This is a genomic window from Umezawaea sp. NPDC059074, from assembly GCF_042738955.1.
In the GTDB taxonomy this organism is placed as follows: Bacteria; Actinomycetota; Actinomycetes; order Mycobacteriales; family Pseudonocardiaceae; genus Umezawaea.
The window spans coordinates 1-45652 of the sequence record NZ_JBHYHC010000073.1; the positions used below are offsets into that span (position 1 = coordinate 1).

General features: G+C 71.7%; 45 protein-coding genes. 22 read left to right on the forward strand and 23 right to left on the reverse strand.

All coding sequences use genetic code 11. The features are described 5' to 3' along the window. Positions 1 to 351: 351 nt before the first annotated feature. Positions 352 to 1122, reverse strand: coding sequence for an enoyl-CoA hydratase-related protein (locus ACFWW9_RS28420; protein WP_390384152.1), 771 nt, complete (start codon positions 1120 to 1122; stop codon positions 352 to 354). A gap of 85 nt (positions 1123 to 1207) precedes the next feature. On the opposite strand from ACFWW9_RS28420, the gene ACFWW9_RS28425 reads away from it, so the two are divergent. The 4 genes from ACFWW9_RS28425 to ACFWW9_RS28440 all read left to right on the forward strand — a co-directional run bounded on the left by ACFWW9_RS28425 (position 1208) and on the right by ACFWW9_RS28440 (position 6392). Next, positions 1208 to 2215 (forward strand): NADP-dependent oxidoreductase, encoded by a 1008-nt coding sequence (locus ACFWW9_RS28425; RefSeq protein ID WP_390384155.1) that lies wholly within the window; start codon positions 1208 to 1210, stop codon positions 2213 to 2215. A gap of 1 nt (position 2216) precedes the next feature. Continuing rightward, entirely contained in the window at positions 2217 to 3998 is a 1782-nt protein-coding gene (locus tag ACFWW9_RS28430; protein ID WP_390384157.1) for an acyl-CoA dehydrogenase, read from the forward strand. A 146-nt stretch (positions 3999 to 4144) separates the two neighbouring features. After that, entirely contained in the window at positions 4145 to 4861 is a 717-nt protein-coding gene (locus tag ACFWW9_RS28435; protein WP_390384159.1) for a MerR family transcriptional regulator, read from the forward strand. A 67-nt stretch (positions 4862 to 4928) separates the two neighbouring features. Next, positions 4929 to 6392 (forward strand): alpha/beta hydrolase, encoded by a 1464-nt coding sequence (locus ACFWW9_RS28440; protein WP_390384161.1) that lies wholly within the window; start codon positions 4929 to 4931, stop codon positions 6390 to 6392. On the opposite strand, the gene ACFWW9_RS28445 is transcribed toward ACFWW9_RS28440, so the two are convergent. From ACFWW9_RS28445 to ACFWW9_RS28460, 4 genes are all read right to left on the reverse strand, one after another. Next, entirely contained in the window at positions 6389 to 6982 is a 594-nt protein-coding gene (locus ACFWW9_RS28445; RefSeq protein ID WP_390384163.1) for a QsdR family transcriptional regulator, read from the reverse strand. The two genes, ACFWW9_RS28440 and ACFWW9_RS28445, sit on opposite strands and share 4 nt — an antisense overlap. 99 nt (positions 6983 to 7081) lie before the next feature. Further along, positions 7082 to 8917 (reverse strand): hypothetical protein, encoded by a 1836-nt coding sequence (locus tag ACFWW9_RS28450; RefSeq protein WP_390384165.1) that lies wholly within the window; start codon positions 8915 to 8917, stop codon positions 7082 to 7084. A 286-nt stretch (positions 8918 to 9203) separates the two neighbouring features. After that, positions 9204 to 10250, reverse strand: coding sequence for a Gfo/Idh/MocA family protein (locus tag ACFWW9_RS28455; protein WP_390384167.1), 1047 nt, complete (start codon positions 10248 to 10250; stop codon positions 9204 to 9206). Positions 10251 to 10275: 25 nt separating this feature from the next. Then, positions 10276 to 11178 (reverse strand): LysR family transcriptional regulator, encoded by a 903-nt coding sequence (locus ACFWW9_RS28460; RefSeq protein WP_390384169.1) that lies wholly within the window; start codon positions 11176 to 11178, stop codon positions 10276 to 10278. Positions 11179 to 11270: 92 nt separating this feature from the next. On the opposite strand from ACFWW9_RS28460, the gene ACFWW9_RS28465 reads away from it, so the two are divergent. Both ACFWW9_RS28465 and ACFWW9_RS28470 read left to right on the forward strand, forming a co-directional pair. After that, a complete protein-coding gene (locus ACFWW9_RS28465) occupies positions 11271 to 12065 on the forward strand; it encodes an inositol monophosphatase family protein (protein WP_390384171.1) in 795 nt (264 codons plus the stop codon). Further along, the gene (locus ACFWW9_RS28470; protein ID WP_390384173.1) at positions 12062 to 12682 is read left to right on the forward strand and encodes an NAD(P)-dependent oxidoreductase; all 621 of its coding nucleotides are present in this window, start codon (positions 12062 to 12064) and stop codon (positions 12680 to 12682) included. The genes ACFWW9_RS28465 and ACFWW9_RS28470 overlap by 4 nt, the downstream gene beginning before the upstream one ends. On the opposite strand, the gene ACFWW9_RS28475 is transcribed toward ACFWW9_RS28470, so the two are convergent. Then, on the reverse strand, positions 12683 to 13264 hold the full coding sequence (locus ACFWW9_RS28475; protein WP_390384175.1) for a TetR/AcrR family transcriptional regulator: 582 nt from the start codon (positions 13262 to 13264) through the stop codon (positions 12683 to 12685). It lies immediately after the preceding gene. A 53-nt stretch (positions 13265 to 13317) separates the two neighbouring features. Between ACFWW9_RS28475 and ACFWW9_RS28480 the strand changes: the two genes are divergently transcribed. Further along, positions 13318 to 14043 (forward strand): NADPH-dependent F420 reductase, encoded by a 726-nt coding sequence (locus ACFWW9_RS28480; protein ID WP_390384178.1) that lies wholly within the window; start codon positions 13318 to 13320, stop codon positions 14041 to 14043. On the opposite strand, the gene ACFWW9_RS28485 is transcribed toward ACFWW9_RS28480, so the two are convergent. The 3 genes from ACFWW9_RS28485 to ACFWW9_RS28495 form a co-directional block, all read right to left on the reverse strand. Beyond that, positions 14044 to 14736 carry an alpha/beta fold hydrolase gene (locus ACFWW9_RS28485; RefSeq protein ID WP_390384180.1) on the reverse strand — a complete coding sequence of 231 codons (693 nt, stop codon included), beginning with the start codon at positions 14734 to 14736 and terminating at the stop codon, positions 14044 to 14046. A gap of 84 nt (positions 14737 to 14820) precedes the next feature. Beyond that, a complete protein-coding gene (locus ACFWW9_RS28490) occupies positions 14821 to 16158 on the reverse strand; it encodes an MFS transporter (protein ID WP_390384182.1) in 1338 nt (445 codons plus the stop codon). Beyond that, the gene (locus ACFWW9_RS28495; protein WP_390384184.1) at positions 16124 to 16948 is read right to left on the reverse strand and encodes a MurR/RpiR family transcriptional regulator; all 825 of its coding nucleotides are present in this window, start codon (positions 16946 to 16948) and stop codon (positions 16124 to 16126) included. Before ACFWW9_RS28495 ends, ACFWW9_RS28490 begins: the two co-directional genes overlap by 35 nt. 85 nt (positions 16949 to 17033) lie before the next feature. Between ACFWW9_RS28495 and ACFWW9_RS28500 the strand changes: the two genes are divergently transcribed. Next, positions 17034 to 18485, forward strand: coding sequence for an aromatic amino acid ammonia-lyase (locus tag ACFWW9_RS28500; protein ID WP_390384186.1), 1452 nt, complete (start codon positions 17034 to 17036; stop codon positions 18483 to 18485). Here the strand turns inward: ACFWW9_RS28500 and ACFWW9_RS28505 are convergent, their stop codons facing one another. The 5 genes from ACFWW9_RS28505 to ACFWW9_RS28525 form a co-directional block, all read right to left on the reverse strand. Further along, a complete protein-coding gene (locus ACFWW9_RS28505; protein WP_390384189.1) occupies positions 18486 to 18740 on the reverse strand; it encodes a hypothetical protein in 255 nt (84 codons plus the stop codon). A gap of 41 nt (positions 18741 to 18781) precedes the next feature. After that, the gene (locus tag ACFWW9_RS28510) at positions 18782 to 19252 is read right to left on the reverse strand and encodes an SRPBCC domain-containing protein (RefSeq protein WP_390384191.1); all 471 of its coding nucleotides are present in this window, start codon (positions 19250 to 19252) and stop codon (positions 18782 to 18784) included. Between the two features lie 74 nt (positions 19253 to 19326). After that, a complete protein-coding gene (locus ACFWW9_RS28515; protein WP_390384193.1) occupies positions 19327 to 19650 on the reverse strand; it encodes a hypothetical protein in 324 nt (107 codons plus the stop codon). 100 nt (positions 19651 to 19750) lie between these two features. Beyond that, positions 19751 to 20077 (reverse strand): putative quinol monooxygenase, encoded by a 327-nt coding sequence (locus ACFWW9_RS28520; protein WP_390384195.1) that lies wholly within the window; start codon positions 20075 to 20077, stop codon positions 19751 to 19753. A gap of 13 nt (positions 20078 to 20090) precedes the next feature. Continuing rightward, entirely contained in the window at positions 20091 to 21485 is a 1395-nt protein-coding gene (locus tag ACFWW9_RS28525) for an FAD-dependent monooxygenase (protein ID WP_390384197.1), read from the reverse strand. A gap of 87 nt (positions 21486 to 21572) precedes the next feature. Here ACFWW9_RS28525 and ACFWW9_RS28530 point away from each other — a divergent pair, with 87 nt between their 5' ends. From ACFWW9_RS28530 to ACFWW9_RS28540, 3 genes are all read left to right on the forward strand, one after another. After that, a complete protein-coding gene (locus tag ACFWW9_RS28530; protein ID WP_390384200.1) occupies positions 21573 to 22136 on the forward strand; it encodes a TetR family transcriptional regulator in 564 nt (187 codons plus the stop codon). Between the two features lie 239 nt (positions 22137 to 22375). Beyond that, the gene (mtlA, locus tag ACFWW9_RS28535; RefSeq protein WP_390384202.1) at positions 22376 to 23482 is read left to right on the forward strand and encodes a mannitol-specific PTS transporter subunit IIC; all 1107 of its coding nucleotides are present in this window, start codon (positions 22376 to 22378) and stop codon (positions 23480 to 23482) included. A gap of 13 nt (positions 23483 to 23495) precedes the next feature. Then, on the forward strand, positions 23496 to 24362 hold the full coding sequence (locus tag ACFWW9_RS28540) for a DUF742 domain-containing protein (RefSeq protein WP_390384204.1): 867 nt from the start codon (positions 23496 to 23498) through the stop codon (positions 24360 to 24362). Positions 24363 to 24369: 7 nt separating this feature from the next. On the opposite strand, the gene ACFWW9_RS28545 is transcribed toward ACFWW9_RS28540, so the two are convergent. From ACFWW9_RS28545 to ACFWW9_RS28560, 4 genes are all read right to left on the reverse strand, one after another. Next, complete coding sequence (locus tag ACFWW9_RS28545) at positions 24370 to 26220, reverse strand: glycoside hydrolase family 5 protein (RefSeq protein WP_390384206.1); 1851 nt, start codon at positions 26218 to 26220, stop codon at positions 24370 to 24372. Between the two features lie 108 nt (positions 26221 to 26328). Further along, positions 26329 to 26547, reverse strand: coding sequence for a hypothetical protein (locus tag ACFWW9_RS28550; protein WP_390384208.1), 219 nt, complete (start codon positions 26545 to 26547; stop codon positions 26329 to 26331). Between the two features lie 349 nt (positions 26548 to 26896). Continuing rightward, on the reverse strand, positions 26897 to 27736 hold the full coding sequence (locus tag ACFWW9_RS28555; protein WP_390384211.1) for a hypothetical protein: 840 nt from the start codon (positions 27734 to 27736) through the stop codon (positions 26897 to 26899). A 73-nt stretch (positions 27737 to 27809) separates the two neighbouring features. Further along, positions 27810 to 30899 (reverse strand): BTAD domain-containing putative transcriptional regulator, encoded by a 3090-nt coding sequence (locus tag ACFWW9_RS28560; protein WP_390384214.1) that lies wholly within the window; start codon positions 30897 to 30899, stop codon positions 27810 to 27812. A 97-nt stretch (positions 30900 to 30996) separates the two neighbouring features. Between ACFWW9_RS28560 and ACFWW9_RS28565 the strand changes: the two genes are divergently transcribed. After that, positions 30997 to 31905, forward strand: coding sequence for an alpha/beta fold hydrolase (locus ACFWW9_RS28565; RefSeq protein ID WP_390384216.1), 909 nt, complete (start codon positions 30997 to 30999; stop codon positions 31903 to 31905). On the opposite strand, the gene ACFWW9_RS28570 is transcribed toward ACFWW9_RS28565, so the two are convergent. Further along, complete coding sequence (locus tag ACFWW9_RS28570) at positions 31823 to 32338, reverse strand: hemerythrin domain-containing protein (protein ID WP_390384218.1); 516 nt, start codon at positions 32336 to 32338, stop codon at positions 31823 to 31825. The two genes, ACFWW9_RS28565 and ACFWW9_RS28570, sit on opposite strands and share 83 nt — an antisense overlap. Next, a complete protein-coding gene (locus ACFWW9_RS28575; RefSeq protein WP_390384220.1) occupies positions 32335 to 32820 on the reverse strand; it encodes a MarR family transcriptional regulator in 486 nt (161 codons plus the stop codon). Before ACFWW9_RS28575 ends, ACFWW9_RS28570 begins: the two co-directional genes overlap by 4 nt. 63 nt (positions 32821 to 32883) lie before the next feature. On the opposite strand from ACFWW9_RS28575, the gene ACFWW9_RS28580 reads away from it, so the two are divergent. The 3 genes from ACFWW9_RS28580 to ACFWW9_RS28590 all read left to right on the forward strand — a co-directional run bounded on the left by ACFWW9_RS28580 (position 32884) and on the right by ACFWW9_RS28590 (position 36649). Beyond that, positions 32884 to 33495, forward strand: a complete 612-nt coding sequence (locus ACFWW9_RS28580; RefSeq protein WP_390384222.1) for an NAD(P)-dependent oxidoreductase — start codon at positions 32884 to 32886, stop codon at positions 33493 to 33495. A gap of 97 nt (positions 33496 to 33592) precedes the next feature. Beyond that, complete coding sequence (locus tag ACFWW9_RS28585; protein ID WP_390384224.1) at positions 33593 to 36091, forward strand: glutaminase domain-containing protein; 2499 nt, start codon at positions 33593 to 33595, stop codon at positions 36089 to 36091. A 57-nt stretch (positions 36092 to 36148) separates the two neighbouring features. Continuing rightward, positions 36149 to 36649 (forward strand): hypothetical protein, encoded by a 501-nt coding sequence (locus ACFWW9_RS28590; RefSeq protein ID WP_390384226.1) that lies wholly within the window; start codon positions 36149 to 36151, stop codon positions 36647 to 36649. Between the two features lie 63 nt (positions 36650 to 36712). On the opposite strand, the gene ACFWW9_RS28595 is transcribed toward ACFWW9_RS28590, so the two are convergent. From ACFWW9_RS28595 to ACFWW9_RS28605, 3 genes are all read right to left on the reverse strand, one after another. Next, complete coding sequence (locus tag ACFWW9_RS28595) at positions 36713 to 37708, reverse strand: hypothetical protein (RefSeq protein ID WP_390384228.1); 996 nt, start codon at positions 37706 to 37708, stop codon at positions 36713 to 36715. A 119-nt stretch (positions 37709 to 37827) separates the two neighbouring features. Further along, the gene (locus ACFWW9_RS28600; protein WP_390384230.1) at positions 37828 to 38664 is read right to left on the reverse strand and encodes an ADP-ribosylglycohydrolase family protein; all 837 of its coding nucleotides are present in this window, start codon (positions 38662 to 38664) and stop codon (positions 37828 to 37830) included. A 25-nt stretch (positions 38665 to 38689) separates the two neighbouring features. Beyond that, entirely contained in the window at positions 38690 to 39274 is a 585-nt protein-coding gene (locus tag ACFWW9_RS28605) for a QsdR family transcriptional regulator (RefSeq protein ID WP_390384232.1), read from the reverse strand. Positions 39275 to 39429: 155 nt separating this feature from the next. Between ACFWW9_RS28605 and ACFWW9_RS28610 the strand changes: the two genes are divergently transcribed. The 7 genes from ACFWW9_RS28610 to ACFWW9_RS28640 all read left to right on the forward strand — a co-directional run bounded on the left by ACFWW9_RS28610 (position 39430) and on the right by ACFWW9_RS28640 (position 45483). Beyond that, positions 39430 to 40569 carry a serine hydrolase domain-containing protein gene (locus tag ACFWW9_RS28610; protein WP_390384235.1) on the forward strand — a complete coding sequence of 380 codons (1140 nt, stop codon included), beginning with the start codon at positions 39430 to 39432 and terminating at the stop codon, positions 40567 to 40569. Between the two features lie 49 nt (positions 40570 to 40618). Beyond that, complete coding sequence (locus tag ACFWW9_RS28615; RefSeq protein ID WP_390384247.1) at positions 40619 to 40984, forward strand: RNA-binding S4 domain-containing protein; 366 nt, start codon at positions 40619 to 40621, stop codon at positions 40982 to 40984. A 32-nt stretch (positions 40985 to 41016) separates the two neighbouring features. Then, positions 41017 to 42294 (forward strand): sensor histidine kinase, encoded by a 1278-nt coding sequence (locus ACFWW9_RS28620; protein WP_390384237.1) that lies wholly within the window; start codon positions 41017 to 41019, stop codon positions 42292 to 42294. Next, positions 42291 to 42944 carry a response regulator gene (locus ACFWW9_RS28625; protein WP_390384239.1) on the forward strand — a complete coding sequence of 218 codons (654 nt, stop codon included), beginning with the start codon at positions 42291 to 42293 and terminating at the stop codon, positions 42942 to 42944. Before ACFWW9_RS28620 ends, ACFWW9_RS28625 begins: the two co-directional genes overlap by 4 nt. A gap of 65 nt (positions 42945 to 43009) precedes the next feature. Continuing rightward, complete coding sequence (locus tag ACFWW9_RS28630) at positions 43010 to 43891, forward strand: ABC transporter ATP-binding protein (protein WP_390384241.1); 882 nt, start codon at positions 43010 to 43012, stop codon at positions 43889 to 43891. Next, on the forward strand, positions 43891 to 44976 hold the full coding sequence (locus tag ACFWW9_RS28635; RefSeq protein WP_390384243.1) for an ABC transporter permease: 1086 nt from the start codon (positions 43891 to 43893) through the stop codon (positions 44974 to 44976). The genes ACFWW9_RS28630 and ACFWW9_RS28635 overlap by 1 nt, the downstream gene beginning before the upstream one ends. 12 nt (positions 44977 to 44988) lie before the next feature. Further along, entirely contained in the window at positions 44989 to 45483 is a 495-nt protein-coding gene (locus ACFWW9_RS28640; protein ID WP_390384245.1) for a DinB family protein, read from the forward strand. The last annotated feature ends 169 nt before the right edge of the window (positions 45484 to 45652 follow it).

Genomic DNA, 45652 nt, shown 5'->3' on the forward strand with positions numbered 1-45652 from the left:
CAATCGGGGGCCGGCCGGGGTGGGGGTTAAAAGAACCTGCCGGCACGGTCCGGATTTGGTGCGGTGCGAGTGGCGGCCGGGGGCCCAAAAGGGCCCTGGCAGTTGGTCAGCGGTGCGAGTGGCGGCCGGGGGCCGGAAGGTGCATGGCAGTTGGTCGGCGGTGCCAGTGTGGGCCGGGGGCCCAAAGGCCCGTGGCGGTTGGTCGGCGGTGTCGGTTTGGCCCAGGGTCCGGCAGTCGTGCCGGTCGCGATCGATGCGAGTTGAGGCCGGAGGCCTAGAGAGCCTGACGGTGAGTCCTGGCGCAAGTTGGGGCTGGGGCCGGAAGGTCGTGTCGGTGGTGATTGGTGTGGGTTAGGGGAGGTTGGGGAAGTTTGGGGGGCGGTTTTCCAGGTAGCTGGTGATGCCCTCGGTGAAGTCTGGGCGTTGTAGGGAATTCAGCATGTGGGTTTCTGCTTCTTGTGCTGCTGTGGTGAAGTCTGTGTCGAGGGCCTGGTGTACCTGTTGTTTGACCACTGCCATTGATGTTGGGGAGCAGTGGGTTGCCAGGTCTGTGGCGTAGGCGACTGCTTCGTCCACCAGGGTTTCCGGGGCTGCCAGGCGGTCTACCAGGCCCATGGAGAGAGCTTCGTCTCCCAGGATCACTCGTGCTGAGAGGAGTAGGTCCATGGCTTTGCTGGGGCCTATCAGTCTTGGTAGTAGCCAGGCTATGCCGTATTCGGCTATGAGACCTCGTCTGGTGAAGGACGTGGTGAGTTTTGCTGTTGGTGTGGCGAATCTGAGGTCGCAGTAGAGGGCCTGCACCAAGCCCAGGCCTGCTGCTGCGCCGTTGATGGCGGCTATGAGGGGCTTGCGGAAGGTCATGGGGTAGGTGCGGGGGCGTGGGGGTTCTGGGAGGGTTGCTGTTGCGTCTACCTCGGTCAGCGCTGTCATGTCTGCGCCTGCGCAGAAGCCCCTGCCCGCTCCTGTGACCACCACCGCGCGGATGTCGGGGGTGTTGTCCGCTTGGTCCAGGGCGGTGAAGTAGTGGGTTTCCAGGTCTTCCGTCCAGGCGTTGAGGCGGTCTGGGCGGTTCAAGGTCACCAGGAGTACTGGGCCTCGCCGTTCGGTCAGCACGGGCTCCACGGGGTGACTATGCATCAGTCCCTTGAATGTTGCAACGACTTGCCGATACGTTGATTTCAGTGGATCCGGCGTGTGGAGGAGTGCGATGTCAGCCCAGGTGAACCGGCAGATCCGTCTTGCTGAGCGGCCTACCGGGTTGCCCGGTGACAGCACCTGGAAGTTGACCGAAGAGGACGTTCCCGTGGCCGGTGACGGGGAGTTGCTGGTGTCGGTCGAGTACCTCTCGTTGGATCCGGCCATGCGCGGGTATTTGAACGACGTGCCGTCGTATGCGCCGCCGGTGGAGGTGGGGGCGGTGATGCGGGCCGCTGGCGTTGGGGTGGTGGTGGAGTCTCGGAATCCCGCTTACGCCGTGGGGGAGCGGGTCATCGGGGCGTTCGGGGTGCAGGAGCACGCTGTGTCCGATGGGCGTGGGTTGTCTCGGGTGGACACTTCTGTCGCACCCGCGCCTACGTGGTTGGGGTTGTTGGGGTATCCGGGGTTGACCGCGTACTTCGGGTTGTTCGACGTTGGGCGGGCGCAGGCTGGGGACACCGTTGTGGTGTCGGGGGCGGCTGGGGCTGTCGGGTCTGTGGTGGGGCAGTTGGCCAAGGTGCGTGGGTGTCGGGTCGTCGGGATTGCCGGTGGGGCCGAGAAGTGTGCTTGGTTGCGGGATGAACTGGGGTTTGACGCGACCATTGATTACAAGAGTGAGCGGGTTGGGCGGGCGTTGCACGCTGCCGCGCCGGATGGGGTCGATGTGTACTTCGACAACGTTGGTGGGCCGGTGTTGGACAACGTGTTGGCGCAGTTGCGGCGGAACGCGCGTGTGGTGATTTGTGGGGCCATCTCGCAGTACAACCGGACCGAGGCCGCCTACGGGCCGAAGAACTACCTGTCGTTGATCGTGAATCGGGCCAGCATGGCGGGGATGTTGGTGTTCGACTACGTCGAGCGGTTCCCTGAGGCGATCAAGGAGTTGGCCGGGTGGTACCAGGAAGGGAAGTTGATTTCGCGGGAGCAGGTCGTCAGTGGTGGGGTGACGGAGTTTCCTGAGGCGTTGCGGATGCTGTTCGCCGGTGCCAACACCGGCAAGCTCGTGTTGGAGGTGTGAGGTGGCTGCGATCTTGTCGCGGCGGGATCTCGAGTTCCTGCTGTACGAGTGGCTTGACGTCGAGTCGTTGACCGTGCGGGAGCGGTTTCGGGAGCATTCGCGGGAGACGTTCGACGCGGTGTTGGAGTTGAGTGCGTCGATCGCGACGAAGGACTTCGCGCCGCACAACAAGAAGGCCGACGCGAATGAGCCGGTGATGTTGCCGGACGGGACCGTGTCGGTGATCGACGAGGTCGCGCGGGCGTTGCGGATCTTTGCCGAGGCGGGGTTGACGGCGGCTCCGTTCGATGAGGAGCTGGGTGGGCTTCAGCTGCCTATGACGTTGGCGCGGGCGTCGATGTTCTGGTTCCAGGCCGCTAACGCGGGGACGTCCAGTTATCCGTTGTTGACGGTGGGCAACGCGAACCTGTTGGTGGCGCACGGGTCTTCCGAGCAGGTCGAGCAGTGGGTGCGGCCTATGTTGGAGGGGCGGTTCTTCGGGACCATGTGCCTGTCCGAGACTGGTGCGGGGTCGTCGTTGGCCGACATCACGACGAAGGCGCTGCCGCAGGATGACGGCACGTACCGGGTGTCCGGGACGAAGATGTGGATCTCCGGTGGGGATCACGAGTTGTCCGAGAACATCGTGCACCTGGTGCTGGTGAAGGTGCCTGGCGGTGGGCCTGGGGTCAAGGGCATCTCGTTGATGGTTGTGCCGAAGTTCCTCGCGGACGGCACTCGCAACGACGTGACACTGGTGGGGCTCAACCACAAGATGGGGAACCGGGGCACCACGAACGCGGTGCTGGCGTTCGGGGACGGTACCCATCCCGTTGGTGGGCAGGCGGGAGCCGTGGGCTACCTGGTGGGTGAGGAGCACCGCGGGCTGGCCTACATGTTCCACATGATGAACGAGGCCCGTGTGGGTGTCGGGTTCCTGGCCACCGCGCTCGGGTACACGGGCTATCTCCAGGCTGTCGAGTACGCGAAGACGCGCACGCAGGGGCGGCCGCCGGGGGACAAGGACCCGTCTTCGAAACCGGTGCGGCTGATCGACCACGCCGATGTGCGGCGGATGCTGCTGGCGCAGAAGTCGTACGTGGAGGGCGCGTTGGCGCTGGGGCTGTACTCGTCGTTGCTGATCGACGAGCAGCAGACCGGCGAGACCGAGGACGCCCGGCGGCGTGCTGGGGTGCTGCTCGACGTGCTCACGCCGATCGCGAAGAGCTGGCCCTCGCAGTGGTGCCTGGAGGCGAACAGCCTCGCGATCCAGGTGCACGGCGGGTACGGGTACACCCGCGACTACGACGTGGAGCAGCTCTACCGGGACAACCGGCTCAACCAGATCCACGAGGGCACGCACGGCATCCAGGGGCTGGACCTGTTGGGGCGCAAGGTCGTCGCCGATGGTGGGGCCGGGCTGCGGCTGCTGGCCGAGACGATCGGCGCGGCCGTGGCGCGGGCCGAGGGCGGTGACCCGGCGGTGGTGGAGCACGCTGCGGCGGTCGACGCGGCCACGCGGCGGCTGGTCGAGGTGACCAAGCTGCTGTGGTCGGCCGGGGACCCGGCGGCGACGCTGGCGAACTCGTCGCTGTACCTGGAGGCCGCCGGTCACGTCGTGGTGGCGTGGATGTGGCTGGAGCAGCTGCTCGCCGCGGCGGGCAAGGAAGGGGCGTTCTACGAGGGCAAGCGGCAGGCGGCGCGGTACTTCCTGCGGTACGAGCTGCCGAAGACCGCCGCCCAGTTCGACCTGCTCGCCGACCTCGACCGCACGACGCTCGACGCCGACCCGGAGTGGTTCTAAAGAAGATCCCGTCGTAGACGAAGGTGTATGACGGACTCCGACCTTGGTCGGAAAGTTTCCGCCTGGCTTGACCGTGCCGCAACGGCATGGTTTCCACTTGACGTGTCGGCGCGACCGCGTCGGCGGACGTCGAGGAGGGCCACGTCGTGGGGTGGAGCACGAGCCAGCTCGCGGACCTGGCGGGCACGACGGTGCGCGCCGTCCGGCACTACCACGAGGTGGGGCTGCTCGCCGAGCCCGAACGGCGGGCCAACGGCTACAAGAGCTACGGCGTGCCGCACCTGGTGCGCGTGCTGCGGATCAAGCGGCTCACCGGGCTCGGGCTGTCGTTGGCGCGGATCGCGGAGCTGGGTGACGAGGACGAGCACCCCGGTGACGCGCTGCGGCGGTTGGACGCCGAGTTGGCCGCGTCGATCGAGCGGCTGCAACGGGCGCGGGCCGAGGTCGCGGTGATCCTGCGCGAGGAGACGGCGACCGACCTGCCCTCGGACGTGGCCGCGGCCATCGCCGAGGCGGGCCTGTCGCCGCGGGAACGCTCGCTCGCCGTGGTGCTGGCCCAGCTGGTCTCGCCGGAGGCGATGGCCGCGTACGCCGGGGCGTTGGGGGACTACGCGAAGGACCCCGTGGTGGTCGAGTTCGAGGCCCTGCCGGTGGACGCGGACGTACAGACCCGGCAACGGCTGGCCGACGGGTTGCGCGCGCTGCCGTTCGTGCGGGAGGTGCGCACGGCGTTCCCGGAGGCCGCCGGGCTGTTCGCGGGTGCGCCGCGCGGTGAGGAGTACGCGTTGCGGACGGCCGCCAAGGTCGTCGGCGAGCTCTACAACGCGGCCCAGATCGACGTTCTGGTGCGGATGAACGACTGAGTTTTCCTGGATTCGGCTTGCCGTCGGGGCAGGTCGTCGGGGGAGGGGTTTGCTTGTGCGAAGGTTGATGGCGGTTGTGGTGATGGCCGCGGCGGTGGTGGTGACGCCGGGAGTGGCGTCAGCGGCGCCCGCGGTGAAGTGGGTCGAGTGTCCGGCGGACGTCGTCGCGCCGGGCGTGGAGTGCGGGACGCTGGAGGTGCCGCTGGACTACCGCGAGCCCGAGGGGCGGCGGATCGAGGTGATGATCTCGCGGCTGGCGAGCAAGAACCCGGAGGAGCGCCGGGGAATCCTGCTCACCAACCCCGGTGGGCCCAGCGAGGGCCTGTCGTTCCCGGCGGCGCTGCGGGCCGGTGGGATGCCGCAGTCCGTGCTGGACGCGTACGACGTGATCGGCGTGGACCCGCGCGGTATCGGGCGCAGCACGCCGATCACCTGCGACCTGACCGAGGAGCAGCAGTACGCGGGCAGCGTGCCGCCGTACGCCGTGACGCCCGCCGACGTGCGGAAGCGGGCCGGTGAGGTGGAGCAGATCGCACGGCAGTGCGCTTCGGCGTCGACGGCGGATCTGCTGCCGCACAACACGACCGCGAACATCGCCCGCGACCTGGACCGCGTCCGGGCCGCGCTGGGTGAGCCGAAGGCGTCGTTCCTCGGCTACTCGTACGGCACGTACCTGGGCGCGGTGTACACGACGTTGTTCCCGCGCAGCACGGATCGGATCGTGCTCGACAGCAACCTCGGCGCGGGTGGCTGGGACGTCGAGGGCGGGCGACTGTACGCGCGGGGCGTGGAGGACACGTTCCCGGACTTCGCGAAGTGGGCCGCGGCCCATCCCGAGTACGGCCTGGGTACTACGCCTGAGCAGGTGCGGGCCAAGTACTTCGACCTCGCCGGTCGGCTCGACCGCGCGCCGGTGCAGGGCGTGAGCGGGCCGCTGTTCCGGATGCTCACGTTCGGCGGGCTCTACGGCAGTGGCGACGCGGCCTTCACCGCGCTGGCGAAGAACTGGCGGGCGCTGGACACGGACACGCCGTTGCCGCCGGTCGCGGTGCCGCCCCTCGAGCGGATCGAGAGCCTGATCTCCGGCCGGTACGCCGTGGTGTGCGGGGATTCCCGGTGGCCCACGTCCGTGCGGACCTACGAGCGCAACGTGGCCGTCGACCGCGTCCGCTACCCGATGTTCGGGGCCGCGGCGGCGAACATCTACCCGTGCGCCTACTGGGCGGACCCGGTGGAACGCCCGGTGCGGATCACCGACCGCGGACCGCGCAACGTGCTCATGGTGCAGAACGAGCGGGACCCCGCCACGCCGCTGGCGGGCGCGCGGACGACGCGGCGCGCGTTCGGGGACCGGGCGGCGATGCTGACCATCGACCAGGGTGGGCACGGGGCTTACCTCATCGGCGCCAACGCTTGCGCGAACGGGAAGGTGACCGACTACCTGCTCGGCGGGCAACGCCCCGAGCACGACGTCCGGTGCGCCGCCGAGGCCGGGAAGCCCGCTCCCGCAAGGGTTCCGGCGGTCGGCTAGGCGCCGAGCAGGGACGCCACGGCCGTCGCGGCCTTCGCCGAGTCGGGTTGGTCGCCGGTGATGATGTCGGTGTAGATGAACGACTCCGCGATCCGGACGACCAGGTACGCCAGGTCGCGCACGTCCATCGGGTGGGTCAGGGTGCCGCGGTCGTGCTCCTGCTTGAGCAGGTCCTCGACCGCGGCGACCACCTCCCGCTGCACGATGCTGGCCTTCGTGGTCAGCAGCCGCAGGGCGCGTTCCGGTTCGCGGCGCAGGAAGGCGCGCAGGCTGTCGGCGTTGATGAGGCCTTCGACGAAGCGGCCCATGACCTCGGCGACGCCCTGCGCGCCGGGCTTGGTCATGCCGTCGCGGGCGGCGCGGAGGGCGGGCTCGCCCACGGACCACAGCACCGCGCCGAGCAGCTGGTCGCGGTTGCCGACCCAGCGGAACAGCGTCGTGCGGTCCACGCCCAGTTCGGCGGCGAGCTTCTGCATGTCCACCCGCTCGCCCGCGAGGTAGGTCCGCTTCGCCACGCGCAACGCCTCGGCGGCGTCCGGGCGCCGCCCCGGACCGCCGGGTTCCGCCTGTTCGGGGTCCTGGTCAGCCACGGGAACAACGTACCGACAAACCGTTGCAACACTCAACCAAGTGATGCACGAGGGGCCCCGGAGCAACCGCGCTCCGGGGCCCCTCGTGTCGTCCCGCCCTTACGGCGCGGGGTACTCCTTGACGAACACCGGCACGCCGACCTTGGTCGTGTCGGCCGCGTCGCCCACGCCGTTGACGACGTGGTCCACGACGCCCGCGCTGAGGTTGACCGTCATGATGTGGTGCAGCTTCACACCGGGCGTCTGCGGGACCTCGAACCCGTTCTCCGTGTGGATCGTCGGGTTGTTCTGGTTGAAGACGTAGACGCCACCGCCGTAGAGCGTGTGGGTCTTGACCCGGTTGCCGACCTTGTACCCGGCGTAGCCCTCGACGCTGCCGTTCATCCAGTCGGCCTGCGTCGGCGGGTCGTACGGCAGTTCGTTCTGGTACAGGATCGTCGTGCCCTTGTCGCCGTTCCAGGTGGTGTTGTACTGCTGGAAGTGCTCGACGAACAGGCCCGTCGCGGTCACGTTGTCGCCGTTGATGACGGCGCCCTTGCGGCCGGTGTTGGTGTTCCAGCGCTGGGTGTCGGTGAAGCCCTCGACGCCGTGGTCCGCGCGCCACACCCAGGTGTGGTCGATGAGCACGTTGTCGCTGTTGACCTCCAGCGCGGTGTCGGCCTTGCCGACGTGCGGGCCGCCGACGCGGAAGTACACGTCGGACAGCGTGGTCGGGTTGGTCGAGGAGCTCCAGCCCCACGCGTTCTTCCGGCCCACGCGCAGCAGGACCGGCGACTCCTTCAGGCCGGCGTCGACCGTGACGCCCGCGACGACGACACCGGGCACGTCCGCGACGTCCAGCGGGATCGCGCCGTTGACCGCGGTCAGCGTGGCGTGGCCCAGGCCGAGGACGACCTGGTTCGGGCGGCGGACCTCGATGCTGCGGGCGACGTCGTAGACGCCGGGGGTGAGCAGGAGGTTCTTGCCGATCAGCAGTTGGAGGTTGAGCGTGGAGACGCTGTCCGTCGGCTTCGCGACGTAGAAGTCGCTCAGCGGGATCGTGCGGCCCGCCGTCTGCCCGGCTCCCCAGGAGATGCCGCTGCTGTTCTTCTTCGCGTCCGGCACCCGCACGTTGTACTTGCCGCGCGCGTCCACGAACAGGTACGGCTTCTCCCGGCTGACCGGGGTCTTCTCGACCGTCGTGTACGGCGGGTCCGGGAACGCGGCGTCGGACGGGGCGCCGACGACGCCGGAGAACACCTGGTTCCACACGCCGTTCGACCAGCTGGCGACCTCGCTGTTGCGGGTAAGCCACTGCTGCTGGGAACCGTTGGTGGTCGCCGGGAGCTTGGAGTCGGCGATGAAGCCGCCGCTGGCGAACTGCGGGCCCGCGGTGCAGTAGTCCATCAGCGACAGGCCGCCGTTGGTGAAGTTCACGCGGCGCATCGACACGGCCTGGGACACGGCCCAGAAGTTCGCGGTCGAGCGGCAGCCGTCCTGGCCGGTCGCGTTGACGTTCACCGTCAGGTTGGAGATGGTGCGCCAGAAGTTGACCAGCGCCAGGCAGTTGCTCGTGCCGCCGTCGGCGAGGCAGCGGTTGTAGACCTCGACCTTGCCGTTGATGACGACGTCGGTCGGAGCGCCTCCGAGACCGGAGATCTCGGTGTAGTAGCCCACCTTGATCTGGAGCGGGTGCTCGGCCGTGCCGTACGTGCCGGGCTTGAACAGGTACGCGTACCGGTCCGTGCCCATCTCGTTGTCGACCTGCTTGGCGTAGGTCGCGTCGAGGGTCGCCTGGATCTGCGCGACCGGCATGCTCGGGTCGAACACGGTCACGTTGGCCCCGAAGGCGGGGGCCTGGGTGCGCGACTCGGTGCTCGGCGCTGCCGTCGCGGTGGTCGCGGAGACCAGCACGACCGCCAGGCCCAGTGCGAGGACCCGCTTCGCGGTGATCATGCGGAACGCCCTCTCAGGCGGGTGGCGGGGGACTGGCTGAGTGGTGCTCCGGCGGTGGAGCGTATGCGGCGCGCGATCATCGTCGACCTGCCTTGTCCGGGGGTGTGCAGGGGGCGGCTCAGTGGCGGTAGGGCCGAGAGAGCGCTCCCATCGAGTCGGATATTTCTACCCCGCGGATCGGTCCCGCGCTACGCCCTGACGACCGGTTCTCCAGGGTCTGGTGACGAACTCTGGGGTTCCGGGGTGGTTCTGGGGTGGCCGCCGGTCCGCGGGTGGTCCCGCGCCCTCAGCGCCACGGTTCGTCGCCCACGCGGACCGCCGACCCGGTGTCCGCGGCCTCCTCGACGGCCAGCGCCACGCGGTGGTCGTGGACGCCGTCCGCCAGCGGGTACGGCTCGGGACCGCTGTCGGACACCCACGCCGCCATGTCCTGGAGGAGGGTCGCGATGGCGATCTCCTCGTCGTTCCACCGCCGCCCCTGGAAGGGGTTGCGGTACAGCACGTCGGAGCCGAACGTGATGTGGTCGGTGTCGAAGCCGTCGAGGTCGAGGTCGTACCCGGTCTGGCGGCGCACGACCTCCGTCCGCACGATGGTCCGCTCGCCCGCGAGCCGGACGACCTCGTGGTCGCGCAGCTCGCCCGTCGTGCCGCGCACCAGCAGGCGGCGCATCAGCAGTTGGTTGTGCCACTGGTTGTCGGTGAAGTCGTAGAGCCCGAACCCGCCGCCGTCGAACGCGAGGGTGCCGATGGTCGTGGTCGCCTGCTTCACCTCGACCGGGTCGGCCCACCCGTCGCGCGAGATCGGGTCGGCCAGCGGCGCGGTCGTCCGGACGGCCCGCACCTCGACCGGGCCCCGGCCCACGCCCAGCAGCGTCCGGATGAGCGACACGGCGTGGTACTGGTGGGTCGACGACACGTCCACCCTGGTCGGGTCGCCGATCACGCCGGAGCGGACCAGCGCCACGCGCGCGGCGTGCGACGGCATCCGGGTGTACTGCTCGGCGACCTGCACGAGACCGCTCCTCCCGACCTTGCCCCACAACGCCCGCAGCCCGTCGAGGTCCGGCGCGGGCGGCGTCTCGGCCAGCACCGGGACCCCGCGCTCCACGAGGTCGACGATCAGGCCCGGCGTCACGCCCCACGGGGTGGACGTCACGACGAAGTCCGGCTTCGTGGTGGCCAGGCACTCGTCCAGCGACAGGTGCACGGGCACCGGCAGTTCCTGCTGCCGTCGGGACACCACCCCGACGCAGGTGAGGCCATCCAGCGCGGCCGCGAGCCGCCAGAAGTACTCGGAACGCCACCCGGAACCCACGATCGCGAAGGTCGTCACCCCCGTATCCAACAGGATCCGGGCCTCACGCGTCGCGCAGCGCGTGGAGCACGGCGAGGGTCCTGGTGCGCAGCCACGCGTGCGCGTGGTCGCCGTCGTAGCGCTGGTGCCACGCCAGGTAGAGCGGCACCGGGGGCGTCTCCAGCGGCAGCGGCAGGGCGACCAGTCCGAGGTCGTCGAGCATCGGCCTGCTCGTGCGCTCGGCGACGGCGGCCAGGAAGTCGCCGCTCCGCACGAGCTGCATCGCCGCCACGGCGGTCGGGGCGGCGGCCACGACCGTGCGGTGCAGGCCTCGGTCGAGCAGCGCGTCGTCGATCGGGTCGCGCAGCCTGCCCCGGCGGGACACGGTGATGTGCTCGGCGGCGGTGTAGCGCTCCAGGGTGAGCGGCTCCTCGGTCAGCGGGTGGCCCGCGCGCAGGACGACGACCACGCGGTCGTGGCCCACGAGTTCCCGGCTGATCTCCGGCAGGTCCGGCTCGGTGGTCCCGGCCTCCAGGTCGATGTGGCCCCGCCTCAGCTCGTCGGTGTCGGAGGCCGACTCGACGAGGAACCGCAACCGCACGCCCGGCGCCTCGGCGCGCACGGCGGCGAGCAGGTCCGCGCCGACCGCCGTGGTGATCGAGTCGTGCCACCGGAGGGTGAACACCCGGTCGAGCGTGGCGAGGTCGACCGCGCGCTCCGGCGACAGCACGGCCTGGACCTGGTGCACCAGCGCGTGCACCTGCTCGCGGATCGCCGTGGCGTGCGGGGTCGGCGTCATCGTCCGGCCCGTGCGCACCAGGATCTGGTCCCCGGTCGCCCGGCGGATGCGGCCGAGCGTGCGGCTCATCGCGGGGGCCGACAGGTGCAGCCGGTCCGCGGCGCCGGTGACGCTGCCCTCCTCCAGCAAGGCGTCCAACGCCGTGAGCAGGTTCAAATCCAGTTGCATGGAGGTAAATCGTACATGAGCAAGGATGCACTGGCCGTTATGGCTCGGCGCTCATACGGTGGTGACACCACCCGAGAGGAACGAGGAAAACCATGTCGGACAACACTTTGCTCGCCGAGGTCGTCACCATCGTCGAGACGGCCGGCGAGCTGCTCCGCGAGCGCTTCACCGCCGAGCCGCCGCACCTGGACGACCGCGAGCAGGTCGTCGCCGCGATCCACGCCAACGACGAGGCCGTGCTGGACCTGCTCCGGGAGCCGCTGCTGGCGGCGCGGCCGGGCGCGGGCTGGGTCGAGGACGAGCTGGAGGGCGGGGAACTGCCCGCGGGCGAGTGGTGGGTCGTCGACCCCGCCGAGGGCAACATCAACCACATCCACGGCCTGACCGACTGGGGCCTGACCGCCACGCTGGTCCGCGACAACCAGCCGGTGCTCACGGTGGTCCACCTCCCGCTGGCGGGCACGACCTACACGGCGATCGCGGGCGGCGGGGCCTACCAGGACGGGGTTCCGCTGAGCCCGTCGGCGAAGAAGTCGTTCGACTGCGCGATGGTCGGCACCGGGCAGGCGAAGCCGGGGGAGAGCGCCGAGACGTACCGGCGCATCGGCGAGTCCGTCACGGCGGTGCTGGCCACCGGCGCGGCCGTGCGGGTGTCCGTGCCCGCCACGTTGCAGCTCATCCACGTCGCCGCCGGGCGGATGGACGTGTTCTGGCAGTTCAGCGACGTCCGGTCCGGCCTGGTGGCGGGCGCGCTGCTGGTGGCGGAGGCGGGCGGCGTGCTCACCGACGTGCGCGGCGAGCCGTGGAGCGTGGGCAGCGAGAGCGTCCTGGCCACCGCGCCCGGCCTGCACGGCGAGGCCGTCGAGCTGCTGGGCGGTGTCCGGTGAACCTCACCGTCCTCGGCGCGTCCGGCGCCACCGGCCTGGAGCTGACCCGCCAGGCGCTCGCCCGCGGGCACGACGTCACCGCCGTCGCCCGCGACCCGAAGCGCGTGGCCGTCCCGGACTCCGACCGCCTGATCCGCGTCGCCGCGGACGTCCGGGACCCGGATTCCGTGGCCCGCGCCGTCCGTGACGGCACGACCGTCCTGTCCGGACTCGGCAACGTCGACGGCTCCCCGCCGGGGGTGCTGATCGCGGGGGCGCGGGCGCTGGTCCGGGCCCGTCCGGAGCGGATCGTCTGGCTGGGCGGGTTCGGCACGGGCGTCACGGCCGCGGCGGTGGGCCCGCTGACCCGGACGCTGCTGAAGGTGGTCCTCAAGGGGGACCTGGAGGACAAGGTCGCCGCGGACACGGAGGTGCTCGCCGCGGGCGGCACGGTCTTCCACGCCGGTCCGCTGACCGACGGGCCGCTGAGCGACGACCGGCGCGCGCTGGACGTGGCCGACGTGCCGAGACGGCTGTTCCCGGCCCGCGTCAGCCGCGCCACCGTCGCCGCGGCGATGCTCGACGAGGCCGAGTCGGGGAGCCACCCCGGCGCGACGGTGGTCCCGCTCGACCGGTGATCAGCCCCGCAGCCCGGCGATCACGGTGTGCAGGGTGGTGCGCAGGCTCTCGTTCGTGCCGGTGACCGACCGGTGCACGACGCTGCCGACGATGCCCGCGACCAGCACGGCCGCCGTGGCGTCGGCGTCCAGGTCCGGCCGGACCTTGCGCGCGGCCTGCATCGCGCGGATGCCGTCCGCGGCCGCCCGCTCCCACCGGGCGAAGAAGTCCGCGAGGATGTCGCGCACCCCCGGCGTGTCGGAGTCGAGCTGGCCGAGCAGCGTCGTCATGTCGCAGCGCGACCCCGGCGACTCGTAGTACGAGCACAGGATGTCGGCCCACTCCTTCCACGCCCGCCACGTCCTGGCCCCGCGCAGCCGGGGCTCCTGGTCCGCCAGGATCGAGTCGGCCACGAAGCGGGCGACGGCGAGCATCAGCGCCTCGCGACCGTCCGGGAAGTAGTGGAACAGCTGGCTGTTGCTGACGTTCGCGGCCGAGCGGACGCACTCCAGGCTCGTCTGCGCCACGCCGCGGTCGCGGGCGATGGCGGCGGCGTGCTCGACGATGCGGGCGCGGGTGGCCAGTCCCTTGCTGGTCAGCATGGTGATGAGGGTACCAAGTCGGTTCTGGCCCGCACGGGCCAGTAAAGTGGACCGTGCAGGCCAGAAACCAACGGAAGGATCCGACGATGTCGACTGTGGGACTCATCGGCGCGGGACTCATCGGCAAGACCGTCGCCCGGCTCGCCGTGGAGGCGGGCCACGACGTGGTGCTGAGCAACTCCCGAGGCCCGGAGACGCTCGCCGACCTGGTCGCCGAGCTGGGCCCGAACGCCCGTGCCTCCACCCCGGCCGAAGCGGCGCGGGCCGGTGACGTGGTCGTGGTGACCGTGCCGCTGAAGGCCTACCGCGACGTGCCGGTGGCGGAGCTGGCGGGCAAGGTCGTGATCGACACGAACAACTACTACCCGGAGCGCGACGGCGTGATCCCGGAACTGGAGGACGGCTCGGCCACCACCAGCGGCCTGCTCCAGGCGCACCTGCCGGGGTCGGCGGTCGTGAAGGCGTTCAACAGCATCTACTACCGCCACCTCGGGTCGCTGGCCCGTCCCGCGGGCTCGACGGACCGCAGCACGCTGCCCATCGCGGGCGACGACGCGGCGGCCAAGGCGACGGTCGCCGAACTGCTGGACGACCTGGGCTACGACACCGTGGACGCGGGCGCGTTGGCGGACAGCTGGCGCTTCGAGAACGGGGCACCGGCGTACTGCGTCATCTACTTCGCGCCCGGCACCGAGACCGACGAACTCGGTCTCCCCGGTGCACAGCCCACCGGCGCGGACGTCGTGACGGCGGCGCTGGCCAAGGCCGAGAAGGCCTGACTACGGACGCGCCGCGGCCTCGATGATCCGCACGAGGTCCGCCGGGTGCGACAGGAACGGCGAGTGCGCGGCGGGCAGGCGTTCCACGTGCCCGGCCCGCCCCGCCATCGCCTCCTGCGCGAACACCGGGATGGCCTGGTCCGCCTCGCACACGACGTACGTGCTCGGCGTGCTCTCCCAGGCCGCGGCGAGGAGCTGCTCGGTCGCCGCCGCGTAGCTCTGCGGGCGCAGCCGTGCCACGGCGGCGTCGGCCACCTCGGGGGCCACGTCGCCGTAGAACACCTCGTGCGGCGTCAGCGGGGAGAACAGGTCGCCGTCGATCCGCCACCACGGCGGCGGCTGCCCGCCCGCCGCGCCGAGCAGCGATTCCCCCGGCGCGAGCTGGAAGGCCGTCACGTAGACGAGGTGCTGCACGGTCGGCGCGTCGGCGGCGCCCTCGCTCACGGGGGCGCCGCCGTAGGAGTGCGCGACCACCACGACCGGCCCGTCGACGGCGTCGATCGCGGCCCGGACCGCCTTGGCGTCGTCGTGTAGACCGGGCCGGTCACCGGCCGCGGGCCCCACGCTCGGCAGGTCCACGGACTCGACGCGCCAGCCGTTGTCCACGAGCGCAGTGCGCACCGGCTCCCAGCACCAGGAGCCGTGCCACGCGCCGTGGACGAGCAGCAGGACGGGTCTGGTCGGTGCGCTCATCGTTCCTCCACTGTGTACCGGACGCACAGTGCAGACGACGGCCGAACGCCTGACCAGCCCGGTTTCCGGTGAACGGAAGCGCCGTCAGTCCAGGACCTTGTTCTTCGTCTCGGGAGCCCACACGATCGACGCCACCAGACCGCCCACCAGCACCAGGGTGAGGACGAGCATGGTGGGGGAGAAGCCGAGGCCGTCCAGGCTCAGGGGGAGCAGGAAGGTGCCGATGGCCGAGCCCACCCGGCTCAGACCGTTGATCAGGCCCACGCCCGAGCTGCGCAGGTCGGTCGGGAACAGCTCCGGCGGGTACACCTGGTCGAGGTTGACCGCCGCCGACATCGTGAAGGTGAACACGAGGAACAGCGGGAACAGCAACGCCGTCGGGGCGTCCGGCCAGAGCGCCATCGGGAGCAGCGAGACGATCAGGACGACGAACGACCAGATCGTCAGGCCGCGGCGGGACGCCTTGGCCACGAACCAGAGCCCGGCGACGCTGCCCGCGAGCAGGAACAGGTTGAGCAGCCCGTCGCTGGTCGTGTCCTCCTCGCCGACGCCCATCTTCAGCAGCACCAGCGGCAGGAACGTGTAGATCGCGAAGTACGGGATCACCTGGGCGTTGTAGAAGATCGCGCCGAAAGCCGTGCGGCGCCAGTACTTCTTCCCGAACAGGTCGCGGTAGCGGGCCGTGCTCGGCTCGGTGTGCGCGTCCGCGAGCGAGTCGAACGCGGCCTGGTCGCCGCCGAGCCTGCGCACGACGGCGCGGGCCTGGTCGATCCGGCCCCTGGCGAGCAGCCAGCGCGGCGACTCCGGGACGCCGATCCGCAGCAGCACCACGGCGATGGCGGGGATGCTGCTCGACGCGAGCAGCAGGCGCCACGAGTCGGAGCCCTCGGCCACCACGAGGTTGCCGAGGAAGAACGCGACGACGTAGCCGACCGTCCACAGCACGGTCAACGACGCCAGCAGCCCGCCGCGGTGCCTGCGGGGCACGAACTCCGCGACCAGCGTCGGCCCCAGCGCGTAGTCCGCGCCGATGCCTATGCCGATCAACAGGCGCAGCACGAACAGCTGCACCGGGTCGGCCACGAAGAACTCGGCCGCCGAGGCGACCGCGATCAGCAGGAAGTTGTACGAGTACAGGCGTTGGCGGCCGATCTTGTCGGCGGCCCAGCCGACCAGGACGCTGCCGAGGAAGATGCCGATCAGCGCCGACGCGCCGAGCAGCCCCTCCCACACCACGCCGAACCCGAGCTGCGACGCGATGACGGGCAGGGCGATGCTGATGATGCCCAGCTCGTAGCCGTCGGAGAAGTTGGCGCAGAACGTCAGCGCGGTGATGCGCAGGTGGAAGCGGTTGAGGGGGACGTCGTCGAACGCCGTCCCGGACGGTTCAGTCTCCGATGAAGAGGTCTCGTTCCGCGGCATGGTCCTCGAAGTCCTCCAGTCGTTTCCTGGCGGAGGCCCCGGCCGCGTCGGCCATGGCCTCGACCAGCGCCCCGGTCAACGAGACGACCGCGGCGTGGGAGTCGAACACGAACTCGGACGAGACACCCGCGCTCAGCACGTCGTCGGCGTGCGGCGTGAGCACCGAGACCACCCTGTCGGTGATCAGGAGCGTGCGCAGGTCGAGCGCGCGCGCCTGGTCCAAGGCGGCCGCGCTCTCCTTCGGGTAGCGCGGTAGCGCCACCAGGACCATCGTCGTCGCGCCGCACCGGTGGGCGTGGCGCAGGCCGTCACCGAACACGCTGCCCGTGTCGGTGAGCAGCCGCACGTCAGGGTGGATCTTCGCGGCCAGGTAGGCGAACGACGCGGCCTGCGCCGCCGACACCCGGTACCCGGCCACGACCAGCGGGCACGACGCCATCAGCCGCCCGGCGATCCCGCGCAACCGGCCCTCGTCGGCCAGTTGCGCGCGCAGGGCGGTGAGGTTCTGCAGGTCGGCGTCGATGCCCGCCTGGAACTTGTTGCCCGCGCACCCGCCCGTCGGCTCGACGGACGCCTCCCGCAGGTAGCGGCGGAACTCCGGGTAGCCGTCGAAGCCGAGCCGCGCCACGAACCTGGTCACCGACGGCTGGCTCACCTGGGCGTGCTCGGCCAGTTCGGCGCTGGTGAGCGCGGCGGCTCCGGACGAGGCCTCGGCGAGGTAGCTGGCGATGCGCCGCTGCGCCGGCGTGAGCCGGTGAGCGGTGAGCAGGTCGTGCAGCGACCGGGACAACCTGGGCTCCGTCCTTGCCAAGGCGACGAATGAATAGTTGCATGCAACCCTAGGAATGAATGAAAACTTGTCAAGAGGGGCGGCGATGACGGACACGAGTCGCATCGAGATCGGCGGGGCCGGACTCCGCTGCGCCGACGTGGTGCGGGTGGCGCGGCGCAGCGCGTGGACGGAGCTGTCCGCCGACGCCGTCGCACGGGCGCGGCGCGGGTACGAGCTGGCCGTCGAACTCGGGGCCAAGCGCGCGGTCTACGGGCGCACGACCGGCGTCGGGGCCAACCGGCACATCGTCGTCGACCCGGAGTCCGCCGACCTGCACGGCCTGCGCCTGCTGCGCAGCCACGCGGGCGGCACCGGCGACCCGCTGCCCGACGACGTCGTGCGCGCGACCATGACCATCCGCCTCAACCAGTTGGCCGCGGGTGGCAGCGGGGTGCACCCGCGGTTGTTGAGGGCGATGGAGACGGCGCTGCGGGTCGGGGCGCTCCCGCTCGTGCACTCGCGCGGGGCGATCGGCACCGGCGACCTGACCGCGTTGGCCGAGATCGGCCTGACCCTGGCGGGCGAGCTGCCGTGGGCCGCCGGTGACCTGACGCCGGTCGCGATCAGCCCCGGCGACGCGCTCGCGTTCATCTCCAGCAACGCCGCCATGCTCGCCGAGGCCGTGCTGGCGTGGCACCACCTGACCCGGCTGCTGGCCGCGAGCCACGTCGTGACCGCGTTGACGTTCTGCGCGCTCGGAGGCTCGGCCGAGGCCTACTCCGAGCGCGTCCACGCCTCCCGCCCGCACCCCGGCGCGGTCCGCTGCGCGGCCGAGATGCGCCGACTCCTCACCGCCGGGGGTGACCTGCCCGAAGGCCGTCGGTTGCAGGACCCGTTCGGGCTGCGGGCGTTCCCGCAGGTGCAGGGGCCGGTGCTGGACGCGGCGGCGAACGTGGAGCGGGTGCTGGACATCGACGTGAACGCGGCGGCCGAGAACCCGCTGATCGACGTGGAGACGCAGGAGGCCTACCACCACGGCCAGTTCTCGACCGCACACGTGGCACTGGCGTTCGACCACCTGCGCGCCGCGCTGCACCACACCGCGGAGCTGTCCACGGCCCGGCTGGGCGACCTCGTCGAACCGGACCTGAGCGGGCTGCCGCCGTTCCTCGCCGACGGCCCGCCCGGCAGCTCGGGGATCATGATCCTGGAGTACGTCGCCCACGACGCGCTGGGCACGCTGCGGCACGCGGCCGCGCCGGTCACGCTCGGCACCGCCGTCATCTCGCGCGGCCTGGAGGACCATGCCAGCTTCTCCACCCACGCCGTCCGCAGCACCGTCGCCGCCACGGCCGCGTACCGCACGATCCTGGCGTGCGAACTGCTCGGCGCGGTCCGCGCGCTGCGGCTGGCCGACGCCGACCTGCCCGACACCCCGCTGCGGGAGGCCTTCCGTCTGGCCGCGATCGGGCTCCCGCACGTCGCCGAGGACCACCCGCTCAGCGCGGAGATTCAGCAGGCCGAACGGCTGCTGGACCACTTCGCCGTGCTGTGATCAGGACTTGTTCTCGCGGATCTGGTAGATCCGGGCACGGGTCAGACCGGTCACCTTGCACAGCTCGACGACCGGGATGTTGCGGTCCAGCTCGGCGTGGATGAGCGCGTCGCGGTGGGCGTGGGCCTCCTGCCGCGCGGCCCTGGCGTCGGCCAGCGCCTCCTGCTGCTCCGCCATGCGCCGCTCCGCGTCCGCCAGCGCCGTGACGGCGGCGAGCAGGTCGGGGGTCACGGTCGCGGTGTTGTCTCGGGGCATGGTTCCTCCGGGTGGGGCACATGTCTAGTTGGGGCGAAATTCTAGACGTGACCCTGCCGGAGGTACACGGCGAGGTTCGCCAACGACGACGCCAGCCCGACCGCGTGGTCCTCCGCGGAGATGCCGTCGGGCACGTCCTCGGCCCGAATCTCCACCCGCGTGCCCCCGTCGACCGCGACGACTTCCCACGTCATCGTCATGGTCCCGGCGAAGGCCGGGTCGTCGGACACGAAGTCCACCGCCTGCACCACGCGCACACCCGGCACGACGTCGACGAACCGCGCCTCGACGACGTCGGACTCGGCTGTCGCCTTGCCGGGCGCACCGGACGCGTCGACATAGGTGAGCACCAACCGGTACGACCCACCCGGCCGCAGGTCGAAACGCTCGAACCGCCCGGTCATGCCCTCGGGCGGCAACCACTGCCGCAACGCGTCCGGCTCGACGAGCGCGGCGAACACCCGCTCGGTCGACGCGGCGACCACCCGTGATCCGACATCGGTCCTCGGCATGGCGGTCAGGGTAGCCGGCGAGTCCGGCCGCCACCACGTCCGGTGACGGCCGGTCCACGTCTCGGCGGAGACTCCTACCAGGACTCCACCCACGCCCCGACGGCGCTGTTGCCGCCGCAGCTGCCGCCCTGTTGCGGGGCCACCTGGGACTTGTTCGGCGGGGAGTAGCCGGTGCCGCTGCCCGGTGCGTCGTAGACGTAGCCGAACCACGTGGCGCACTGGGTGTGGACGCGGAAGGTGGTGCCGCCTAGCGGGTGGCCCTGGCAGCCGCCGTAGGAGGTGTTGCCGCCCGCGTTGGCCCAGCAGTTGGAGCTGGGGTTCGCCTCCGCGGTGTGTGCGCCCAACACGAGCAGGCCTGCTGCCAGCGCGGTTCCCGCTGCCAACGCGGTGAGCCTCATGTGTTCTCCCTTGTCCTGGCGGTGAAATGCCGTCCTGAGGGTCGGGGGCGGCGCGGCCGGGGGACAAGATCGGGGAGGGAACTGGCCGGGATGTGTCCGTCTACTGGCCGGGAACGGGGAGCAGGGCCAGGGGTTCCCACGCGTCGCCGGGGATGGTGGTTTTCAGGACCAACGGGGTGTCGACTAGGGCTTGGGGCCAGTCGCGTTGGATCTTCGGGATCAGCGGAGAGCGCAGGTGCTCCTCGACGCCGCTCTCGCGGTGGCCCTCGGAGAGGTAGAAGACCTGCGGGTCCTCGACGTCGCGGGACCAGCGGAACCACAGGTTGCTGTCCTCTGCCCTCGTGGCGTCGGTGAACTCGCGCGTGAGGTCCAGCCAGCGGTCCGTCCACTCCGGACGGACGGTGAAGCGGATGGTGATGACCAGCAAGGGTTTCTCCTGACTACTTGGTCCAGCGGTCCAGTGCGGCGCGCCAGTCGCCGGACGCGGACGAACCCGCCCACGCGAGGTAGCCGTCCGGGCGGACGAGCAGGGCGGGGCCGCCGTCCAGGCGGTGGGCGGTGGGAATGGGGGCCGTGACGGACGCGGCGTCGTTCTCCAGCACGAGGACGAAACCGCCGCGCCGCAACGCCTCGAACAGGCGGCCGTCGCGGAGTTGCACGTCCGCGGCGCGCGAGCCGACGAGTCCGCGGCCGTAGGAGATGCCGACACCGGAGAACATCCCGGCCGCCTTCCGGGCGACCTTCTCGCGGCCCAGCAGGAACGGCAGCACCACGCGGCGGAACGCGCGGGCGGCACGGGACCGCGCGGTCATCAGTCGGATCGTCGCCCCGCTGCTGCGCAGCACCAGCTTCCCGACGGGGTGGCGTTCCGACTGGTACGTGTCGAGCACGGCGGGGTCCGCGCCGCGGAGCACGGCCGCGAGCTTCCAGCCCAGGTTCAGCGCGTCCTGGATGCCGGTGTTCATGCCCTGCCCGCCCGCGGGGGAGTGGACGTGGGCCGCGTCGCCCGCGAGGAACACCCGGCCCGTGCGGTAGGACTCGACCTGCCGCTCGTCGCTCTGGAACCGCGACAGCCAGCGGATCTCGCGCAGCCCGAAGTCCGTGCCCGTCGCGCGGGTCAGCACGTCCCGCACCATCGCCTCGGACGGCTGGAACGCGGGGTCGTCCTCGAACCGCCGGTCCCACACGATGACGCGGAACCAGCCGTCGCCGAACGGGGCGAGGAACGCGAAGCAGTCCTCGGCGGCGTCGACGGTCACGATCGAGGCGGGCGGGTCGCCGAGGTAGGCGTCGGCGAGCACGATCGACTTGAGCAGCACCTCGCCGGGGAACGGCTGCCCGACCAGGTCGCGGACCGTGCTGCGCACGCCGTCGGCGCCGACCACGTACGACGCCTTCCACTCGCGCTCGCCGCTCGCGGTGGTCGCGCGGACCACGACACCGTCCTCGTGCTGCCACAGCTTCGTCACGGTGGCCCCGCGCACGACGTCCGCGCCGTGGTTGCGCGCCCGCTTCTCCAGCAGGGTGTCCACGTTGACCTGCGGTGTGACCAGCAGGTACGGGAACGGCGATGGCAGCCGGGTCAGGTTGACCTCGGCCCCTCGCCACAGCGCGAGGCCGGGGGACGCGGTGCCGGTGCTCCGCAGCTCGTCGGCGAGCCCGCGGGTGTCGAGCGCCTCCATGGTCCGCGCGTGCACGCCGAACGCGCGGCTCAGCGGGGACGGCGCCTCGTGCTTGTCCAGCACCACGACCGAGCGGCCGGCGAGCGCGACCTCGCCCGCCAGCATGCAGCCCGTGGGGCCCGCCCCGACGACCAGTACGTCCACGGTGTCCATCACGACTCCTCCAAGTCAACGGTTGGTGACTTCAACCGTGGCAGGGTCCGCTCGCTAAGTCAATGGCTGGTGACTTATGCTGGCGGCATGGCCGAACCACGCCGCCGCTCCGCCCCCGCGACCCGCGCCGCGATCCTCGACGCGGCCCGCGCGCGGTTCGGCGCGGACGGCTTCGACCGGGTGACCATCCGCGACATCGCGGGCGAGGTCGGCGTCGACCCGGCGATGGTGATCCGCTACTACGGCACGAAGGACGCGCTGTTCGCCGAGGCGGCGGTGTTCGACCTGGAGCTGCCCGACCTGACGGGCGTCGCGCCCGAGGAGTTGGCCGACGTGCTGATGCCGCGGTTCTTCGCCGTGTGGGAGGGCGACGCGGGTTTCCTCTCGCTGCTGCGCGCCGCCGCCACGAGCGAGGTCGCCGCGGCCAAGATGCTGGAGGTGTTCGCGGGCCAGGTGTTCCCGGCGCTGTCCGCCGCCGCGGTCGACCGGCCCGCCGAACGCGCCGCGCTCGTCGGCACCCAGGTGCTCGGGCTGGCGCTGTCGCGGTACGTCCTGCGCACCCCGCCGCTGGTGGCCATGAGCCACGACGAACTCCGCCGCTGGATCGGCCCGGTGCTCATGCACTACCTCACCGGCGACCTGCCCGCCTGACTCCTGTCCACCCCTATTCTCGGCGGCACACCCCCTGAATAAATCAGGTGGAATACGGCTGTCAACCCCAGTGGGTCACCGTGGAACTATTATCTTTCCGCCTATTTTTCCATTCTTGTCTCGGCAGGGCAACTTTGTTCGATTGGTGATTGACCGCACTTCTCCATCAGCGCTAGATTCGCTGCCGTCGCCTCAGTCAGCACGTCTCTGACCAGCGCCGAGGGAAGCACGGGAAGCCGATGATCACTGAAGATCGAACTCCGAAGAGGTCCGCGAGGGCTACTGTTCAACGCCTCGGCGGGTACTTGGCGAGCATCGTCATGCCGAACATCGGCGCATTCATCGCGTGGGGCCTCATCACCGCGTTGTTCATTCCCGACGGGTGGCTGCCCAATCCGAGTTTCGCCCGCCTGGTCGACCCGATGGTCAGGATCCTGCTGCCCGCGCTGATCGGCTACACCGGCGGCCGACTGGTGCACGGGCAGCGCGGCGGGCTGGTCGGGGCCATCGCCACGGTCGGCGTCATCGTCGGGACCGAGCAGCCGATGTTCTTCGGCGCCATGATCGTGGGGCCGCTCGGCGGGCTGCTGATCCGGCAGTTCGACCGCACGGTCGGCGCGCGGGTGTCGTCCGGCTTCAAGATGCTCGTCGACAACTTCAGCGCGGGCATCATCGGCGGCGCGCTCGCGATCGTGAGCATGCTGAGCATCGGACCCGCGGTGCAGACGGCGACCAAGGCGCTGGGCAACGGGGTGCACACGATCATCGACCTCGGCCTGCTGCCGCTGGTGTCGCTGATCATCGAGCCCGCGAAGATCCTCTTCCTCAACAACGCCATCAACCACGGCGTCCTCGCCCCGCTCGGCGTCGAGGACGCGGCGGCGACCGGCAAGGCGATCCACTTCCTGCTGGAGACCAACCCCGGCCCCGGACTCGGCCTCCTGGTGGCCTGCACGCTGTTCGGCGACCGGACGGTGCGCGCCACCGCGCCCGGCGCGATCGTCATCCACTTCCTCGGCGGCATCCACGAGATCTACTTCCCGTACGTGCTGGCCGCTCCACGCCTGCTGCTCGCCGTCATCGCGGGCGGCGCGACGGGCGTGTTCGCCTTCAGCGCCACCGGCGCGGGCCTCATCGCGACCCCCTCGCCGGGCAGCATCCTCGCGTTGATGGCGGTCACGCCCAAGGGCGGCTACCTCCCCGTGCTCACGGGAGTCGCCTCGGCCGCGGTCGTGTCGTTCGTCGTGGCGGCGGTGCTGCTCCGGCTCGGCAAGGGCCAGGACGACGCGGTCGAGAACGGCGGCCGGGTCGTCGACTCCGCGCCGCGCGCCGCGGCCACCCGGTGATCGCGGCCTCGCCATGACCAGGAAGAAGCGCGCCACGGGCTTCCACCCGTCCTCCTTCGGCGGGTGGCCGGACTACCAGCAGTGGGCCGACAACGACTTCCGCCCGTGCCCCGAGCCGCCGGTCGAACCCGAGCCGATTCCCGAACCCGAACCGGAACCGTTCACCACGACGATCGCGACCACGCTGTGGAGCCCGGACCCGGTGACCGAGGAACCGGTCGTCGAGCCACCGCCCGTCGAACCGCTGTCGCCGCCGGGCTGGCAGGCGTTCGCCGAGGTGGAGCCGATTCCCGAGCCGCTGCTGTGGCGTCCCGCCGCCGACGAGGACCCGCTGGCCGAGACGGCGTGGCCACTGCCCGCCGAGGTGGATCAGCCAGTCGAGCAGGTCGTGGACGAGCCGGTCGCCGAACCCCCGGTGTGGGAGGCGTTCACCAAGCCCGAGTCGTTGCCGGTGATCGACCGGCAGGCGCTGCTCGAAGGCTGGCCGCCCGAGTCCCGTGATCGGTGGCCGAGCGTGGAGTGGGCCGACGAGGACCTGGTGGTGCGGCCGTACGTCCGCACGCACGGCCGCGTCGAGCAGGGGTACGACCTGCGCCTGGAGACGCTGGTGTCGGTCACCCGCCTGCACGAGCGCGAGCCCGCGAACCCCGCGCTCACGCCGGACGCCGCGCTGATCTGCGGCCTGTGCTGCGCGGGCCCGCAGTCGGTGGCCGAGGTGTCGGCGCACCTGAACGCGCCGCTGGGCGTGGCCAGGGTCCTCATCGCCGACGCGATCGAGGCGGGGCTGGTGTTCGTCGCCAAGGAGCAGCGCGCCGTGGACGCCCGGCCGAGCCGGGAGATGCTCGAACGGATCCGCGAGGGCCTGATGCGGATGTCGTGATCGGCGGCTACCGGCGGCAGAGCAGGGCGTCCGGGGTGCGGCCCGAGCCGATCCGCCCGGTGTAGGCCACGCCCGCGACGTACTCGTCGGGCGCGCACTGGCCCTTGTAGCCGCCGTAGGCGAACTCGCCGCCGGGGTTGCCGGACGGGCGGTTGTCGCCGCGGTCGAACCAGACCGTGCGCCCGGTGCGCCCCAACGGGTTCGGCGCGCGAGCGCACAGCCCCGCGGAGAACGCCGCGCCGGTGGCGCTGTACCCGGCCAGGTAGTGGTCCGCCGGGCACTGGACCTTCGTGTAGCCCGATGCCCAGTCCGTGTCCACGAAGGACTCGTCGCGGACCGTCGTGAACGACGTCGGCGCGGCCCACGACCCGGTGCACAGGCCGCGGTTCCCGGTGTGGCTCAGGCCGATCACCCGCTGGCCGTCCGGGCACACTGCCTTGCGCGCGCCGGGGTTCCAGTCCGGCAGCGACCGGACCGCGCGGGACTGCTGGAAGTCCGCGTGGTCGGCGTTGAGCATCGACCAGCGCTCGACCGGCGCGACCTGCCCGGTCTTGCCGCTCGCGCCGATCAGCCGCGTCCACGCCGACGCGCGCCAGTCGTCGCCGTCGAACAGGCCCATCCGGTTGCCCGCCGCGTCCCAGTGCAGCAGGGCCCAGCCGTTGCCGGTGCGGTTGGTGTGGAAGCCGACCAGCGGCCAGTACGCGAAGTCGGCGTCGGCCTGCACCAGGTAGTCGACGAACCGCTCGAACCACGCCCGCGACACGGGGTCGGTGTTCTCCCGGCCGCCGGAGCCGAACTCGCTGATCCACACCGGCGCGGTGAAGTGCTGACCGGTCTCCGCCGAGACGTAGAACGCTTGCCGGTACAGGACGTCCCGCAGCTGCTCGGGGGTGAGGTCCTGGTAGCGCGGGTCGTGCGTCTCGCCGATGCCGGTCGCACCGGAGTGGTTCGGTCCGGTGTAGCCGTAGAAGTGCGCGGAGTACACCAGCTTCCCGGAGTCGATCAGCGTGTGCGAGAGCGTCCGCACCGGCTCCAGCGTCGGCCGCCCGTGGGGCAGGCCGTCGACCGGGATGCCGGTCCAGTTGATGCCCTCGACGATGATCAGCAGGTCCTTGTTGCCCTCCAGCTGGATCCGGTCGGCGACCTCCTGGCTCGCCCGCTGCCAGTCGTGGTCGTCGCCGGTACCCCAGTTGGGGTCGTCCCACACGGTCCGCCGGACCTCGTTGTACAGGTCCGCGCCGACGACCCGCTTGTTCGCGGCGTACCGCCGGGCCATGAACACCCAGTCGTCCTGCCACTGCCGGGTGCTCTGCGCGGTGTTCCACCGCTCGTTGCCGTCGACGCCGCAGCACCACCGCGTGGTCGTGGTGTGGTTGTTGAGGATCACCGCGAAGCCGCGCGCGGTCAGCCGGTCCACGACCGCGTCGTACACCTGGAGGGGCGTCTTGCCGCGCAGTTCCGGGTTCGCCGCGACGGAGGCGTCGGGCAGGACGGCGGTGTCGTGCACCATCTGGTTGGAGAACGGCAGCCGGACGCTGTTGAGGCCCAGTTCGGCGAAGCCGTCGATGATGGCGTCGAGACGGGCGCGGTCGAGGCCGAGGGGGATCCGGTCGGCCTTCTCGCCCGCGTGGTGGTTGGCCGGGTCGTTCACGTCACCGGAGCCGTTCCACGTGCCGCTCGCGCCGTGCCAGTTGCCGGACTTGAGCTTGAACCGGTCGCCGCGCGCGTCCACGACGTACCGCCCGCGCGTGCTCAGCGGGCCCACCCACGTCACGTCGTCGGCGGCCGCTACACCCGACGGGACCACCACCGTCGCCGCCACCACCACGACCGCCAGCGATACGCGAACAAGCTTCATGTCTGGACGGTAGCGACGACCGGGCCCGCTGGGCAGGGGCCGATCGTCGGAATCGCGGGCCGGACGGGCGGCTCCGGGCGTGCCGGACCGCCCGCCTGCCCGCGTCGATCAGCTGGCGTCGAGAGCCGACAGCGCGGCGGCGAGCTTGAAGAACTTGTTGGTGCCGAGGTCGCGCACGGTCTTGATGCCGAACGCGGCCTCGAGCTTCTCCGCGTCACCCTCGCTGACGCCCGCGAGGGCGGCGACGGGAGCGTCCAGAACCTCGGCCACGGTGAGGTTCTCGTAAGCCTTGTCGAGCTGCTTGTCCAGGTTCGCGGAAATAGCCATCCTGCGCACTCCTCCTTGAAGTTGATCAAGATGAAGAGTTCACCTTATCGGGTGAACCTGTCGCTCATGATCCGGGGGTTGGTGGTCGCGTCCGCCGGTGCGGAACACCTCCCAGGACAGTCGTTTTCCCCGACGCACCCGAGGATGCGCCTCCACGCACACGACCAGGAGCGCACCGGCGAGCACCGGGAGCCCGAGAGCGCCGTTGGACAGTTCGACACCGATCACCGCGGTCCAGAGGAGGATTCTCATACCCGCAGATTAGGTAGCCGACCCGCACGCCGATCGCGTTTTGGGAAAGGCTTGATGAATTGGACGTGGATATTCCGCATTACGGCGGCATAGGCGCTCAGAAGCGCGACAGCTCGTACAGCACGCCCCCGTCCGACCCGTAGACGGTCGCGTGGTCGGCCGCGTCGAACGAGATCCGGTAGGTCGCCTCGTTCGGGCTCTGGACGACCCGCAGCGAGTAGCGGCCCTGCGCGTCCGGCTTGCTCGAGATCGTGCACGTCATCGGTCCGCCGATGTCCAGCGGCTCGCCCGCGTCGTAGTAGAACCCCTTGCACGGCCCGCCGTTCTGGCTGAACGTCTTCACGTCCGAGCCGCTGCCGGTGCTCCACGTGCCCGCGAACTCCTCCGGCCCGCTGCCCGCGTCCGCGCTGGTGGAGGACCCCGCGGACGGGGCGATGGCCCGCACGACGCCGTAGCCGCTCGCCACCACCACGGCGAACACCGCCAGCGCCATCGCGACGAACGCCGTGGGGTTCGCCCGGTACCGCTGGCCGATCCACTGGGTGATGGTGATGTTCCCGCCCGCCTGGAGCACGTTGCCCTGGAAGGCCCCCGGCGACCTGGTCGCGGTGTGGCCCGCGCCCGTGGCGTGCGCGGACTGCGTCACCTGGCCGCGCAACGCCGCGCGCAACCGGTCCCCGAACGCCGGGTCGCGCGACGCGGCGTCCTCCACCTCCGCCACGGCCGTCTCCCGCGCCGACGGCGTCACGGCCCCGTCGCGCAGCGCGGCCAGCCAGTCCGGGCAGCCGAGGTGGTCGAGCACCACCACCCACACCCGGTCGGCGGGAGACGTGGACCGCCGGTCGGCCGCGTCGACCGCGAACGGCGCTCGTCGCCGCGCCCGGTGCACCGCCCCCTCGACCAGCAGGCCCACCACTTGGTCGGACTCGTCCGTCACGCCGCGTTCCCCTCGCTCGCCACCCGCCCGGTCGGCGGGTTATGCAGAGGTGTCGTCGAAACGGTCCCGGATGTCACGCACGGGCTCGGGTAACGGACCGGCTGCGGGCGTCGATGGCTTCCGCCGCCCAGCGCGGCGCGCCCGCACGGGTCGCCACCGCGAGCGCCCGCCGGTAGTGCTCCTCGGCGTCGCGGTGGCGGCCGAGGGCGGTCGCGAGGTCGCCGAGGTGCCGGGCGACGGGGCCGAACGCCACCAGCCCGCTGCACGCTCCGGCGATCTCGTCCACCGCCGGGAGCAGGAGGTCGTGCAGGCGTTTCACCGTCGCGAGGTCCCCGGCGCGGACGGCGGCCGCCGCTTGGAGGCACGTGCGGGCCTCGAAGAGGAGGTCGTGCGGGGAGTCCGGAACGCCGTCCACGCGGGTCCACGGCTCGTACGGGCCCCATTCGGCGTCGGCGGGCCGCTCGCCGAGGCTGAGCAGCGCCAACGGGAGGAGCCCGTCCTCCAGTCCGGGCATCCCGGTGCCGGTGAGCCGGGCCGCGGCCGCGCGGTAGGCGGCGCGGGCCTCGTCGGTCCGGCCGGTCACGGCCAGCCGCAGCGCGGCGTACCAGGCGGTGAACACGCCGACCACGGGCAGGTCGTGGCGGGCGGCGAGGTCGTCGGCCGCGGCGGCGTGCCGGTCCGCGCGCGCCAGGTCGGCCTGCGCGGCGGCGGACTGGACGAGCACCAGGTGCGCGAGCACCTCGAACGTGACCAGGCCGTGCCGGTGGGCGTGGGCGAGGAGTTCCTCGCCGATCGCGGCCCGCTCCGGGGCCAGGCCCGCCCGGTGGAACGTCTGGAGGAAGCGGCCGTTGAGGGCGAACGCGAGCAGCGCGGGGTCGTCGAGATCGCGGGCCAGGTCCTCCGCTTCACGGGCCGCCCGGTCGCCGCGCGGTCCGGCGTCGGCACGACGCTCGACCGCGATCGTGGCCAGGAGGCGGGCGCGGTCGGCCCGCCGGTCGTCGGGCAGGACGGCGAGGGTGCGGTCGGCGGCGTCCACCAGCCGGGCGGACAGGTGCTCGTCGTCGTTGGCTGTCCAGATCGCCGGGACGTCGAACGAGCCGATCACGCTCGCGGTCAGCACGGGGTCGCCCAGCGCCTCGGCCGCGTCGGTCGCCTCGGCGCGCAACCGCCGGGCCTCGTGCAGGTCACCGGTCACGGCCAGCGCGCGGACCAGCCCCATGACCACGTCCAGGCGGTCGCGGGGGTCGTCGGTGCGGGCCAGCGCCTCCCGCCACAGCCGGGCGGCCTCGCGCGGGGCCGCCCGCCGTTCCGCCCGGTCGGCCGCGGCACGGGTGACGCGCGCGGTGCGCTCGTCGGCCACTCGGCTCCCGGCCCGCAGGAGGTGGTGGGCGATCGTCTCCACGTCGTCGGGCCGCGCCCGTTCGAGGAGGTCGGCGACGGCGGCGTGCCACCGGGTCCGGCGCGCGCCGGGGACGTCGGCGTAGAGGGTCTCCTGCACCAGCGCGTGGGCGAAGCGCGGCCGGTCGGCGTCCCGCTCGACCAGGAACCCTGCCCGCAGCGCCGCCTCGACGGAGTCCAGCACCGCGTCCTCGTCCCCGGCCAGCGGGATCAGCACGTCGAGGTCGACGTCCTGGCCGAGCACGGACGCCTGCCGCAGGTGCGTGCGCGTGGCCTCGGGCAGGGAGGCCAGGCGGTGCAGGAGGACGTCGCGGACGCCGGCGGGCACGCCGTGCAGGCCCTCGTCCTCCCAGAGCCGGGTCAACTCCCGGACGAGGAACGGGTTGCCCGCGCTGCGGGCGTGGACGGCCTCGACGTCGGCGGGGGACATCTCGCGGTCGCTGATGGCCCGCACCATCTCGTCCACCAGCGGGCGGGTCAGGCCGCCCAGGTAGAGCCGGACGGGCTCGGTACGGGCGGCGCGGCCCAACGCCTCGGCCAGCGCGAGGGTGATGTCGGTCGACCGGTACGTGCCGAGCACCAGCACCCGGCCGCCGTCGGGGTCGGCGGTCAGCGCCGTCACCAGCGCGAGGGTGTCCTCGTCGGCCCAGTGCAGGTCGTCGAAGACGAGCAGGACCGGCGCGCGGGAGGCGACGTGCGCGCCGATCGCCCGGTGCCGGTGGAACCTCGTCGCGTCCACGGGCGCGGGCTCGGGTCCCAGCGTCCGGCGCATCCGGGTCCACGGCCACGCCTCGGGCGCGCCCTGCACCTCCGGGCTCGCGCCCCACGCCGTGGTCCAGCCGCGGTCGGCCAGCCGGTCGGCCACCGTCCGCGCGAACGCCGTCTTGCCAGCCCCCGCCACCCCGGACAGCAGGACCAGCGTCGGGCGGGTCAGCTCCTCGGCGGTCGCCGCCACCGCGGCCAGTTCGGTCGCGCGCCCGACGAACGGGTGCGCCTTCCGGGCGCGTGGGGGAGGGGCGAGGTGCTCGGCCCGCGCCAGGACCTCGGCCTCCAGCCGGGCCAGGGCCTCGCCGGGGTCGACGCCGAGTTCGTCCCGCAGCACCTCGCGCGCCCGGCGGAGCGTGGCCAGCGCGTCCCCCTGCCGTCCCGACCGGTACAGCGCCAGTGCCAGCAGCCGCCACCCGTCCTCGCGCAGCGGGTGCGCGGCGACGTGCGCCTCCAGGTCCGGCACGGTCTCGGCGGCGTGGCCCAGCGCCAGTGCCGCCTCGGCGCGGCGGGTGACGGCGACCAGCCGCACCTCGTCCAGCCGGGCGGCTTCGGCGCGGGCCCAGCGCAGGTCGGTGAACTCGGCGTACGCGGGTCCCCGCCAGAGCGCGAGCGCGTCGTCCAGTCGGGACAGCGCTTCCTCGGCGGGCACGGCGTTCGCGGCACCGACGGCCGCTTCGAACCGCCAGGCGTCCACCGCGTCGGGCTCGACGCGCACGGCGTACCCCGGTGGCGCGGTGACCAGCAGCCGTGCGGGTGTCCGGGGTGGACGGTCGGGTTCGAGGGCCTTGCGCAGCGCGCCGACGAACGTCTGCACCGCGCCCAGCGCACCGTCCGGCGGGGACTCCCAGAGGTCGTCGACGAGGGTCTCAACCGGCACGACGTGACCGCGTGCCACCAGGAGCCGGGCCAGGACGGCCCGGTGTCGAGGGCCCTTGAGGTTGACCGGCCCGTGCTCGTCGGCGGCCTCCAGCGGACCGAGCACACCGAACGTCACCACCGGCACAACCTAACGGGCGGCGCTGAGTCGGCGCTGATCGAACGCTGATCGCCGTCGCGCAGAGTTCGGGTCGTCCCCTTCCACTGAGGAGAACCCCATGATCCCCGGTTTCACCGAACGCCGAGTGACCGTCGCCGACGGTGTCGCCCTGCACGCCGTCGTGGGCGGCACGGGCAGCCCGGTCGTGCTGCTGCACGGCTTCCCGCAGACCCACCTGATGTGGCGGCACGTCGCCGCCGATCTGGCCGCCGACCACACGGTCATCTGCCCCGACCTGCGCGGCTACGGCGCCAGCGACAAGCCCACCACCGGGTACTCCAAGCGGGAGATGGCCGCCGACGTCGTCGCGCTGGCCCGGTCGCTCGGCCACGACCGGTTCGCCCTCGCGGGCCACGACCGCGGCGCGCTGGTCGCGATCCGCGCGGGCCTCGACCACCCCGACGCCGTGACCCACCTGGCCTCGCTGGACGTGCTGCCCACGCTGGACATGTGGGACGTGATGCACGGGGTGCCCGCGGCGGTCGGCTTCCACCTGTACCTGATGGCCCAGCCGCCCGGCCTGCCCGAGGCCATGATCACGGCGTCCGCCGACGCCTTCTTCGGCCACTTCCTCGACCTCTGGACCAACGACCCGACCGCCATCCCGGCCGATGTCCGCGCCGAGTACCTGAAGGCATCGCGCGACGCGGTCCCGTCGATCGTCGCCGACTACCGCGCGTCCGCCGGGATCGACGTCGAGCACGACCGCGCGTCCCTCGCGTCGGGCGACCACCTGCGGATGCCCGTCACCGTGCTCCAGCAGGACTGGGGCACGGCCCTCGGCTTCGACGCCGCCGCCCGCTGGCGCGCGTGGGCCCCGGACCTGGAGCACCACACCGTGTCCTGCGGGCACTTCATGGCCGAGGAGGCGCCCGGCGACGTCGTCAAGGCGCTGCGGGACCTCCTCCGTCGACCCGCAGGAACTCCGGCCGCTCGGCCCGCCACTCCGGCAGGTCCAGCGAGTTGAGCACGGAGATCAGTTTCCGCTCCTCGTAGGTGAAGTGCGTCTCCATCAACGCGGCCAGCCCCTCGAGCTCCGCCGTCACGTGCGCCGCCGCGGCCGGATCGGGCTCGGCCGGGAGGTTCCTCAGCAGCTTCTCCAGCGTCCCGAGCACCCAGTCGATCCGGTTGTGGTCGGTCCTCAACTCCCCGATCACCCCGCGCAGCTCGGGGAACTCCGCCGCGATCTCCACGAACGCGACCCGGTCCTCCCCGGTGTGGTGCCGCGTCAACGCCGAGCAGAACGACAGGCAGTGGGCCCGCAAGTCCCGCGACGGCAACCCGTTCCCCGCGAAGTACGCGTCCACGTCGTCCCGCAGCTCCTCGAGCTGCTCCCGCAACCAGATGTGGACCTCCACGAGCTGGTTCCCGAACGCCGTGAGCCTGCTGCCGTCGGTCATGCCTGCTCCGTGAACTGGTCGGTCGCCTGCTTGCCGGCGGCGGTGGCGCGGGTCAGGAAGTCGGCGATGGCGGCGAGTTCCGCGGGGCTGTAGGCCTCGCAGAGGTCGTCGATGGCGGTGTTCATGCCGCGGTAGTGCTCGAACATCTCGGCGTTGCGGTCGGGGAGGACGCGGACCACGACGGCGCGGCGGTCGGACGGGTCGCGGTCGCGGGTGATCCAGCCGCCGCGTTCGAGGCGGTCGAGGACGCCGGTGAGGGTGGCCGGGTGCAGGCCCGCGCGGCGGGAGAGGGCGGTGGGGTTCTGCGGGCCGTGCTGGGCGAGGAGGTCGAGGCAGTCGAGGTCGACGTCCTTCAGGTCGACGCGGGAGCCGACCTGGTGGTTGAACAGCGCCAGTTGGACGCGCAGGCCGCGCAGCGATTCCTTGATGGTCGCCGTCGTTCGCCTGCGCTGCCGCGCGTCCTCAGGTACTTTGGAACTCATATGATATCGCCCTCGTAGTATATGGGGTGCGGATCACAAGGTATCCGAGCTGGGGAGACGCGGATGAAGATCACTGTTTTCGGTGCCACCGGCGGTGTCGGCGGGCACGTCGTCCGGCAGGCGCTCGACGCCGGGCACCAGGTCACGGCCGTCGTGCGCGACCCGAAACGACTCCACGTGGAGCACGCCGAGTTGCGGGTCGCCACGATGGCCGACGCGCTGGAGCCGTGCGACGCGGTGCTGTCGGGCATCGGTCCGAAGGGGCGCAAGGAGGGGCCGGTGGCGTCCACGGCGACGCGCGGGATCGTGCGGGCCATGGCGGACGCGGGGGTGCGGCGGATCGTGGTGGTCAGCGCCGCGCCGGTCGGGCCGGTGGCCGAGGACGAGACGTTCCTCAACCGGCGGGTGCTGCTGCCGTTCATCGGTGCGGTGCTGCGGGACGTCTACGCGGACCTGGCGGCCATGGAGGACGTCCTGCGGGGGAGCGGGGTCGACTGGACGGCCGTGCGGCCGCCCAAGCTGGTGGACAAGCCGCTGACCGGGGAGTACCGCAGCGTCGTCGGCGGGAACCCGCGCGGCGGCTACTCCATCTCCCGCGCCGACACCGCGCACGCGATGCTCGCGGCGCTGGCCGACCCGGCGACGGTCGGGCAGTCGGTCGGGGTGGCCTACTGAGCGAGGAGGTACCCGACGGGTACCTCCCACAGCAGGTTTACAACGTTGTACCAACGATGTAAACCTGGGGATCCGCCCTGCACGGAGGAAGGCACCCATGTCGGAGTCCCTGTCCCGTCGCACCCTGCTCGGCTGGGCGGGAGGCGCGCTCGTCCTGTCCGCGCTCCCCGGCCACGCCCGCGCCGACGTCACCGCGCTCGGCACGTTCGACCCGCTGCGCCCACCCGCGACCCCGCTGTTCGTCCGCTCGCCGTACCTCAGCACGTGGCAGGCGTCCGACGAGCTGGTCGGCTCGTGGTCGTCGTTCTGGAACGGCCGCACGACCGCCCTCTGCGGGATCGCCCGCATCGACGGCACGGCCTACCTGTTCGCCGGGTCGCCCTCCGGGGCGTTCACCCGGATGACGCAGACCTCGTTGCGGGTCACCGCGACCCGCTCGATCTACACCCTCACCGGCGGCGGCGTCGCGCTGACCGTCACCTTCTTCTCGCCGGTAGCCCCCGACGACCTGCGGCGGCAGTCGGTGCCGTTCGGGTACCTCGACATCACCGCCGCGAGCACCGACGGCCGGGCGCACACCGTGGACCTGCACGTCGACGTGTCGGCGGAGTGGGTGCACGGCGACAGCGCCACCCCGGTCACCTGGGCCCAGCGGCAGACCGGGTCGAGCACCGCGCTCACCGTCACCCCGGCGTCGCCCGGCGTGCTCCAGGAGAACAACGACCAGGCGTCCTGGGGAACGCTCGTGCTCGCGGCCTCGTCCGGCTCGGGCCTGTCGTGGCAGATCGGCCAGGACACGGTGGTGCGCGGGGCGTCCGGCGCCCTGCCGAACACCTCCGACCCCGCGATGCCCCGCCCGATCAACGACCGGTGGGTCGTCCTGGCGCTGCGGAAGAGCCTCGGCTCGGTCACGTCCGCGTCCGCGCCGTTCACCGTCGCGCTCGGGCACGTGCGGACGCCCGCCGTGAGCTACCTCGGCACGCAGCTCGCGCCGTGGTGGACGCGGCAGTGGACGACGTGGCCGGACATGGTCGACTGGTTCCTCGCCGACCGCGCCTCCGCGCTCACCGCGGCCATGGCGCTGGACCAGCGGGTGCACGACGACGCCGTGCGCGTCGGCGGCGAGCACTACGCGGCGCTGTGCGCGCTGGCGCTGCGGCAGGCGTTCGGGGGCACCGAACTGGTGGACCGCGGCGGGTCGCCGTGGGCGTTCCTGAAGGAGATCTCCTCCAACGGCAACATGTCCACGGTGGACGTCACCTATCCGGCGTTCCCGGCGTACCTGCACCTCGCGCCGAACTACCTGCGGCTGCTGCTGGAACCGCTGCTGGACTACGCCGAACGTGGCGGCTGGCCCAAGGAGTTCGCCGAGCACGACCTCGGCTTCCACTACCCGGTCGCCACCGGTCACAACGACGGCGACGAGGAGAGCATGCCGGTCGAGGAGTCGGCCAACATGCTGATCATGTCGGCCGCGCTGGTGCAACGGCTGCCCGCGGCCGACGCCCGCGCGTTCGCCACGGCGCACCAGGCCGTGCTGCGGCGGTGGGCCGAGTACCTGGTCGGCAACGCCCTCGACCCCGGCTTCCAGAACCAGACCGACGACTTCACCGGGTTCATCGCCCACAGCGCGAACCTGGCGCTCAAGGGCATCATCGGCATCGGCGCGATGGGGATCATCTCGGCGCTGCTGGGCAACACCGCCGACGTCGTGCGCTACCGGTCGATCTCGCGGAGCTACGCGAGCCAGTGGACGAGCCTCGCGCAGGACCCGGCGGGCACGCACCTGAAGCTGGCGTACGACCAGGACGGCACGTGGAGCCTGAAGTACAACGGGTTCGCCGACCGCCTGCTCGGGCTGGACCTGGTGCCGCTCGGCGTCGCCGCCCGCGAAGGTGACTGGTACCAGGGCAGGATCGGGCGCTTCGGCGTGCTGCTGGACCCGCGCAACAACTACACGAAGGCCGACTGGGAGCTGTGGACGGCGGCCTGGCTCGCCGACCGGCCCGGCATCCGCGACGCGCTGGTCGAGGGCGTCTACGCGTACGCGAACCAGACACCGCAACGGGTTCCGCTGTCGGACTGGTACGTCGTGGGCGACGGGACCCAGCGCGGGTTCGCCGCGCGGCCGGTGGTGGGCGGGACGTTCGCGCTCGCCGTGCCGCCCGCGGCGTCGGTGGTGGTGTGGCGGCGGATCCAGAACCAGAACTCCGGCAAGGTCCTCGCGGTGTCGGGGGCGTCGCTCGGCGACTCCGCCGAGGTGACGCAGTGGGCCGACAACGGGACCGCGGACCACGTGTGGACCGTGGTGGACAACGGTGACGGCACCGTCCGGATCACGAATCGCAATAGCGGGAAGGTGTTGGCCGTGCACGACCAGAGTGTTGACGACGGCGCGCACGTGCAGCAGTACCGCGACAACGGCACGCCGGACCACCTGTGGCGGATCGTGGACGCGGGCGGCGGGTGGTCGAAGGTCGTGAACGTCCGCAGCGGCAAGGTGCTGGCCGTGGACCAGCAGTCGCGGGCCGACGGCGCGCAGGTCACCCAGTGGGCCGACAACGGCTCGCCCGACCACCTGTGGCGGTTCCTCTGACCCCGTGCAACCTCCCGGCGGGGTCGTTCCGTCCGGCAGGTGGGAGCGAGGTGTCGCATGAGGGCGTTGATCGCACTGGTGGCCGCCGTGGTGCTGGTGGCGTGCGGGAGGACGGTCGAGACCGGCGGAGGTGACGCGGTGCAGGCGGTTCCCGGATGCGGGGAACGGGCCGACGGGCTGACGGCGACCAAGACCCTGGCGCTGGTCGGGCGGTTCCCGACCAGCGCGGAACGGGGCGGTGGGACGTTCGCCGGGACCGTGACGGTGACGAACAACGGCGAGGCGATCAAGGGGGACACGTCCCAGCTCGCCGACGTGGTCGTGGTGCGCGACGGGAAGGTCGTGGGGGCCTCGCTGCCGAAGGACCTGGTGGCGAAGCCCCTCGACCTCCCCGCCGGGGCGAGCGCGGACTTCCCGGCGACCGGGAGCCTGCGGGAGTGCGACGGGGGCGAACCCCTGGCGGCGGGCGCCTACCAGGTGTTCGCCCTCGTCGCGGTCAACCGGAGCGGGACGAGCACGGTCGCCGTGGGCGGTCCGTGGCCGCTCGACGTGACGTGAGCGAACCGGGGGTGGGTCCTGCGACGGCCACCCCCGGCCGCGTGCTCACGTCGCGGTGGTCGCTCAGGTCGCGATCGTGACGCCGAACCGCGTGCTCACGCGGCTCCAGAGTTCCGCGTACGCCGTGCCACCGCCGCCCGCGATGACGTGGCCGCGGATGTGCTTGTCGGGCGCGGACACGCTGCCGACGTAGAACGGGGCCCCGGAGTCGCCGCCCTGCGGGAGGTTGCCGCCGGTGAACGCCGTCACGGGCGACTTGCAGCCGCTGGAGGTGCAGACCGTGGCGGTGACGCTGGTGGCGGTGTGGCCGCAGTTCTCGCCGGTGGTGCGGCCGCTGTGGCAGTAGTCGGCGAAGCCGACCACGGGGTCGGCCGCGGACAGGATGTGCGCTCCGGTGCCGCTGTCGACGCCGCCCAGGTAGATGAACGCGCCGTAGGACTGGCCGCTGATGAGTTCCATGTCCTGCGACGGGAGGCCGTTGCCGCTGATGGTGCCGACGACGCGGCCGCCCAGCTCGGTGACGGCCGTCTGGCCGTTGCTGAAGCAGTGGCCCGCGGTCACCTGGAAGCGGGTGCCCGCCGAGTTCTGCACGGTGTAGCCGGAGGAGCACTGGGCGTTCGGCGCGGTGAGCGTGATGCCCGCGCCGCCCCAGAACGCCGGGACGTCGTCGCGGCGGCTGAACAGGTCGGTGACCTCGTGCTTGCGCACGTCGACCACCGTGCCGTACGTGCCGACCAGGGAGGAGACCACGTCGGAGGGCGCGTCGGTCTCGATGACGACCTTGCCGGTGTTCGGGTCGGCGTAGCTGCCGAAGGAGTACTTGGTGCCGCGGGTCTTCACGTAGTCGACGATCCGGGTCTGGATGGTCGACGACGCCACGTCCACCGCCTGGCTGACCAGCGGCGCCTTGCGCCCGGCGTCCGCGGGGGCGGAACCCTGGGCACTGGCCTTGGCGGCGGTGTCCGGCTTGGGGTCGGAGGCGTTGGCCGGGGCCGCGCCGATCGCGAGGGCGAGCGAGGCTGCGGCGAGGGACGCCAGGACGGGTCTCAGTAGTCGCACTGCGGTGTTCCCTTCTTCGGTGCCGTGTTCAGGGGCACGGCGCAGAAGTAGAGAAGCGCTCGGCGGGCGGGGAGATACGGTTTATTCCGCGGTGCGCCGAGGGATCGGGATTCCCGATGTCACCCCAGGAGAGCGTTGTCCAGCGCCACCAGGAAGTCGTGGCCGTACGGCCCGCGCTCCAGGTCGGCCAGCAGCGCGGGAGGCAGGTCCCGAGCCAGTTCCGCCGACCGCGACCCGGCGGCCAGCGCGATCGTCGCCACCGTGTCCACGTCCCCGGTGAACGCGACGCACGCCCGCAGCAGCGACCCGAGGCCCGTGCTCGTGCTCAACGCCGTGAGCGCGGCCCGCACGCTCATCCGCCCCTTCGACCCGACCTCGCCGGTCCACGGCGTCGCCCAACCGCCCGACGGCAGCCGAGCGTCCACCCAGCGGGCGACCTCCGCCACCGGCCCGAGCCCGTGGTGGCAGTAGTGCGCGGCCAGCGCGGCGGCCTGCGCGGACTCGACGCCGTCCGGCGTGTCGTGGGTGATCCGCGCCTGCACGGCGGCGCACTCCAGCACCTCGTCCACTGTGGACAGCAACCCGATCGGCCCGGACCGCATGGCCGCGCCGCTCTTGTCGCTGTCCGGCCGGATCCGGTCCAGCAGCGCCGTTCCGTCGGCCAGTTCGGGGAGCAGCGCCTGGAAGCCCTTGGCGTACCCCGGTCGCGGGTCGCGGTGGAAGGCCCGCACGAACGCGTCGGCGAACCGCGGCGCGGTCCACGGGCCACCCTCGGCCACCACCTCGGCGACCGCGATGGTCATCTGCGTGTCGTCGGTGTACCGCCCCGGCCGCAGCCCCGCGTACACCGGGTTCTGCACGTAGCCGCGCAAGGTGTTGTGCGCCAGGACGAACTCCGCGTCCGCGAACTCGAACCCGGCCCCGTACGCGTCGCCCACGGCGAGTTCGAGCAGCATCCGCCGATGCTCCCACACGCCCGCGTCAGCGCAGCAGGACCCGCAGCACGACTTCCGCCCGCCGCGCGTCCGGCGGCTCGCCGATGAGCACCTGCGTGTGGATGTACGACTCGGTGATGCGCACGGCGGTGTAGGCGAGGTCGTCCAACGGGATCTCGCTCGACACGAGACCGGCGGCGCGGTCCTCGGCGATCAACTCGCGGATCAGCAGCAGGTACCGGTGCTGGTAGTCGCCGGAGGTACTGGTCAACAGCCCCAGTGCGAGCGCGGGCTCGTCGCGGAGCAGTTGCCTCATGCCGGGGTGGGCGTTCACGTCCCGCACGAACGCGGTCAGCGCCACGGCGGCGCGCGGCCCGTCGGTGTGCGCCGCGCGGTAGGCCTCGAAGCTCTTGCGGGTGGCCGACCACAGCACCTCGGTGATCAGCTGCTCGCGCGACCCGACCCACCGGTACAGCGTGACCCGGTTGACCCCCAGTTCGTCGGCCAGTCCTTGCATGTCGATCCGCTCACCGGCCGCGAACCGCCTGCGCGCGGCCGCGAAGGCGTCCAGCACCGTCGGCCTGCACTCCCCGTCCAGCGCCCGGCGCAACGCCGTGCTCCCGTCCTCCACGACCACCCCTCCACCCCTTGCCCGAGGGGAGTGTCCCATGACATCGTGCAACGTGCGCGGCATCACGTTGCATCGATGTGTCACCGGTGTGAGGCGTTGCACCGCGCTCGGCCGTCACCGCCGTCGGCCGGACGTCGCACGGAGGGACCACGACCATGGTCGAAGTGTCGGGAGACCTGGACGAGCGCTTCACGCCGGTGCGGGACGCCCTCGCCGCGGAGTTGGCGTCCGGCAACGAACTGGGCGCGAGCATCGTCGTGGACCTGGACGGCACGACCGTCGCGGACATCTGGGGCGGCTGGCGCGACGCCGAGCGCACCAGCCCGTGGACCGAGGACACCATCACCAACGTCTGGTCCACCACCAAGACCGTCACCAACCTGGCCGCGCTGATGCTCGTGGACCGCGGCCTGCTGGACCCCTACGCCCCGATCGCCAAGTACTGGCCCGAGTTCGCCGCGAACGGCAAGGAGCACGTCGAGGTCCGCCACGTCCTGAGCCACACCTCGGGCGTCTCCGGCTGGGACCAGCCGTTCACCGTCGCCGACCTGTACGACTGGGACACCTCGACGGCCCGCCTTGCCGCGCAACGACCGTGGTGGGAGCCGGGCAAGGTGTCGGGCTACCACGCCAGCAACCAGGGCCACCTCGTCGGCGAACTGGTCCGCCGGGTGACCGGCAAGCCGCTCAAGGCGTTCGTCGCGGAGGAGATCGCGGGCCCGCTGGGCGCGGACTTCCAGATCGGCGCGGTGGAGGCCGACTGGCCCCGGATCGCCCCGGTGGTCCCCCCGCCGCCGCTGCCGTTCGACTTCGCGGCCCTCGACCCCGACAGCCCCATGGTCAAGACCTTCTCCTCCGGCGCGCTGGACGCGGGCGTGGCCAACACGCCGGACTGGCGGCACGCGGACATGGGCGCGATCAACGGCCACGGCAACGCCCGCTCGGTCGCCCGCATCCTCAGCTCGGTGGCGCTGGGCGGGTCCGTCGACGGCGTGCGCCTGCTGTCGCCGGACACCATCGACGTGATCTTCGACCAGCAGAGCGACGGCGTGGACCTTGTGCTCGGGGTGCCGCTGCGGTTCGGCATCGGCTTCGCGCTGCCCGAGACCGTCACGGTGCCGTACGTGCCGCAGGGCAAGGCCTGCTACTGGGGCGGCTGGGGCGGTTCGCTGATCCTCATGGACCTCGACCGGCGGCTCACGGTCAGCTACGTGATGAACCGGATGGCGCCGGGCATCATCGGCTCCGACCGCTCGGAGCGCTACCTGCGCGCGGTCCTCGACTGCCTGGACTGAGGCGGGCCCGCGCGGGCGCCGTCCCGTCGGGCAGGCCATCATGGACGACGTGGAGTCCACCCGCGTGGACCGCTGGCTGTGGGCGGTCCGACTGACCAAGACCCGACCCGACGCCGCCGCGGCCTGCCGGGGCGGCCACGTCCGGATCAACGGCAACCCCGCGAAACCCGCGACGACCGTGTCACCGGGCGACGAGGTCCGCGCCAGGGTGGGCGACGTGACCAAGACCGTCGAGGTCGTGCGGGTGATCCAGAAGCGCGTGGGCGCCGCGGACGCGTCGACGTGCTTCATCGACCGGACGCCCCCGCCGCCTCCGGTGGTGGCCGCGCCGGTGGCGAAGCGCGAACGCGGCGCGGGCCGCCCCACCAAGCGGGAACGCCGAGTCCTGGACCGGTTCCGCACCGGCGAGGTCTGAGAGCCCGCTCCCGTCCGGTTATGTTCACCCCCATGGGGACGACGGAACCGGTGTGGAGCGAGTGGCGGCGTCCGCCGCCCACGCCCCGGCAGCGCAGGCAGGACGTGTGGGTCGCACTCGCCGTCCTCGCGGGCGGGGTGCTGATGACCGTGCTGGTCAACAGCATGGGCGCGTTCGCGTTGGGCAAGCCGCCGCACCTGGGCGAGCAGATGGCGTGGGGTGTGGCGCTCACGGTGCCGCTGGTGGTGCGGCGGCGCTACCCGCTGGTCGTGCTGCTGGTCGTGGGCGCGTTGTTCATCGCCGCGCAGGCCCGGCAGATCGGGGACAACTTCGTCCCGTCGATCGTCCTGTTCCTCGCGATCTTCACCGCGGGCGGGTGGGCCCCGGACCGCCGCCGCGCGGTCGTCGTGCGGGTGGGTCTGGTCGTGGCCATGTTCGCCTGGCTGGGCTTCGGCCTGGTCCGGTTCCTGATGGTCGGCCCCGCGGGGGACTACGAGCACGCGGCGGGCCCGCTCGACCCGGTGCTCGCGTCCGTGCTCTACGGCATCGGCTTCAACCTGCTGTACTTCCTCTCCTCGTACTTCTTCGGCGAACTGGCGTGGCTCTCCGCCCGCAGGCTCGCCGAACTCGAGTTCCGCACCGACCAGCTCCGCCTCTCGCAGGAGCAGAACACCCGCGGCGCGATCGTGGCCGAGCGGATGCGCATCGCCCGCGACCTGCACGACGTCGTGGCGCACCACGTGTCCGTGATGGGCATCCAGGCGGGCGCCGCGCGCCGGGTCCTCGACACCGACCACGACCTCGCCCGCACGTCCCTGGAAACCGTCGAGAAGACCGCTCGCACGGCCATCGGCGAACTGCGCGGCCTGCTCGGCGTGCTGCGCGCGGACCCCGAACCGGCCGAGGACGTCACGGCCGCGCCGGGCCTGGAGCAGCTGCCCGACCTGGTGGCGACCGCGCGCTCGACCGGGCTGGACGTCGGCCACGGCACGTACGGCGAGCCGCGGCCGGTGCCGCCGGGGGTGGCGCTGTCGGCGTACCGGGTGGTGCAGGAGGCGTTGACGAACGTGGTGAAGCACGCGGGGGCGTCCAAAGCGGACGTCCGGGTGCGGTACCTGGACACGGCGCTGGAGGTCGAGGTGACCGACGACGGCAAGGGTCGCGCCGCGGCCGCGGGCGGGGGGTTCGGACTGGTGGGGATGAGGGAACGGGTGTCCGTGCACGGCGGCGAGTTCGAGGCCGGTCCACGGCGGGGCGCGGGCTATCTCGTGCGCGCCAGCCTGCCGACCGGCGGGAACGGTGGGGCATGAGCCTGCGCGTGGTGCTCGCGGACGACCAGGACCTCGTCCGGGCGGGCTTCCGGGTCATCCTCGGGACGGAGCCGGACATCGAGGTGGTCGGCGAGGCCGGGGACGGCGAGCAGGCCGTGGAGCTGGTCGAACGGCTGCGGCCGGACGTGGTGCTGATGGACGTGCAGATGCCTCGGGTCGATGGGCTGGAAGCCACCCGCCGGGTCCTGGGCTCGGGGATCGACGTGAAGGTCGTCATCCTGACGACGTTCGACCGCGAGGACTACCTCTTCGAGGCGCTGCGGGCCGGGGCCAGCGGGTTCCTGCTGAAGAACGCCTCGCCGGAGGACCTGGTCGAGTCGGTCCGGGTGGTGGCGCGCGGGGACGCGCTGCTGTCGCCCGAGGTCACCCGCCGGGTGATCGCCCGGTTCACCACGCCCGCGGTCGCGGCCCAGACCCGGCCCTCCGAGCTGACCGACCGCGAGTTCGAGGTGCTGGTGGAACTCGCGCGCGGGGTCAGCAACGCCGAGATCGCCGCCGCCCTGCACCTCGGCGAGACCACGGTGAAGACGCACGTGTCCCGCGTGCTCGGCAAGCTCGGCCTGCGCGACCGCACGCACGCCGTCGTCTACGCGTACGAGAACGGGGTGGTCGTGCCGGGTGGGTCGTGAGGACGACCCTCCGGTGGGTCGTGCGCAGGACGCGGAAGCCGATCATCCCGAATAGCGTTGCCGGCATGTTGACGATGACCTCGATCAGCCGGAGCTTCGGGGACCACCGGGTGCTCGACGACGTGACGTTCGACGTCCGCCCCGGACGGATGACCGGGTTCCTGGGCGCGAACGGGTCCGGCAAGACGACCACGATGCGGATCATCCTCGGGGTGCTCGCGCCGCACGGCGGCACCGTGAGCTGGAACGGCGGCCCCGTCACCGAGGAGCAGCGGCCGGGGTTCGGCTACATGCCCGAGGAGCGCGGCCTCTACCCGAAGATGAAGGTGGCCGAGCAGATCACGTGGCTCGGTCGGCTGCACGGGATGGACCGGGCGGCCGCGCGCGCCAACACCGACCGGCTGCTGGCGGAACTGGAGCTGACCGACCGCGCGAACGACAAGCTGGAGGCGCTGTCGCTGGGCAACCAGCAGCGCGTGCAGATCGCCGCCGCGCTGGTCCACGACCCCGCGGTGCTGATCCTGGACGAGCCGTTCTCCGGCCTCGACCCGATCGCCGTCGAGATCGTGCTGGACGTGCTGCGCAAGCGGGCGGCGGGCGGGGTGCCGGTGCTGTTCTCCAGCCACCAGCTGGCCGTGGTCGAGCGGCTGTGCGACGACGTCGTGATCATCTCCAAGGGGCGGATCGCGGCGAGCGGGTCGCGCGAGGAGTTGCGGGCCCGGCACGGGACCGCGCGGTTCGAGCTGGTGGTGGAGTCCGACGCCGGGTGGGTGCGCGACGTCCCCGGCGCGCGGGTCGTGGAGCTGGACGGGCCGAGGGCGGTCTTCGAGGTGTCGGAGGCCGACGCGGAGCAGCGCGTGCTGGCCGCCGCCGTCGGTCGCGGGGCGGTGCGCGGGTTCACGGCGGTCGTGCCCACGTTGGACGAGATCTTCAAGGAAGTGGTCTGATGAGCAGGGCGACGTTCGCTTCGGCCACGTGGTTGGTGGCGGAGCGGGAGATGAACGTTCTCGTGCGCACCAAGGGGTTCTGGATCGGGTTCCTGGTCACGGTGCTGGGCCTCTTCGCGATCGCGGTGCTGCCCTCGGTGTTCGGCGGGGACAAGCCGGTCGTCGCGGCCGTCGGGTCCGAGGCCGTGAAGGTGTTGTCCGGCAAGGACGTGGAGGTCCGCGAGGTCCCCGACCTGGCGTCGGCCGAGCGGCTGGTGCGGGCCGACGAGGTCGAGGCGGCGATCGTGCCGGACACGACCGGGGAGTCCGCGATCGGCGTGCGGGTGGTGGCGCTCGACGAGTCGCCGTCGGACGTGGTCGGGCAACTCGTGGCCGCGCCACCGGTGGACCTGCTGGACCCGTCCGCGGTGAGCCCCGGCGTGCGGACGCTGGTGATCCTGGTGTTCGCGCTGTTCTTCCTGCTGTTCGGGATGGGCGGGGCGGCCATCGCGCAGAGCACCGTGACGGAGAAGCAGACGCGGATCGTGGAGATCCTGGTGTCCACCGTGCCCATCCGGGCGCTGCTGGCGGGCAAGATCCTCGGGCACGTGCTGCTGACGATGGGGCAGGTGGTGGTCCTGGCGTTGGCCGCGCCCATCGCGTTGCGGCTCGGCGGGCAGTCGGAGCTGCTGGCGGTCGTGGCGCCCGCGCTGGGGTGGTTCGTGCCGTTCCTGTGCCTGGGGTTCGTGTTGCTGGCGGCGATGTGGGCGGTCGCGGGCGCGTTGGTCAGTCGACAGGAGGACCTGGGGTCGACGATGGGCCTGGCGATGCTGCTGGTGATGGGGCCGTACTTCGGGGTGCAGTTCTTCTCGGACAACCAGACGGTGATGACGGTGCTGTCGTACGTGCCGTTCTCGGCTGCGGTCGCCATGCCGGTGCGGATGTTCACCGGGGACGCTCGGGTGTGGGAAGCGTTGCTGTCCATGGGGATTCTGGCGGTGACGGTGGTGGTGATCGTGCTGGGGGCGAGTCGGGTGTACACCGGGTCGCTGTTGCGGACCGGGGGGAAGGTGGGGTTGGCTGAGGCCTGGAGCCGGGCGGAGTGATCAGGGGGAGCGATGGGGTCTTTCGACGTGCCGTTGGAGGGGGAACGGGCGCAGGTGGAGGCTTTTGTCGAGGAGTACCGCGGGGTGTTCGACGCTGCGCTTGAGGGGCTGAGCGAGGAGCAGGTTCGGCGGAGGTTGGTGCCTTCGGCCACCACGTTGCTGGGGTTGGTGAAGCACGTGACGTGGATGCAGAGGGTGTGGTTCGAGGAGTGCGTCGGGGGGAGGAGCCGGGCGGAGTTGGGGGTGGTGGGGAGTGCGGACGAGTCCTATCGGGTGGATTCGGGAGACACGATCTCGTCCGTTGTGGCCGCTCATCGGGAGGCTTGTGTGACGGCTCGGGGGGTGGTGGCCGGGGTGTCGTTGGACGATGTGGTTACTGGGCATCGGATGGGGCCTCGGACGTTGAGGTGGGTTTACCTCCAGGTGCTGCGGGAGTTGGCGCATCACTGCGGGCATGTGGACATCCTGCGGGAGCAGGTGCTTGCTGGGGTTGGGGAGTTGGGGTAGGGCTGGCTCGTTCCAGCTCAGGTCGGCCAGCGGCGTTCGTCCCAGCATGGTCGGTCAGTGGCTGCGATTTCCAGCGTGCTGTGGCCGATTTTACATGGGGACCCCACATTTAGGCCATTGTCGGGCTCAAAAGGCGGTCCAAAGAGAGTGCCCCCCCACCACAAATTTA

Coding starts and splice junctions, on each gene's coding strand:
- ACFWW9_RS28425 (WP_390384155.1), top strand. CDS start 1,208: ATGTCAGCCCAGGTGAACCGGCAGATCCGTCTTGCTGAGCGGCCTACC.
- ACFWW9_RS28440 (WP_390384161.1), top strand. CDS start 4,929: ATGGCGGTTGTGGTGATGGCCGCGGCGGTGGTGGTGACGCCGGGAGTG.
- ACFWW9_RS28450 (WP_390384165.1), bottom strand. CDS start 8,917: ATGATCACCGCGAAGCGGGTCCTCGCACTGGGCCTGGCGGTCGTGCTG.
- ACFWW9_RS28460 (WP_390384169.1), bottom strand. CDS start 11,178: ATGCAACTGGATTTGAACCTGCTCACGGCGTTGGACGCCTTGCTGGAG.
- ACFWW9_RS28465 (WP_390384171.1), top strand. CDS start 11,271: ATGTCGGACAACACTTTGCTCGCCGAGGTCGTCACCATCGTCGAGACG.
- ACFWW9_RS28475 (WP_390384175.1), bottom strand. CDS start 13,264: ATGCTGACCAGCAAGGGACTGGCCACCCGCGCCCGCATCGTCGAGCAC.
- ACFWW9_RS28485 (WP_390384180.1), bottom strand. CDS start 14,736: ATGAGCGCACCGACCAGACCCGTCCTGCTGCTCGTCCACGGCGCGTGG.
- ACFWW9_RS28490 (WP_390384182.1), bottom strand. CDS start 16,158: ATGCCGCGGAACGAGACCTCTTCATCGGAGACTGAACCGTCCGGGACG.
- ACFWW9_RS28500 (WP_390384186.1), top strand. CDS start 17,034: ATGACGGACACGAGTCGCATCGAGATCGGCGGGGCCGGACTCCGCTGC.
- ACFWW9_RS28505 (WP_390384189.1), bottom strand. CDS start 18,740: ATGCCCCGAGACAACACCGCGACCGTGACCCCCGACCTGCTCGCCGCC.
- ACFWW9_RS28510 (WP_390384191.1), bottom strand. CDS start 19,252: ATGCCGAGGACCGATGTCGGATCACGGGTGGTCGCCGCGTCGACCGAG.
- ACFWW9_RS28515 (WP_390384193.1), bottom strand. CDS start 19,650: ATGAGGCTCACCGCGTTGGCAGCGGGAACCGCGCTGGCAGCAGGCCTG.
- ACFWW9_RS28525 (WP_390384197.1), bottom strand. CDS start 21,485: ATGGACACCGTGGACGTACTGGTCGTCGGGGCGGGCCCCACGGGCTGC.
- ACFWW9_RS28530 (WP_390384200.1), top strand. CDS start 21,573: ATGGCCGAACCACGCCGCCGCTCCGCCCCCGCGACCCGCGCCGCGATC.
- mtlA (WP_390384202.1), top strand. CDS start 22,376: ATGATCACTGAAGATCGAACTCCGAAGAGGTCCGCGAGGGCTACTGTT.
- ACFWW9_RS28540 (WP_390384204.1), top strand. CDS start 23,496: ATGACCAGGAAGAAGCGCGCCACGGGCTTCCACCCGTCCTCCTTCGGC.
- ACFWW9_RS28545 (WP_390384206.1), bottom strand. CDS start 26,220: ATGAAGCTTGTTCGCGTATCGCTGGCGGTCGTGGTGGTGGCGGCGACG.
- ACFWW9_RS28550 (WP_390384208.1), bottom strand. CDS start 26,547: ATGGCTATTTCCGCGAACCTGGACAAGCAGCTCGACAAGGCTTACGAG.
- ACFWW9_RS28565 (WP_390384216.1), top strand. CDS start 30,997: ATGATCCCCGGTTTCACCGAACGCCGAGTGACCGTCGCCGACGGTGTC.
- ACFWW9_RS28570 (WP_390384218.1), bottom strand. CDS start 32,338: ATGACCGACGGCAGCAGGCTCACGGCGTTCGGGAACCAGCTCGTGGAG.
- ACFWW9_RS28575 (WP_390384220.1), bottom strand. CDS start 32,820: ATGAGTTCCAAAGTACCTGAGGACGCGCGGCAGCGCAGGCGAACGACG.
- ACFWW9_RS28580 (WP_390384222.1), top strand. CDS start 32,884: ATGAAGATCACTGTTTTCGGTGCCACCGGCGGTGTCGGCGGGCACGTC.
- ACFWW9_RS28585 (WP_390384224.1), top strand. CDS start 33,593: ATGTCGGAGTCCCTGTCCCGTCGCACCCTGCTCGGCTGGGCGGGAGGC.
- ACFWW9_RS28590 (WP_390384226.1), top strand. CDS start 36,149: ATGAGGGCGTTGATCGCACTGGTGGCCGCCGTGGTGCTGGTGGCGTGC.
- ACFWW9_RS28600 (WP_390384230.1), bottom strand. CDS start 38,664: ATGCTGCTCGAACTCGCCGTGGGCGACGCGTACGGGGCCGGGTTCGAG.
- ACFWW9_RS28610 (WP_390384235.1), top strand. CDS start 39,430: ATGGTCGAAGTGTCGGGAGACCTGGACGAGCGCTTCACGCCGGTGCGG.
- ACFWW9_RS28620 (WP_390384237.1), top strand. CDS start 41,017: ATGGGGACGACGGAACCGGTGTGGAGCGAGTGGCGGCGTCCGCCGCCC.
- ACFWW9_RS28625 (WP_390384239.1), top strand. CDS start 42,291: ATGAGCCTGCGCGTGGTGCTCGCGGACGACCAGGACCTCGTCCGGGCG.
- ACFWW9_RS28630 (WP_390384241.1), top strand. CDS start 43,010: ATGTTGACGATGACCTCGATCAGCCGGAGCTTCGGGGACCACCGGGTG.
- ACFWW9_RS28635 (WP_390384243.1), top strand. CDS start 43,891: ATGAGCAGGGCGACGTTCGCTTCGGCCACGTGGTTGGTGGCGGAGCGG.
- ACFWW9_RS28640 (WP_390384245.1), top strand. CDS start 44,989: ATGGGGTCTTTCGACGTGCCGTTGGAGGGGGAACGGGCGCAGGTGGAG.